The sequence below is a fragment of the Enterocloster citroniae genome, assembly GCF_040545455.1.
GTDB classification, from domain to species: Bacteria; Bacillota; Clostridia; order Lachnospirales; family Lachnospiraceae; genus Enterocloster; species Enterocloster citroniae.
In genome coordinates this window covers 173,014-230,684 of sequence record NZ_JBEPLZ010000009.1, presented here as the reverse complement: position 1 = coordinate 230,684, position 57,671 = coordinate 173,014, and the positions used below count along the sequence as shown (strand labels likewise).

Genomic DNA, 57,671 nt, shown 5'->3' with positions numbered 1-57,671 from the left:
GGTACCCTCAGTGTCTGTATCTATCTGGCAGTGGGTCTGGTGGGGGTTCCCATTTTTGCCGCAGGAGGAGGCCCGGCCTATCTGGTCCGGCCCACATTCGGATTCCTCCTGGGATTTGCCTTTGCCTGTTATGTGACGGGCAGTATTGCCAGGCTTTCCCAGCGGACAACCGTAAGATGGTATCTGTTTTCCGCTTTCTGGGGCATGATCGTCATGTATTTGTCCGGAATGTTTTATTTTTATTTTATCAGCAATTTTGTCATCCATATGCCTGTAACCTGGAAGCTGGTGTTTATCAACTGTTTCCTGCTGACCGTGGGCGGTGATTTCATATTATGCGTCATGGCAGCAGTGCTGGCAAGGCGGCTTAAGCCCATTGTCCGGATGTTTGACTGACCGGCGAAAGATGGGACAAAAAGGGGGAAACATTAAAATGCTGCCACAGGCGGGATATAAACCGCTTATGGCAGCATTTTTGCGTGGTATTTTTGCATGGTATACCAGACGGTGTACGTTCCGGTTGTTATAAGGCTCCAATCCTGGCGGGATTAAGGCCCGCCGGACTGCCTCACGGGTCAGGAGGCAGGTTTGGCACTGGGTCAGGAGGCAGGCTTGGCGCCGGATTGTTTGAATTCCAGGTTGTCAAAGGAGAAGGCAGCGCACACGCCGGAGCTGTCCTCCATATAATCCATGGACACCCTGTCCCCTGGCTGGGTCAATGCCAGTTCATTGCTGAGTTCATAGGATACGGTGAAAATGTGGTCCTTTTGCTCTTCCAGGATCACCTTGTAGGTGATGGTGTCGTCAATGGTCTCGCTGGCGATCCGCAGCACGGTTCCCTTGATGGCGGATGTGGCCTGACCTGTGGAAATGTTGCTGTTGGCAGTGCCCTGGACCTGACGGAAATTGCGCAGAGCGCTGTCAATGGTCTCTCCGGTACCCACATTGGTGTAGTTGGAAACAGACACAAATGCATACTGCTTGATCAGGCCCGCATTGTCCTTAAGGGTCATAAAATAGGTGGGCTGTCCGTCCATATTGATGATCATGGGGAAGGAGGCTCTGTATCCGTACTGCTGAACCTTGCCCTCGGCTGAACTCTGGGCAGCCATCTCCGTGGCGCCGCTCATCTGGTAAATATTAGATTCCTTTGTGACCATATCCACCAGGATAAAACCGATGGCGGACTCATCGGAGCCCACACTGGTAAGACCCGTAAACAGGTAACAGCGGGAGCCGTTGTAAATGATGATATCACCCTGGCTGGGGCGGAATTTATCCTGGTTGGAGAAGTTGAAGATGCCATGGACATACATACCCTGGTTCTGTATCTGCTCCATCACAAAGCGTTCAGGCTGCACGCGGTCTACCCATTCCGGCAGACTGTCAATGGTGTAATGGGTTGTCTCACCTGTGGTGGCATTGACTGTCAGCACTCCGGTGGCCTCGGGCAGATTAAAGAGCCAGCGGTTTTTATAAGTGGAAATGACCCAGTAGGGCACGCCGTTATCGTCCAGCTCAAAGGAGTAGTCCGTCAGCCCTTTAAAAAGTCCGCCTCCAAATAAGCGCACATGACGATTCAAGTCATCCAGGATATAGGCGTTTGCCTGGTACTTGATCTTGTGGTCCGTTACCAGGGTGACATCGCTGACATCACTGGCCGATACCACAATGTATCCCGCAGAGCCGTCCATGTTCTTAAGCCATTTAAAGAAGCCGGAGTGCTCCAGGGGAACCACCCATACCAGCTTGTCATTCACCTTCTGGATCACAGGGGTGCCCAGTACCACCTGGCTGCCCAGTCCCGGGTTCTCACCCACCTTTTTGTCAGCCAGTTCCTTGGCCAGACTCTTGTCCACAATGGGGAGCTGGTTTAAGGCCAGGGGCTGGACCGTGTCCGTAAATTCCGACACCACCGGTGTTCCCAGCTGGTCGCGGTATGCCTTGTAGTTGAACAGGGGCATGGATAGCACGGTCGCTGCAAAATACAGGACCCACAAAATGGCCAGCAGGACAAAACCTGTCTTGTAGCCTTTTACGCTTTTGTCAAGGGTTATCTGGGGACGGTAAAATTCATTGCTGGTAATGCGCAGGCTTCCAAGGGCCACGAAGAAATTCAGCACCACATAACAGCTGATGATAAAGCACCAGGAAAATGCACCGTCAGGGTACAGGGGGTTTAAGTTTGGACCCTGGAAGATGATCAGCGCCGCAAAGACGAGGGTCAGAACCAGGTTCAGTAAAAACTGAGTCTTTTTTTTCATGTGTTTCCTCCATAATTTTAACGACTTTTTAACAAAGGTCATACTATTGATTATATAACATGCTGGAATAATTACAAGGGGGAATGGATGGTATGTAGTGCAAAGCCATACCGGATGACCATAAAAAATGCTTTGCAAACCTGCCGGTCAGTGATAAGATGTTATAAAAAGTAAGCAGCAGGAGGCCCGTAAGGCTTGAGAAGGACAATAGAGACACCACATAAATATAAGATGATATTCAGTGATATTGACGGCACATTATTAGACAGCAGCCATCAGGTGCCGGAGGAGACCCGGCAGGAGATCCTTAAACTGGAGCGGGAGGGAGTCCCGTTTATCCTTGTTTCAGCCAGGATGCCGGATGCCATGACCACCATACAGGACCAGATTGGAAACAGTGCTCCCATGGTGTGCTACAGCGGAGCGCTGATCCGGGATGAAAGGGGTGAAAACCTGTACAGCTGTCAGATGGACCTGGGTGTGGCTATGGAAATCAAGGAACTATTGGACAGAGAGTATCCACGGATCTGCTGCAATACCTACGGGGGCAGCAGATGGGTGGTGGATGATGATAAAAATCCCTGGGTGATGAAGGAGGAAGCCATCACCGGCCGCAAAGCGGAGCGCGGCGATATGAAGGTTGTATTTACAGCAGACCAGGGGATCCATAAGTTCCTGCTCATGGGAGACCATGAGGAGATAGAACGGCTGGAGGGATGCCTTAAGAGAAAATATCCCCGGCTTTCCATTGCCACCTCCTCACCTGTGTATATGGAAGTGATGGACGGAAAGGTAAAAAAATCAGAGGGGGTGCGATTTCTGTGCAGCTATTTCGGGGTAGGGATGGATGAGGTGATTGCCCTGGGGGACGGATGCAATGACATGGACATGCTTCAGGCTGTGCACAACAGCTATGCCATGGCCAATGCGTGTGAAGAGGTGAAGCGAAGCGCCGCCCATGTAACCCTGGACAATGACCGCCAGGGGCTGCTGGCGGTTCTAAAGGAGAATTTCAGATGAAATTAAGTTCCAATGCCCTCAAATGGATCGCCATGGCTGCAATGCTGACCGACCACATAGGCCTAGTGCTGTTTGAGTATCTGTACGTATATAAAGGCCCCCTTCTGGGGTACTGCCCCCTGCTGCAGACGCCCTGGGAGAATGTGGTGGGTATTGTTGGATATACCATGCGGGTGGTGGGAAGAATCTCATTTCCGCTGTACTGCTTTTTGCTCACAGAGGGATTCCTCCACACCCGCAGCTGGAGAAAATACTGGCTGAGGCTGATGGCCTTTGCCCTGATTTCAGAGATTCCCTTTTCACTGGCTGTATTTGACATGTGGGTCGGTTCCGTAAGGAATGTGTTCTTTGAACTGGCCACCGGTATCCTGATGCTCCAGGGCTTTAGAATGGCACAGCGGTATTATGACCTGAGAAGGAATGTCTGGATGCTGCTTGTATTTTGCGCAGCCAGCGCAGCAGCCTGGCTGGGACAAATGGATTACGGGGTGGAAGGGATGGTCCTGATCGCAGTTTTCTATTTCCTGAGAGAACACAGGACAGCCCGGGCGGGTGCGGGCGGACTGGTCGCATTCACAGGCAGCTGGGAAAGCTGCTTTGGGTCAGGAGCCCTGTCAGCGGTTTTTCTGCTGCTTTATAGCGGGGAAAAGGGCGGACAGGGAAATAAATATCTGTTTTATTGTTTTTATCCCCTGCACCTGCTGGTGCTGTTCCTGATCCGCAGGTACGCACTGGGGATCATGTGAAACACCCCGCGCAGGAGTGTTTCAAAGTAAGAAACCCTAATATGGGACAGAGAGGTTATCATGGCTAAAACAAAATATGACCATATTTATACACAGCTGAGAAACAGGATCGAAAGCGGAACCTATCCTTATCAGGACCTGCTTGCATCGGAGCACACCCTTATAAAGGAGTTTGACTGTTCCAGGAACACGGTGCGCCGGGCCATAGGCCGGCTGGCGGATGAGGGATATGTGCAGAGCATCCACGGAAAAGGGGTGCAGGTGATCTATCAGCCCCAGGAGCAGTCTGAATTCTTCCTGAGCAATATTGAGAGCATGAAGGAGGCTGTGGCCAGGAACAAAAAGTCCTATACCACCCAGGTGGTATGCTTTGCAGAACTGACTGTGGATGAGAAGATACAGGTGCGGACCACATTTCCATTGGGTGAACAGATCTACTATATCCAGAGAGTGCGTTACATTGACGGGGAAGCCCTGATCATTGACCATAACTATTTCCTGAAATGCGTGGTGAAGTCCCTGACCCCGGAGATTGCACAAAAGTCCATCTATGAATACATGGAACAGGAGCTGGGGGAGAGTATTGTCACCACAAAAAGAAAGATGACAGTGGAGCGGATGAACCAGATTGATGAAAAGTATCTGGACATGAAAGGGTATAACTGTATGGCCGTGGTCAGCAGCATGACTTACAATGCCCAGGGCATAATGTTTGAGTTTACCCAGTCGCGCCACAGGCCGGACCGGTTTGTGTTCTATGATCTGGCTCATAGGGCGAAGTGAAAAAAGACCGATTATGATACCATTTGATTTCTCGTGGTATTCTCTCACCGTGATCCCCTATGCTATGATATCTCTGTAGGTAACTATTGGAGGGCTGCTGTAAGGCAGAATCATACATAGGGAGGGCGCTATGGTAAAAATTCATTTTGAGATCATGTCTAAATATGAGCAGAAGGGGGAACCTGTATCGGTTGCGGTCCCATTTCCCAAAGGAAAAGCGGATTATGGGGATCTGCCTCTGTTTACTGTGCAAAGGGGAGAGGAAACTTACCCGGCTCAGTACAAGGTGACCGCTGACTGGGAAGATGGGTCCATTAAGTGGCTTCTTGTTAATTTCCTGGCAGATCTGCCGGCTAACCGTGCCGTGGATTACTGGCTTTCCAGGGAGGAGGGGGAGTCCCGGCCGTTAACCCCAATTGTTTTTAAAGAAGATGGCCATGTGGTGATAGATACGGGAAGCATGAAGGCTGTCCTATCCCCAGCAGGGGCGGACCATATATTTTCAACCATAGAAACAGGGGGATACCTGTATAATGAGAGGACGGTAATGGGCCCGTATATGACTGACAGGGCCGGCCGGCAATATATGATCCGCATTGGGGATGATGGATGGGAGATACTGGAGGACGGTCCGGTCCGGGCTGTCCTCTGTACAGAGGGTAAACATTATGACGAATCAGGGGAGAGTTGGTTTGATTATAAGCTGTTTGTCTATGCGTACCGCAACAAGGATTGGCTGAAGTTTGATTACCAGTTTATAAACTGTGAGGAAGACAGGGAACACAGGGAACACTATGACCTTGAACTGAATGCAGAGGCAGCAGGATTTAAGTACAGCAGGGATTACGCATACGAGGATGTTAAGGGGATCGAGGTACGGATCGATCCCGGCTGCGGCGGGGGGCAGGAATTTAACCATACTCTTTTTACGTCCAGTTTCCACTATACGGCGGAGAAAAAAGCAGGGAGCCAGCGCCTATACCATCTGGTTTCAGCAGATACAATCATTCAAACGGCAAATGAAATGTTTCCCGAAGTCCTGTTCAGCATCTATGCATTGGACTGGCAGGATCAAACCCGCGGGCTTACAGCCGGCGTCTATCAGGCGTACCAGAATTTCCCAAAGGCAATAGAAAGCTCCAGGGAGGGGATTGTTCTGAAGCTAATGCCTCCGGAGTATGGGGAAATGCTGAAGGTGCCCCAGGGGGCGGCCAGGACATCCCGGTTCCATCTCTCATTCCATGGAAAGGATATGACAGAAGACCAGATCGTGGACAGGGAACTGTTGTTTCAGCGTCCGGTAATACCGGTGCTGGATCCCCAGGTATACATGGACTCAGGTGTATTTGGCAGTCTGGTATCCAACCAGTACCATCACAGCACGGAGCGTTTCCTGTTCCGCTATGTGGATTCCAGGGCAAAGGGACTGGGGATGATGAACTTTGGTGATGGCCCGGAATGGGAGTACATGAAGCAGGGACGCTCAGAAGGGCTGGATGTTTGGATCAATAATGAGTATGATATGCCTCACAACTTTATGCTCATGCTTGCCAGAACAGGGGATTCCAGGTATTATGATTACCTGAAGGCATCCACGGAACACTGGTATGATGTGGATTTCTGCCATTATAGCCAGAATCCCCACAAATACGGATTACTGTATACCCATAGCGTGGATCATGTGACAGGCCAGCCGGTGCCCAGCCATCAATGGGTGGAGGGGTTCCTGGACTACTATCATCTCACGGGAAATAATCAGGCATATGAGGCTGCCATGACCATCGGGAACCGTTTGATCCAGCTGTTGAAGCTGCCCCTTTATCAAACCACGGGAACGGTGGAACCCAGGGAGATCGGATGGGCCATGAGGACATTCCTTGCTTTGTACCAAGAGACACATGAGGAACGCTGGCTGGACGCATGCCAGCCGATCGTGGAGGTTTATATTGAGTGGGCCAATGCATATGGGTCATGGACCTCACCCTACCCTGACAACCACCTTGCCAGGGTGCCGTTTATGATCAATGTGGGAGTGGTGGGGCTTACAGGCTATTACAGGCTGCGTCCGGACCAGCGGATCAAGGAAACGGTCCTGTCTGTGATCAATGAGATGATGGATGAGTGTTATGTGGAGCGGGCCGGAACTTTTTATGGCAAACAGTCACCTGCGGTCCGCTACCTCAATCTAAACGGTATGGTGCTGCAGTCCCTGGCAATTGCCTATGAGCTTACAGGGAACAGGAAATATATCGATGCAGGCATGGGGATGTTCCAATGGATTTCCGTTGAGAACCTTCCGCCCGTGTATGATTTTTCAAAGATAAAGCGGGATGAGTTTACCGTTATATACAATTGTCCGGTGGGGCCAAAGCGCTGCGCCCAATCTTTGATTCCTTTCCTGCACTTTTATAAGTATGTAATGGAGTTGGGGATACTGGAACCGGGATTTTAACCAAAAGCCAGTGTTGGGGGGATAGGGAGTGGATCAGCTTTCAATCCCTCCCAATTCCACAATGGTTCCCATCCCTTTTTTGCTTTGGATCCTGACATAACCGCTCCTATATGCTAGGCGGATACGCTGGCTGATATTTTTAAGCCCAATGTGTTTTCCCGAACTGTCTACCTGTTCTTCCATCAGCGCCTGCTGCAGATCAGCCAGGCGCTTTTTGTCCATTCCATAGCCGTTGTCAATAATAAAAACTGAAAGAAATCCATCCGTAGAACGGATCTTGATTTTGATCCACAGCTTTTCAGGCGTGGTTTTGCCTGAATGGGTGATGGAATTCTCAATAATGGGCTGCAGAAGCAGGCGGAGGATGGGGGCGTCCAGTATGTCATCGGTGTATTCCCAGGTGACATGGAAGCAGTCCCTGTATTTAAATGACTGGAGTTGGATATAATTTTTGGTAACAGCGATTTCCTCCTGCACGGTTACCGGCTTCATAGGCTCATCCAGGGAATACCGCAGCAGAGAAGACAGCTCCAGGATCATCTGATTGGCAGAGGTGGGCCTGCCGCATGCCTTCAAAATCTCTAGGTCGATGCTTTGAAGGGTATTAAATAAAAAATGAGGGTTCAGCTGATATTGCAGGGCGGATAATTGGGCGGTTGATAAAGCATATTTTTTTGCATCCAGCTGTACCTTCAGATACGTCTGGGACATAAACAGGTTGATCACATTGTTGATAATGTGGAAATAAGGACTGCCAGGAACTGCTTTTAGTCCGTTCTGAGCATGGAATTCTCCCTTTTCAGCCTGGTCAAACAGGTCAATGATCTGGAATATCTGCTGATAATCACGGCGGGTGAAACAATATGCCAGAACTGAGGATACAAGGATACTAAGGAAACCGGCGGCAATAGTAAGCTGGAGGATTTTATTGGAAAGCCCGAAGACTTCGCTTCGTGGGATCATGGATACGTAGCGAAAACCATAGTTTCCCGGAAATGTCTCTGAGTTTATATAGTAACCGTGTAAGAGCAGGTTGTCCGGATGGTTGTCCAGGGTATCGGACAAGGCCTGGGATTGTACGTCCTCTGGAAGGGAACCGGCATTCTCATTAAAAAACAGGATCTGGCCGTCCCTGCTTAAGATCATAAGGGCCTGACCATCATAATCAGCTACTGAATTCAGCCATTTGTTAAAATATTCCTGATTGATGTTAATGGCCATCAGTTCATTGTATTTCATCCTCTGATACACGGTTACGGACGGTATGGTATGGGTATCAAATTTATTCTTTTTGATGTGGCGTATCTGTATATATGAAGATTCCTCACGCCCATCCATTATACCGGCCCAATCTTTGTCAATGGAGTCAGAGAACCGTTCACGGTTAAGGCCGTTTATATAATAAGGGCTGTTTTGCATTGTTATGTACAGCGACTGTATGTAAGGCTTAGTACTCTGTGAGTAATAAATGTTCTGCATGGACTGCTCCAGCCTCTGTATCATTTCCATGTCAAGATGTTCATTGTTCAGCGCTTGGATCAGTGCCAGGTGAAGCTGGGCATCTGAGTTCATGGTGACCCTGTAAAATTCCAGGGTATTGGTCAGCTCACTGAAGAACTGTTCCATTAAATCTGTGGTGGCCATGGTTTTGGCCTCCGCCTCCTGCTTTACTTTCAGATTGATGAAAAATACGGAAACAGAGCCGAAAATGCAGATGGGGATCAGTGTCAGGCTTATGAACATGATAAATTTGGAAATAAAAAACTGCTTTTTCATATAGGCAGCTCCTGTTCCCGGAATTCCCTTGGAGTTTTTCCGCAATACTGTTTAAATGCGCGGGAAAAATTCTTAGGATTGTCATATCCCACTGCGGCTGCCACTTCGTATGTTTTCAGGGTGATATCACGCAGCAGTCCCGCTGCTTTTTCCATTTTCACATCCAACACGTATTCGGAAAAGTTTTTCCCCTTCTTACGCTTGAATATCTTTGACAGATAATTGGGGCTCAGACTGACAAGGATTGAGGCATCCTCCAGGTTTGCATTCTGAAAATGTTCATCCACATACTGGGTTACCTGGTCCACAATAAGATCGTAATAACCAGGTGATTGTTCATCTATTTTACGGATTCCCCTGGATGCGTCCAGGCTTTCGCGTATCTTGGTGAAAACCTGTATAATGGTATCATATTTAATGGGTTTCAGGATGTATTCCTTTACCCCAAAACGGAGGGCTTCACGGGCATACTCAAATTCCGCATATCCGCTTAGAAGGACAACCGTCACATCGGGATAATCCTTGGAAAGGGCGTGGGACAACTCCAACCCGTCCATTTTGGGCATACGGATATCACTTAAGACCACGTCCACCAGATAGCGCTCTATGTAGTCCAGTGCACTTTTTCCATTGGGGAATGTACCGGCTATCTCAAATCCCATCTCGGCCCATGGATAACAGGCAGCTATACCTTCACATATACTGCTTTCATCATCTACGATAATCAACTTGTACATACATTCCTCCAAACAGATAGATAATGATACCATTTCGTTGCTTGCAATTCTTGTCAGAAATCACGCTGAATTATATCATAATTATATTAGATACTATAAAAATTGTAAAGATAGAATGACCAGGGGGGATATTATATGAAAGCCATAAAATATACGGTCAATAATCAGAAAAAAAAGAGGCTGAAAGACTACAGGGGACTGTTTTTTATCATGCCCTGGCTGATCGGTTTTTTGTTTTTGCAGCTGTATCCGTTTTTAGCCTCACTGTACTACTCATTTACCCAATATAGTGTTTTGGGACAGCCGAAATTCATAGGGCTAGACAATTATATCCGTCTTTTTACCATTGATCCAGATTTTAAAAAATCCATTATGGTTACAATGAAATATGCGTTGATCTCAGTTCCAAGCAAGCTTTTCTTTGCCCTGATCGTTGCATTGATCCTGAACATGAGGTTAAAGGGCATCAATGGCTTTAGGACTGTCTACTATATCCCGTCCATTTTGGGAGGAAGCGTGGCGGTATCAGCGCTGTGGCGGCTGATGTTTATGTCAGACGGGATTTTGAACAAGCTGCTGGAACTCATAGGACTGCCCTCTGTCAACTGGCTAGGGCAGGCAGGCACGGCTATGTTTACCATATGCCTGCTGCAGGTATGGCAGTTTGGCTCCTCAATGGTATTGTTCCTTGCCGCGCTGAAGCAGATCCCCGTGGACCTGCATGAAGCTGCAAGTATTGACGGGGCAGGAAAGGTGAAGCGGTTTTTCTATATCACCCTTCCCATTATAACACCCATTGTATTTTTTAATCTGATCATGCAGACCATCAACGCACTGCAGAATTTCACATCTGCATTTGTGATCACCAATGGGGGGCCTCTAAAATCCACCTATTTAATTGGAATGAAACTGTACACAGAAGGCTTCAGCAATTTTAAGATGGGCTATGCTTCTGCAATTTCCTGGATCCTGTTTGCCATTATATTGATCTTTACTTTGTTTATTTTCAAATCCTCCGATGCATGGGTTTATTATGAGGATGGAGGTGACTTTTAAATGAAAAAACACAATGCAATTGCGTACATCCTTTTGGTATTGGTAGGTCTGGTGATTACGTTTCCTTTTATCTGGATGTTTTTCGCCTGTTTTAAGACCAATGCGGAGATACTGGGCTCCACTAAACTCCTCCCTTCTTCCTTTGATTTATCGGCTTTCTCAAGAGGGTGGAACGGTGTGGGCAACATTACCTTTGCCACTTATTTTAAAAACACCTTTGTGATGGTAATACCCACCGTGCTGCTGACCGTGTTCTCCTGTTCCTTTGTGGCTTACGGTTTTGCCAGGTTCAGGTTTCCTTTTAAAAAGTTTTTTTTCGCCTTGATGATTTCCACGCTTATGCTTCCAAACTCCGTTATCATCATTCCGCGGTACTTAATTTTTAATAAGGCGGGACTTCTAAATACATACTGGCCTTTTTATCTTCCGGCCGCATTTGCCTGTTTCCCGTTTTTTATTTTCATGATCGTACAATTTTTGCGGGGAGTGCCGAAAGAATTGGATGAAGCAGCGTATATTGACGGATGTTCGTCTTTGAAGGTCTATTTTCAGATCCTGCTGCCTCTTATAAAGCCTGCATTATTTTCAGCCGGTCTGTTCCAGTTTATGTGGACGTGGAATGACTTTTTTAATACTTTGATTTACATCAGCTCAGTTAAGAAGTTTCCTGTTTCCCTTGGGCTAAGGGCGTCTCTTGACACTGCCGCACAGGTACAGTGGGATAAGGTCATGGCCATGTCCATGATCAGCATTCTGCCCCTTATCATACTGTTTTTCTTTGCACAGAAATATTTTGTTGAGGGCATCAGCACCACGGGGTTAAAGGGATAAAATCCAACAATGGGAGAGGTAGGGCAGGATGAGGAAAAAAATACATTTTGAGATTGTATCCAGGTATGACAAAAAAATGGAACCAGCCACAGTGGCTGTTCCGTTACCAAAAGGAGAGCTGTATTCGGGAAAAATAAAGTCTCTGAAACTGAAAAAACTGCCTGAGGGCAGGTGCTATCCGGCGCAGTTCAGGGCAACCGGCTTTTGGGAGGATGGCACGGTCAGGTGGCTTCTGGTTCATTTTCTTGGAGATTTACCTGCAAACCAGGAAACGGATTATGAACTTTGCCTGGCAGCGGAGATGCAGGATAAAGAAGAAACAGGATTTCCAATGATTCATGTGCAGCGGGGAGGTGAGTATACAGCCATTGAAAACGGATCAATGCATATAGAACTGGCCAAATCAGGACAGAGATGCATATTCCACAGGATTGTGACACCCGGACATACATACGGTGCGGATGAAATTATCGGGCCGGTCATTAAGGATCAGGAAGGGGATGAGTTTAAGGCAGAGATAGGAGCAGGTGGATGGGAAGTGATCGAAGAGGGACCTGTCAGAGCCGTGGTGAGAACAAGGGGGAGGCATTACTGTGGGGAAAAGAGCTGGTTTGATTATGCTCTTATGATCACCGTTTGGGCCGGAAAACCATGGATCCTGGCAGACTACCAGATCATAAACACGGAGGATGACAGATCCTCAGCCGACAGGCGGGAAATGGTCATCAATAATGAACAGGCCGGTCTTAAATATAACAAAGACTATCCCTATGAAGCGGTAAGGGAAATGAAACTGGAGATCAGGCCTGGAATTGGAGGCGAATGCACAGGGGAAGAAGAATATGGAATTTATACATCCGGCTTTAATTATCATGTGAAGAAAGGAAATCAGGAACCCATTTCAGAACTGATCACAGCTGATACGATCATCAATACGGCAAATGAGATGTTTCCTGAAGTGTTGTTCAGTATTTTTGCAGCGGACTGGAGAAACCGGGATTATGGAGTTACAGCAGGCATCCAGCAGGCATACCAGAATTTCCCCAAAGCATTGGAGGCTTCGGGACAGGGGATCTGCATCAGCTTTCTTCCGGAACTGAACACCATTCTTAAGGTGCCTCAGGGAGTGGCAAAAACTACCAGATGCTATTTGTATTTCCATGAGGTAGAATTGGAAGACAGAATGCTCGTTGACAGGGCGCATCAGTTTGAGATGCCCGCGCTGCCTGTGCTGGCGCCTGAGGTTTATATGGAGGCATCTGTATTAGATCCCTATATTACCGACCAATACCACCATGAGACAGAGCGCTTTTTATACCGGTATGTGGATTCAAGAGCCAAGGGGCTGGGAATCCTGAACTTCGGGGACGGGCCGGAATGGGAGTATATCAAACAGGGCAGGTCTGGGGGAGAGTTGATCTGGATCAACAATGAATATGATATGCCCCACAATTTTATGGTTATGCTGGCAAGGACCGGGGACCGCAGATACTATGATTATATGAAAGCGGCTGTGGAGCACTGGTATGACGTGGATCTCTGCCATTACAGCGGCCAACCTTACAGAAAGGGACTTCTGTATACCCATAGCGTGGATCATGTCAGCGGTCAGCCGGTACCCAGCCATCAATGGGTAGAGGGGTTTCTGGATTACTATCACCTGACCGGCAGTCCGTACGGTTTGGAGGCTGCCAGATCCATTGGACAGGGGCTGCTGAAATTGATGGAACTGCCCATTTACCATGCCACAGCCACAGTGGAACCGCGTGAGATCGGGTGGGCCATGAGGACATTTATGGCTCTTTACAGGGAAACCTGGGAGCAGAAATGGCTGGATGCCTGTGAACCTATTGTGAAGGTATACCTGAAATGGGCAGAGGAACTGGGAACATGGACTACCCCATACCCTGACAATTACATGGACCGGGTGCCTTTTATGATGCATGTGGGTATTGTGGGACTCTATCAATATGATCAGGTATGCCCGTCCCGGGAGATAAAACAGACCATGATAAATGTGGTGGACGATATGATACGGTATTGTTACATCCCAAGGGCGGATGTGTTCTTTGGAAAACAGTTTCCGGCTGTCAGATTTTTAAACCTGAACGGAATGGTGTTGGAGAGCCTTGCCATAGCCTATGAGCTTACCGGCGACCGTGCATATATGGAAACCGGACTTGGGATGTTTGAGTGGATCACCAGGGAAAACCAGCCGCCCTTGTATGATTTCTCAAAATACAAACATGATGATTATACAGTGATCTATGATTGTCCGTCCGGCCCAAAGAGGTGTGCCCAGACTCTGCTCCCCCTTTTGCATTATTACCGGCGGGCTGTGGAACTTGGGTATTTAAAGAACAGGGAACAAATAATGAATTCAGGAGGGTACGTATGAAAAAAATTAAAAAACTGGTATGTATAGCGCTTTCAGGGATCATGATGGCATCTGCCATGTCAGGCTGCACAGCAGAAACCAAGGAGACAACATCTGCCCCTGAGCAGAAGGAGGTCCCGCACAAGGACGGGGCAGAAAGCCCGACAGCGGAGAATCCGGCAGAAAGTCCGGCAGCGGAGAGCCCGGAAGCAGGGGAACCGGTCTCGCTTCGTTTTGCCTGGTGGGGCAATGATGCGCGGCATGAAAAGACCATAGAAGTGATTAAAATGTACCAGGAAAAACATCCCAATGTGACCATTGAACCGGAATACAGGGGCAAATCTGAGAGAGAGAAGGTAGCAACGGAGCTGGGGAGCGGTACGTCAGCGGATATTGTGCAGCTGAACCCTCCGTGGATGGGAGATTTTGTTTCCAACGGTGATTTTTTTGTGGACCTGGGGCAATATGGTTACGATATTGAGGGATTTGATAAAAAGCTGATCGATAACTATTGTACCTATAACGGTACCTTGATCACACTTCCCAGCGGCCTTAATGCCAGATGTTATATTATGAATAAAACCAAGCTAGATGAGTTTGGCATTCCTTCTGGTTTAGATACAGCGTGGACATGGGATGACCTCATTACCATTGGCAGGACCGTACATGAGAAGAACCCGGACATGTATTTTCTGAACATTGATAAAAGTGATATGGTAGAGTTTGTAATGCGTCCGTATATCATTCAGAAGACGGGGAAATTCCTTATTGACGATAACTTTGAACTGGGCTTTACAAGGGATGATCTGGTGGATGCGTTGAATTATGCAGCCAGACTGTACACGGAGAACGTGGCAGTCCCTGCTGCGGAGGGCAATACCTTTTTGAACGCCACATGGACCAACCCGGACTGGATCAACGGAAAACTGACATCCAGGCTTTCGTGGACATCCCTTATTACAAGTGAAACGTCAGATTCTGAAGATACCTTTGTACCCACAGGACTTCCCATACGTCAGGATGCAAAGGACACATCTGTGGTGGTGAAACCGTCACAGCTGTATGCCATTGTAAAGACATGTGAAAATCCTGAGGTAGCAGCAGATTTCCTGAACTTCCTCCTTACTGATGAAGAGGCAGGAAAGGTATTGGGGGACTGCCGTGGAGTTCCTCCCTATAAGGCGGTTCAGGACGCATGTATGGAGGCGGGCGTCTTAAACGAAAGCGTGATCATTGCAACCCAGTATGCACAGGAAAATGCCGGACTTTACGAAAACACAGCATCTACAAATGCAGAGATAACAGCGGTACTGATCGATGCGGCGGAAGTGGTTTCTTATGATTCCACAAAGGTAGAGTCTGCGGCAGATCAGGCAATGACACTGATCGAGGACATTTTATCAACATTAAGGTAACATGGAGCAGGGGGGCGGGAGCAGCGGAAAGACCGGCTCCCCTGAACTGTGTGGAAAGGAACATTGTGGGAAATAAGTGGTATCTTTCAGGGAGAAAGCTGTTGGATCAGATCAAAGAGACAGAATATCCCGATCATATGGCGGCCATATGGTATATTGGACAGATGGGTCTGGTTATTAAATGGAAGGGAACAATTATATATATTGATCCGGTCCTGAATGATCTGTTCAGGCCGGATGGAATCAGCAGGAGGCTTTATCCTCCGCCGTACACCGGCCAAATGGTGGATCGGGTGGATTGGGTCATCTGTTCCCATAACCATGCGGACCACATGAATGCAGACACACTGAAACCTATGTGGGAAAATAACAGGCATATGAGGGTAGTGGTCCCTTATCCGGTGACAAAAGTGCTGGAGTGCTCCGGGATTCCTGAACATGCAATTGTGGGGGCAAAGGAGTTTGAGCCTGTATCGTTAACAGAGGAGATCCAGCTTCTTCCAGTGGGGGCAGCCCATGAATCCTATGAGACGGATACGTCAGGCAACCAGTGTTATCTTGGCTATTTCCTGGACTTGGGTGGTATTAGGATATATCATTCCGGGGATACTATGTTAACAGAAAGGCTTCTCACAGATATCAAAAACAAAGGGCCGATCACCGCCGCTTTCCTTCCTGTCAATGGCACGGATTTAGAGAGACGCGGCAGAGGGATCGTAGGAAATATGGATGGCCGGGATGCCGCCTATCTGGCAGCAGAGGCCGGGGTTGACTTAGTGGTGCCCCTTCACTATGATATGGTTGAGGGAAACACAGAGAATCCGCTTTTATTTGCCTTTTATATGGAAGAACTGTATCCGGGGCGCAAATATGAAATCATGAAATTGGGACAGCGATTGATTGTGGAAAAAGTTTAATACTGGAAACTCTCACATTTATTGTGGGAGTTTTATTTTTGCTCTTGACAAACTTGTTTAAACAAGATATAATCATATCATAAAATACTTGTCTAAACAAGTGCGGGCGATGATGTGCTAAGAGGCAGTTTAAAATGAACAGATGATTGCAAAGAAACAGGTTAAAGTGAGATGTTTCAGTCTGAGGAGGTAATTATGGCAGGGAGATTTACCGAGGATTCTAAGAAGCTGTTGGAGTATGTGGGAGGACGGGAGAATATAGCGGCTGTTTCCCACTGTGTTACACGGATGCGGTTTGTGCTCAATGATCCGTCCAAGGCAGATACAGGGGCCATTGAATCCCTGGCGTCCGCCAAGGGCACATTTACACAGGCGGGACAGTTCCAGGTTATTATCGGCAATGAAGTGAGTACATTTTACAATGATTTTGTGGCAGTGGCAGGGATTGAAGGCGTGTCCAAGGATGCGGTGAAAAAGGCGGCCAAACAGAACCAGAACATGCTTCAGAGGATCATGAGCAGCCTGGCGGAGATATTTGCCCCCCTGATCCCGGCTATCATAGTGGGAGGTCTGATCCTGGGCTTCCGCAATATCATCGGGGAGATCGCCCTGTTTGACGGGGGGACCAAGACCTTGACCCAGGTATCCGTGTTCTGGGCAGGCATGAACAGCTTTCTGTGGCTGATCGGCGAGGCTGTGTTCCATTTCCTGCCTGTATGTATTGTATGGTCTATCACAAAGAAGATGGGGACTACCCAGGCATTGGGGATCGTGCTGGGCATTACACTGGTCTCGCCCCAGCTTCTTAATGCCTACAGTGTGGCTTCAACGGCCGCGGCTGAGATACCCAAGTGGAATTTTGGGTTCATGCAGGTGGATATGATCGGATATCAGGCACAGGTGCTGCCCGCAGTGCTGGCAGGATTTACACTGGTCTATCTGGAGCGGTTTTTCCGAAAGATCTGTCCGTCCGTGATATCCATGATCGTGGTTCCCTTCTGTTCCCTGATCTTATCCGTGATCGTGGCCCATGGAATCCTGGGACCCATTGGCTGGAAGGCGGGAGCCGTGATCTCAGACCTGGTGAATGCAGGCCTTACATCCTCCTTTAAAGGAGTGTTTGCGGCAGTGTTCGGATTCTTTTATGCGCCCCTTGTCATCACCGGCCTTCACCATATGAGCAATGCGATCGATCTGCAGCTGATCGCTGATTTTGGGGGAACCACCCTGTGGCCTATGATCGCCCTTTCCAATATTGCCCAGGGCTCCGCGGTTCTGGCTATGATCTGCCTGCAAAAAAGGGATGCAAAGGCAAAGGAAGTATCTGTACCGGCCTGCATCTCCTGTTATCTGGGCGTTACGGAGCCGGCCATGTTTGGCGTGAACTTAAAGTATGGATTCCCCTTTATCTGCGGTATGGCCGGATCCGCGGTGGCGGCAGCGCTTTCCGTAATGTCCGGTGTAAAGGCTAATGCCATCGGAGTGGGCGGTATTCCCGGAGTCCTGTCCATACAGCCTCAATACATGGGGATCTTTGTAATTGCAATGGCCGTAGTGATCGTAATTCCCTTTGGTCTGACATTTATTATTGGAAAGCGCAGGGGAATTGGAACAGAGGGAAAGTCTGACGGCGAAAGGGAGGAACGGACAGGGGATGTGGCTGTAGAACAGCTGACAGCATATGTTTCCGGCCGGGTCATTCCCATGGAGGAGGTGCCGGACCAGGTGTTCGCATCCAAAGCCCTGGGGGACGGCGTTGCCATTGAACCTGAGGATGAAGTGCTGAGAGCGCCGGCAAACGGTACGGTTGCAGTGGTCATGGATGGAAGCCTTCATGCCTGCGGTCTGGTACTGGATAATGGAATGGAGGTGCTGCTCCATATTGGTCTGGATACAGTGGACATGAATGGGGAAGGGTTTGAGGCCCTGGTTAAACCGGGGGACCGGGTGAATGCGGGAGATCAGCTGATCCGCTTCAGCAGGGAACGGATTCGCAAGGCGGGCCACCCCGATATGGTTATTATGGTTGTGACCAACCCGGGAAATACGGCCAGCATAGAATGGAAATTCGGTTTCCTCGCCAGCGCGGGGGCCGATGCGGTGGCAGTGCTTAAGTGAGACAATAAAGGAGGATCATAATGCGGGATTTTAAGAGCAGTACCATCTATCAGATATATACAAGATCATTTCAGGATTCCAGCGGAAGCGGGCAGGGTGATATAAGGGGAGTGATCCGGCGTCTGGATTATCTCAGGGAGCTGGGAATTGATTATATATGGCTTACACCCTTTTTCAAATCCCCCCAGAATGACAATGGATATGATGTGGCGGACTATCTGTCCGTGGATCCTATGTTCGGCACCATGGAGGATGTGGAGGAACTGATCGCCCAGGCCGGAAAGCGGGAGATCGGCTGTATGTTTGATATGGTATTTAACCATACATCCACGGAACATGCCTGGTTTAAGAAGGCCCTGGAGGGGGACCCGGCTTATATGGACTATTATATATTCCGGGACGGGGAGCCGGAGAACCCTCCCACCAACTGGCAGTCCAAATTTGGAGGCAGTGCATGGGAATATGTGCCCCATCTGAAGAAATGGTACCTCCACCTCTTTGATGTAACACAGGCCGACCTGAACTGGGATAATCCAAAGGTGCGCAGGGAGCTTGAGAAGGTGGTCCTTTTCTGGAAGGAAAAGGGAGTCAGGGGATTCCGGTTTGATGTAGTGAACCTGATATCCAAGCCTCCACTGCTGGAGGATGACTATGAGGGAGATGGACGCCGCTTTTATACCGATGGTCCCCATGTCCATGAATACCTTCAGGAACTTACAAGAAACACGGGGATTGATGCTATGGTCACGGTGGGGGAAATGTCCTCCACTTCTCTGGACAACTGCATCCGTTACAGCTGCCCGGAAAACAGGGAGCTTTCCATGTGTTTTAATTTCCATCACCTGAAAGTGGATTACAGAGGTGGTGATAAATGGAAGTTGATGGAGCCTGATATGGCGGAACTGAAGCGTCTGTTTATGGTATGGCAGGAGGATATGGCAAAAGGAGACGGGTGGAATGCGGTATTCTGGTGCAATCATGACCAGCCCAGGGCCATCTCCCGCTTTGGGGATGACAGGCGTTACTGGAAGGAATCCGGCAAAATGCTGGCAACCGTGATCCATATGTTCCGCGGAACGCCCTATGTGTTCCAGGGGGAGGAACTGGGAATGACCAATCCCTGCTTTGAAAGTATTTCCCAGTACAGGGATGTGGAAAGCACCAACTATTATCAGATCCTCCAGGAACAGGGCTGCACTGCCAAGGAGGCGCTTTACGTCATCCAGAACCGCTCCAGGGATAACAGCCGCACCCCCATGCAGTGGGACGGCAGCCGGTATGCCGGTTTTTCCGATGCCCGGCCATGGATCGGGATACCTGAGAACCATACTTATATCAATGTGGAGGATGAAAAAAAGGATCCTGATTCCATTTTCCATTATTATAAGCGCCTCATATCCCTGAGAAAAGAATATGGTGTGATCCAGGAAGGGGACATTGAGTTCCTTCACCGCAGCCATCCCCGGATCCTGGCATACAGGCGAAGTGATGAGGAAAATGAGCTGATGGTCTGGAATAATATGGGGAGTACGGCTGCTGCGCTTCCTGAGCCCTTTGGCCTGTGGGGGTGGAAGCTGCTCATTGGAAATTATGAGGATGAGGATGGAGCCGGGTTAGGAGATGATGGTGTGGGGAAATCCTGGTTAAGGAGTCTGCGTCCCTATGAAAGCCGGGTGTATATACGGAACAAGACAATCGAAAATAGGAAGTGTGAGTAATGCAGCCCTTGTGCACAGGGAACAATCTGATATAATAGAAGTATGGTCATTCCTTTCATATATAATTGGCATGAAAATTGCGGTATAAAAAGATAGGCGGTTTTATGTAGGGCCAATCTTATATGAAAAGGAGTGGACAGTATGAGTTATCTTTTTGCAGTGGGAATTACAGTAGGACTTTTGGCAGGTGTGTGGGTCTATCTCAGCGGAGTGATGGGACTGATCGGTTTTGTGGGCTTTTTGGGATGGGCCAGCTATTTTGCCGCAGGGGGCGGGCTGAAGGGTGTAAGATCCGCCTTCTGCACAAATATGAGCGGGGTTTTGTGGGGATTTGTAACGATTGCTGTTTGTAATCTCCTGCCCGGGGTACCTGGCATTCTATTTACTATTTTGTTTGCGGCGGTCATGTGCTGGCAGGCGAAATTTGCCATCCTTGGTTTTATCCCGGGAACATTTATAGGTAATGCGGCTTTTTATGCATCGGGAAATGACTGGAAGGGGACAGCGGTTGCTCTGGTTTGCGGCATTTCCCTGGGGATTTTATCGGATGTGCTGGCGAAAAAGATGTCTGAAAAGAAGGAAGCAATATAAATCAGCAGGATGGATCATCAATACAAGGAACTTGGCTAGGCGGAAAATATGGCAGGTGGTGGCGGAATGGGCGGTAAGGATCTCAGCAGTTCAAGTACAGATGCAGGCTCTAAGGATCCCTTTACGAAAAGGGTGATTTTGGATGCCTTGCCCTGCGATGTTATTATCATTGACATGAATGGACGTATTGTGGATGTGAACAGCCAGTATTGCCATTACTGCGGCCGGTCTGCCCAGTCCCTGATGGGCGCGGATGTCAACACAGTTGAAGCGAACATCGCAAGCCTGATCGCTATGTTGGGCAATACTACGGAAACCAGGATCATGTTCCGGGAGATGGGAGATTTAATACTGCAAAGTAATATAATGGATGGCGGGCGTACCATAGGGGGGATGCGGCTTCGCTTCCACAATGTGGAGGAAAATTCTGAGGACTTGGAAATGAGTTACAGCAGGCTCAATGAGGATATCAGCAAGCTGTTTGAGACTAACTGGGATGTAATCTACGCATCTGACAGCAACGGGATCACCTTGTCGGTCAGCTCTGCGGCCAAGTCCATATGGGGAGTGGATGCTGAAAGTCTGATCGGTAAAAGTGTTTACGAACTTGAGAAACAGGGTACGTATTACCCCTCTGTGACGCGGATGGTCCTGGAATCCAAACGGCGGGTGCAGGCCATACAGACCACGGCTACAGGGAAAAAGCTGCTGGTATTGGGGACACCTATAAAGGATGAGAATGGAAAAATCGTGCGTGTCATCAATACATCCCGTCTTATTGTCAATGAAAATGAGCTTTATAAGGAATTGGAGGAGACAAAGCTGCTGGTGGAGGGATATAAGCGTGAACTTGCCTACACGCGTATTCAGGAGCAGCAGGATGTCCCCTTTATTGCAAACAGCGCCCAGATGCTCAATGCATCTTCTCTTGCTATGAAGGTTAGCGAGACTGACATTACAGTGATCATTACCGGTGAGTCAGGTGTGGGCAAGGAGGTCCTTGCAAACTATATACATTCCATGAGCAACCGCAAAGATGGTCCTTATATTAAGATCAACTGCGGAGCCATTCCGCCCACGCTGATTGAGTCGGAAATCTTCGGGTATGAGAGAGGCGCCTTTACAGGGGCGGAGCGAAACGGAAAACTGGGCATTTTTGAACTTGCAAATCACGGCACTCTTTTTCTGGATGAGGTCAGTGAGATACCCTTAACGCTGCAGGCAAAGTTCCTCCGCGTGCTTCAGGAAAACGAGTTCATGCGGGTAGGCGGTACAAAGCAAATCTCTGTGGACGTGCGGATCATCGCAGCCACAAACAAGGATCTGTTGGAGGAAGTAAATAACGGAACGTTTAGAAAGGATCTGTATTACAGATTGAATGTTGTGGCGATCAATATACCGCCTCTTAGGGAGCGGAAAGATGATATCCTTCCCCTTTCCCTGTTCTTTTTAGATAAGTATAATAAGAAATATAATATGGACCGTGTAATTTCGCCGGAGGTAATGGATGCGTTTATGACCTACAAATGGGACGGCAATATCCGTGAGCTTCAGAATACTGTGGAGAGGATGGTGGTTCTGTCTCCCCATAACATGATAGGCAAGGAGAGCCTGCCTGAGGCCATTACCAACAGCCGCCGGAAGACGGTGGTACATGTGGACGGGATCATACCCCTGCGGGAAGCCCATCAGATGGTGGAGGACATGCTGATCCAGATGGTAAAAGAAAAATATTCCACCACCACCCAGATGGCGGAGGCCCTTGGCGTGGACCAAAGCACCATTAGCAGGAAGTTGAGAAATAAAGACTAGAAAATTAAACAGTAGGAAATCAAACCATGCAGCCGTGCATAATTTTTATGCACGGCTGCATGGTTTTTTTCATGTTTTCAAAATACCGAATGATGTGCGGCCCATGGGAGAAAAAAATATGCACAAAATCCCAACACACTGTTTGGATACAATGCATAAGAATTTTCATATTCCAGTGTATGGGAATGGATAGAATAAATATTTTTAATCCTCTTTCAAAGTTGGCATACAATTTGCGTTTAACAGATAATGCGAAGGAAAATAAATAGTAGGAGGTAGGATGACTGTGTCCAATAAACTCACCGTGGCATCCATTCAAATGGATTGCATCCTGAATGACAAAGAGGCAAATCTCAATAGAGCCGGAGCGCTGATCGAAGATGCTGTAAAGAAGGGAGCACAGCTGGTTGTGCTCCCCGAACTTTTTAATACCGGTTATCGTGTTGAGGAATATGATACCGTCCTGGCGGAACCCATACCCGGGGCAGCTACCCAGTGGATGCATCAGCTTGCTGCAAAGCACCACATCTATATTGCAGGGGCTATCATTGAATCTGGAGAGAACGGGATTCTGTATGATACCGCTGTTGTGGTCGGCCCTGAGGGATTTAAGGGTAAGCACCGGAAGATGCATCTTTGGGGCGGCGAGGACAAACGCTTTGGAAAAGGGGAACAGCTGGATGTAATCCAGTTATCCTTTTGTAAAATAGGGCTTTTAATCTGTTACGAAATAGGATTTCCGGAAATGGCAAGGATTCAGGTGCACAAGGGCGCGGACATACTGATCTACACCTCCGCCTTCGGCAGGGCCCGGTACTATGCCTGGGACACGGCCTCCCGCAGCAGAGCGCTGGAAAACGGCGCCTTTGTCATAGCCAGCAACCGCTGTGGCCAGGATAAGGACAGTGCGTTTGGGGGATTGAGCCGCATCGTAGGACCCGACACCACCATTCTTGCTTCTTACGGAGCGGAGGGAGACGCTGTTGTGTGCGCGCAGATCGACTTGGACGAGGTTGCGCGTATGCGCCAGGTGCTTCCCTACCTTAGAGATATGAATGAAAAGCTTTATAACAACAACTTTTAATATGTATTATTATTCCTGAGACAGGGGGTATTAATAAAAGACGGACACCTGATAACAAAGAATGATTGGAGGTATGAAACATGGCAAAAAAAGAAATTCTGGTTGGTTATGGAGTAGACATTGATGCTGTTGCCGGTTGGCTGGGATCCTACGGTGGCGAGGATTCACCGGATGATATTTCCCGGGGGCTTTTCGCCGGTGAGGTCGGCATTCCAAGGCTGCTGAAGCTGTTTGAGAAGAACAACATCAAGGCCACATGGTTTGCTCCCGGACACTCCATCGAAACATTCCCGGAGCAGATGAAGATGATCGTGGATGCGGGCCACGAGGTTGGGGCACACGGCTATTCCCATGAGAATCCTATTGCTATGACCTCTCAGCAGGAGGAGGACATCCTTGTTAAGAGCGTTGAACTGATCACTGCCCTTACCGGTAAGGGACCCACAGGTTACGTTGCTCCCTGGTGGGAGTTCTCCAATGTCACTGACAAGCTTCTCAAGAAATATGGCATTAAGTATGACCACTCTCTCATGCATCACGACTGTATGCCTTACTATGTGCGTATTGGGGACAGCTGGGACAAGATTGATTACTCTGCACCGGCACACACATGGATGAAGCCGCTGGTTCGCGGAGAGGAGACCGATTTGGTGGAGATTCCCGCAAACTGGGATTTAGATGATCTTCCGCCGCTGATGTTTATCAAGAAGTCCCCCAACAGCTTTGGGTTCCATAATCCCAAGGATATTTTTGGAATGTGGGAGGATTCTTTTGATTATGTTTATGAGAACTACGACTTTGCCGTGTTCCCAATGACCATCCATCCCGATGTATCCGGCCGTATGAAGGCTCTCAATTGCCACCAGCATCTGATTGACCACATCAACCAGCACGAAGGCATACGCTGGTGTACTCTTGATGAGATGGCTGATGAGTTCCTTAAGAGATTCCCTAAGAAATAGGAACCAACTGATGACGGAGGCATGCCTGCCTGCATGCCTTCTTTTTGAAGGAGTGTGGGATATGTGTATACTGTGCGGTGAAATGATCATGACGGTCCACTGGACGGATCAGCCGGTCCATGATGCAAACTACAGAAGCAGAAAAAAAATTGTGGCAGGAGAGGGCCAGCGGGAGAGAATGCGCCTTCGGCTCAGACGTGTGGCCATTGCCAATCAGATCCTCAGCTACTACGGGCTTGCCCTGAAGGATTGGAGCGGCAGCAAATATATGTTATTTGACAAAAAAGGCACAAGCGTAGTGATCAACGATCTTGGGGGAATGTGGAAGGCTGCTTCTGATCTGGCCCATCAGGATTTAGATCCCCTTGACCCTGTCTTTTTAAAGGCGCTTCGGGAGAGGATGTGAAGCAGGTGATGATTGGAGATAACAGGCATCCGATTACCATTGTTACCGGATTTCTTGGAAGCGGAAAAACCACCCTTTTGTCCAATGTGCTCAAGTATGAGAAATTTGCCGACACAGCTGTGATTATCAACGAATATGGTCAGGCAGGTCTGGACCACCGCCTGATCCGGCGCATAGAGGAGAAGACCCGGCTGCTCAGCGGAGGGTGTATCTGCTGTAATATGCGTGATGACCTGGTAAAAGAGTTAAAAGAAATTCTCAACGAATCAGAACGTGGCGAGATCAAGCTGGACCGGGTGGTCATTGAAACCACAGGGCTTGCAGATCCGGCGCCCATTCTTTTTTCCATTCTCATGGATCCGCTCCTTACGAACCGCTATTATGTTGACTGTGTGGTATGCTGCCTGGATGCGGCTAACGGAGAACTGCATCTGAGGAATAATCCGGAATCAATAAAACAGATCGTGACCGCAGATACTGTCATTATCACAAAGACAGACATTGTGGAAAAAGAGCATGTGATCCGAATGCGTGAGCGTCTGCGTGAACTCAATCCCGCAGCCCTTATAGTGGAGGCGGCAAATGGGATCATTGCCCCGGAGGTGGTATTATCTAACAGCATAAGCCGGATGGATGTACATTTGACAAAGCTTGAGAGAATAAAAAAGGATTGTTGTGAAATGCCGGCAGAACATGACAGCGGGGTCCGTTCCATGTGCATAAGATTTTATGAACCTCTTGACTGGACTGCATTTGGCCTGTGGATGAGCATGCTCCTTTATGTCCATGGAGAAAAAATGATGCGTATCAAGGGCATGGTTGATGTGGGAGCCCACGGGCCCATTGTAATAAACGGTGTACAGCATATCATCCATCCTCCCCGTCACCTTGACAGCTGGAGTGATGAGGAGCGGGACTCCCAAATTGTTTTTATAATGAAAGATCTGGAGCCGGAGCAGATACTGCGCTCCCTTGTGGCGTTTCAAAATATCCTTGGCTCTGCGCCTGAGATTTCAGAGATCAATCTGGATCCGTACAGCAAAGGATAAAATAAATGATCAGACGGAGCATGATGGTCCGCCGGAAAGGAAATAAGCATGAGTTTGCTAGGTGGATACTTATCAATTAGAACAGTTGCGTTTTTAATGTTTTCCGTTTTTGCCATAGCTGCCCTGGGATATTCACTGGGCCGGATCACGGTCAGGGGGATCAACCTGGGTACTGCCGGTGTCTTTGTGGCTGCCCTTATCTATGGCTGCTTTTTATATAATACCTTGTCAGAACAACTTTTGGCAGGAGGGACCAGTTTTGCAAACAGTGCATTAAAAATCATTGAGAACATGGGTCTGAGCCTGTTCGTGACAGCTGTGGGGTTTATAGCAGGCCCCAATTTTGTTGGGAATTTCAGGGAAAATTATAAGTCTTATGTCATGTTGGGACTGATCATCATAGCAACGGGAGCGGTCAGCTGCATTTTGTGCATACTGTTGTTCCGGGGAAATGCTGTTATTGCGGATGATGAGTTTATCGCATTGATGGTGGGTATCATGGCGGGGTCCCTCACATCCACGCCAGCCTTTTCCGCGGCCAAGGCCACAGTAGCCACGGAACATCTGGAATCACTGGTATCTGTTGGATACGGCATCGCTTATCTCTTTGGCGTTGTGGGGGTGGTGCTGTTTGTGCAGATCGTGCCCAAGGCGCTAAAGGCCAACATGGTAAAGGAACGAGCTCTGATCAGCATTTCTAAGAGCCGGATCCGAACACTTCCCGGTGGTCTGACGGAAATGGACGATTTTGGATTGATGCCGTTTTCCCTGGCCGCGGTGGCAGGCATCTTATTGGGTTCCGTCAAAGTAGGGGATTTCTCACTGACCACAACCGGCGGCTGCCTGATGATGGGCCTTTTCTTCGGACACCTGGGCCATGGGGGCATGATATCCCTCACTCCCTCAGCAGCAGCCCTGAAGGTGTTCAGGGAGTTTGGCCTGATGCTGTTTCTTATTGGAGCCGGTGTGGCGGGAGGCGCGAATTTTATCAGATACTTTGAACCTGTTTATTTTGTGTATGGCGTTATCATGACCCTGCTGCCTATGACCGTGGGTTTTATAATGGCCAAGCGGGTTATGAGGCTAAATCTTCTTAATATACTTGGTTCCATAACCGGGGGCATGACCTCGACCCCAGCCCTGGGCACGCTGATCAACGTGGCCGGAACCGATGATGTGGCCAATGCCTATGCCGCCACATATCCCATTGCGCTGGTTTTGGTGGTCCTGTCCTCCCAGATGGTTATCCTGTTCATGTAACCGGTTGTTCTTTACCAGATCCTGGGCCGGTCTTCCGGCTTCCGATACATGCCGTCCCCCTCTTTTATGTCAAAGGCAGTATAGAAGCCATCGGTTGCGGACAGAACCCCATTGACACGTATGATCCCGGGGGCATGGACATCATTGGACATGATATAGGACAGGTATTCATCCCTGTATTTGCTGGCCCACACAGAGGCGTAGGCTTTGTATAGCTCTTTCAGGTCATAGCCTTCCTTTTTGGCAATCTCCGTCAGGCAGGAGACAGCCCCGAGATCAGCAATGTTTTCCGTGGCGCTGAGACTGCCGTTGACCGGTATCCCATTGACCTCCATCAAGCTGTAGTAATCTATGACTTTTTGGCCCAGCTCCTTAAAATGCTGTCGGTCCTCATCAGTCCACCAGTCCCGCAGGTTTCCCTTTTCATCATACTGGGAGCCGGTAGTGTCAAAGGCATGGGTGATCTCGTGCCCGATCACGGTTCCGATGCCGCCGAGATTGGCCACCGGATTCCCATTGGCAGAGTAGAAGGGGGCCTGCAGGATGGCTGCCGGGAATACGATTTCATTGTTCCCGGGGTTATAATAGGCATTGACGGTCTGGGGAGTCATCCCCCATTCGACTCTGTCCACGGGATCGTGTCTGGTCTCAAACCTGAAATCCTGTTCCGCTTTTTTTAGGGACAGGATATTATCTATATAGAGCCCGCCCTGATCGGGGGGAGTTAATTCCAGTTCATATCTGTCCTGGGGCCATTGATCCGGATAGCCCACCTTTATGGTCAGGTTAGCCAGCTTTTTCCGGGCTTCCTGCCGTGTGGACCCGCTCATCCAGTCCATTGATGCAAGCCGCTGGTCATATACCCTTATGATTTTTTGGATCATAGCGGTCACATCCTGTTTGGCACTCTCGTCAAAATAGTTTTGGCAGTATATCCTGCCGCACTGATATCCCAAAAACTGCTGGACGGATTCGGATACGGTCCTGTCAAATGATTTTTTCTGTTCAATGCCGTTGGCGGATGTCTCATATACCTGGGCCGCATCCAGGGACTTTGTGCCTGCGATCCGGGACAGGTCCGAATACAGGCATGTCTTTACATAACGTTTCAAGAGAGGAAGATGTTCCTCTGAAAGGTATTGGCCCAACTTACGGCACAGGTCGGGCTCCGGTATGATGGTTTTTTCAGTCTGCTGAACGCCGTAGACATCTTCCAGGAGGGAAAAGGGAAGTGCGCCGGAATAAATAGCAGCCGCATCCTTGGCTGTATACACATTGTAGGTCTTAGATGAATCATAGGCCTCCTGTATGGTCAGGGACGAGGATGCCAGATCCTTCATCATTGCAGTCACCTGCGCCACGGTTTCCACTGCCTCCTGATGACTTGCTCCGTTTATTTCCTGGAGTGTGGTGAGATATTTTATATATTCCTCCACACGTTTCTTGTTGGAGTCATCCTCTGAAAACCATATTTCCCTTGTAAGTCCCTTGTCCGGCGGGCACACGTAGGCTGCTTTGACCGAGGAGTCCTGGCTGTCCCCTTCATACTCAATCCCTATCAGGCTGTAATATCCGTAATCCTTGTGGAACTGGAGGCAGGATCTTAACAGCTGGTCCAGTGTCCCGGCTCCGTCCACCTCCTTAAGAAATGCCCCGGCCGCCTGGCCGTAACCTCCCCTGTCCCTGGCTTCCTTATCCAGTCCGGTCAGGTTCAGGGCACGGATATTATACATATCCCTGCTTTCCCGGGGACGTTCCTGACTATTACCCAAGGCGCCTTCCCGGGCGTTCTCCCGGGTATTCCCCAGAGGGGGTTCCAGGGAGGAAACCTGTTGGATGATTTTGTTTACCTTTTCATAACTGTCCTCCCGGGATACCCGGAACCAGCTCATCTCAGGCTGGTCTGCCGGAATCGACCACTCCTCCAGAGTCCGGCGGTTTACCGCGCTGTAAAAATCATCAGCGTAAGACGGGACCGTACTGGCTCTGGGCGGTGCGGCTGCTTCTGATGCGCGGATGGAGTCCGGGGCGGAGGAGTCCGGGGTGGAGGAGTCCGGGGTGGAAGCATCATGTGCAGGGAAGTCAGGGGAAGAGTCCGGGGCTTTTTCCCCACGGGAAGGACCGGATCCCCCGTGGTTTTCAGGGTAATAGCTGATGACAGCCAGGGCCATGGCGAGCGCGACCGCGGTCCAGACAGAGGAATGTTTTCTTTTTTTCATTAAAATGTCTCCTTTCTGTACGAATCCCAAACCTCATTTACATTTCCGTAAAAACATAGTACAATTGTGAAAGCAAATAAACGCTTAGATGTATCGCACGTAGGAGACCAAAATACGGTCTCCAGGTGCTCATAACGAGGAGGAGAGATCCGGAATGAAACATTATGATTATGTGTTGGTTGGCAGCGGGCTATACGCAGGAGTATTTGCCTGGTATGCAAGAAAGAACAAAAAGACATGCCTGGTTCTGGAGAAACGGGACCATATTGGGGGAAATATATATTGTGAGGATGTGGAGGGAATCCATGTTCATAAGTATGGCGCCCATATATTCCATACCAGCAATAAAAAGGTGTGGGAGTTTGTGAACAGCCTTGCGGAGTTTAACCGCTATACCAACAGCCCGGTGGCTAATTTTAAGGGGGAGATGTATAACATGCCCTTTAATATGAATACATTCAGCAAGATGTGGGGCATTTCCACGCCGGATGAGGCAAAGGCCGTCATTGAGAAGCAGAGGGCTGAGATAAAAGAAGATCCCAGGAACCTGGAGGAGCAGGCGATCAGCCTGGTTGGACGGGAACTGTACGAAAAACTGATCAAGGGGTATACGGAAAAACAGTGGGGCAGGGACTGCAGGGAGCTTCCGGCCTTTATCATCAAGCGCATTCCTGTGCGGTATACCTATGACAACAATTATTTTAATGACCTGTACCAGGGAATCCCCATAGGCGGATATAACGTGATCATGGAAAAGCTGTTCGAGGGCTGTGACATAGAGACGGGAGTGGATTACCTGGAGAACAGGGAGCATTACGACAGTCTGGGCGAAACCGTAGTCTATACGGGAACCATTGACGCGTTTTATGGTTACCGGTTCGGGAAACTGGAATACCGCAGCCTGAGATTTGAATCCCAGGTCCTGGAGGAGGAGAACCACCAGGGCGTGGCTGTTGTCAACTATACAGACAGGGAGACACCGTATACCAGGGTGATCGAGCACAAGCACTTTGAGTTCGGAAGCCAGCCAAAGACTGTTATAACCAGGGAATATCCGGTGAGCTGGCAGGAGGGGATGGAGCCCTATTATCCGGTCAATGACCAGAAAAACCAGGAACTGTTCTGCCGCTATGAGAAGCTGGCAAAGGCGGAGGAACATGTATGGTTTGGCGGCCGTCTGGGAGAATATAAGTATTATGACATGGACAAGGTAATTGAGTCAGCCATGAGGCGGGCAGAGGAAATATTTGGGTGATGATTTTTGGGTGATACAGGTATGAGCCAGGGCACAGACCATCTTATAACAGTTTTGGCAGCCGCATACAATGGCAGGGAATATATTAAAGAGCAGATGGATTCCATCCTGGCCCAGAGCCAGGGAGGAATCCTTCTTGTGGTATCTGATGACTGTTCCTCAGACGGCACAGACAAACTTCTGGACCGGTATGGGGCGGAGCATGGAGACCAGGTGATCGTCCTTCACCGGAAAATTAGATCGGGCGGTGCGGCGGCCCATTTTCTTGCCATGCTGAAGCTGATGGCGGACCTGGCCTCAGGCCGGGGCATGGAGGCGTGGAACGGGATCTATGACCTGGGGGAGGAGACTTGTCTCCGGTTAAGGGAGGCTGCCGGCGCAGGGTATTTTATGCTCAGCGACCAAGATGATGTGTGGCTGCCTGAAAAGGCGGAGATCCTTCTTGGGAAGATGAAACAGATGGAAAGAAATGGGGATGCGGCAGGGGCCGAGCCGGGTAGTGGAACAAATGCCGGGGCCGAGCCTGGAACAAATGCTGGAACAAATGCCAAAGAACCCGGTCCCACGCCTCCGGTCCTGGTCCACTCCGACCTGAAAGTGGTGGATGAGGATCTGAGGGAAATCGCCCCCAGCTTTTTCAGGTATCAGAAAATATCCCCGGAGCGCACCCGGCTTTCCCAGCTGCTGGTCCAGAACAATGTGACAGGCGGAGCGGTCATGATCAACCGTTATCTGCTTCCCTACCTGGAGCATACCCCCAGAATCTGCCTGATGCATGATGCCTGGCTGGCGCTGCTTGCCAGCTGTTTTGGATGTGTGGGATGTGTGGACCGGCCTCTTTACCTTTACCGCCAGCATGGGACAAACACCCTGGGGGCGGAAAAGGGTGATGACCTGGCGGGAATGGAAAATCGCCTGAAGGACGGGAGCGCGGCCAGGGAGAATTACAGGCGGATGTTCGGCCAGGCCGAGAGCCTGCTGGAGCTGTTTGGGGAGGAGCTGAGCCCGGGGCAGAGGAAGATCCTGGCCGCGTTTGCGGGCCTGCCGGGCAGGAGCAGGCCGGGCAAGATGTTCCTCATACTCAGGTATGGTTTTACGAAAAATACTGTCCTGCGTACCCTGGGACAGATGCTGTTGATTGGAGACTGAGAAAATGGACGAGCGGATAAAGGAAAATGTGCACAGAGGACCGGCGGATCAGGCGGATCCGCTGCAGGGCGGGGAGCAGTGGGACAGCCCCGCTGTGAGTATTTGCTGTATCACATTTAACCATGCTTCGTATATAAGGAGCGCCCTGGACGGGTTTCTCATGCAGGAGGTGGACTTTACCTACGAGATCCTGATTCATGATGATGCGTCCACTGACGGCACGGCGGATATCATCCGGGAGTACACGGAGCGATATCCCCATATCATAAAGCCTATCCTGAGAGAGGAAAACCAGTATTCAAAGGGAATATCCAATATCAGTATATTTAATTTCCCAAGAGCCCGGGGAACATACATTGCCATGTGTGAGGGCGATGATTACTGGACGGATCCCCATAAGCTTCAGAAGCAGGTGGATTACCTGAAGGAGCATCCCCATTGTTCCCTTTGTTTTCACAGCGCAAAGATCATCAGCGTGGACGGTTCTAAGACAGAAGGTTTGATGCGCCCCTATGGGGAGAGCCGGAGGGTGGAGCCGGAGGAGATCGTGGATAAGACCTCAGGTTATCCCACGGCCTCCCTGGTGTTTCCGGCCTGGATCGTCAAGAAACTGCCTGATTATTATCTGGATTGTCCGGTGGGGGACATTCCCATGCAGCTGATGATGGCATCGGTGGGGGATGCCTTTTATATGGATGAGCCCATGTGCGTGTACCGGGTGGGCGTGGCCAGCTCCTGGACCAACCTGATGAAACAGGGGGATTATGAAGGGAAACAGAAGCGATACAGTGACCAGATGAGGGAAATGTATCAGGCCTTTGACCGGGCCACGGGAGGCAGGTTCCATGAGCAGGCAGTGAGCGCTGCAACGCGGATCTATTTTCTTACCCAGGTCAATACAAAGCATTATGATCAGGTCATGAGTAAGGAATACAGAAGGTATTACAGGGAACTCAGTTTCAGGACCAGGTTTTTTATACGGTTTGAGATACTGGCTCCCGGTCTGTACCGTCTGCTCCAGAGAATGGTCAGGGGGAGCAACTGATGCTCTGGCAGGCACTTTTTTGTACGGATCTTAAGGAAAGGAAGTTGTGCTTTGGCAGATACGGAGATTAAGAACAAGGTCATGCACGGATTGTTCTGGAAAATATTGGAGAATGGCGGGGCCCAGGGCATTCAGTTTGTGATCGCCATTATCCTGGCCCGGCTGTTGAGCCCGGCGGAATATGGGCTTGTAAGTATAATCATGATATTTATCACCATTGCCAATGTGGTGGTGCAAAATGGTTTCAGCACGGCCCTGGTGCAGAAGCGCCATTCCGATGACGTGGATTTTTCATCGGTTTTTTATTTCAGCCTTGCCATTGCGGCGGCTATGTACGTTGTGCTGTACATGGCAGCCCCCTCCATTGCAGGATTTTACCGCAGTGATGTGCTGGTACCCATTGTAAGGGTGCTCTCAGTGGTGCTGTTTCCGGGGGCCGTCATCTCAGTGCAGACAGCCTATGTTTCCAGGAAAATGGAGTTTAAGGGCCTGTTTAAGGCGACCATGGCAGCGGTCCTGGTATCCGGGGCTGTGAGCATAACCATGGCGTTCAGGGGACTCGGTGTATGGGCCATGGTGGGACAGCAGATCTCTTATTACCTGGCCCTCATGACCGCCTTGTTTGTTACGGTCAGCTGGAAGCCGGGCTTTATGTTTGCCATAGGGCGGGTTCGGGCCATGTTTGCCTTTGGCTGGAAGCTCCTTTTAGCAGCTCTGCTGGATACGCTGTTTAACAATCTGTACGGCCTGATCATGGGGAAAATCTACAATGAGGAACTTCTGGGCGCTTACAACAGAGGCGACCAGTTCCCAAAACTGATTGTCAATAACCTGGGGGCGGCCATCCAGGCAGTGCTGCTTCCGGCATTTTCCTCCAGACAGGGGGACATTGCCCAGGTCAGGAGCATGGTGCGCAGGGCGATCAGGACCAGTTCCTTTTTGGTCCTGCCAATGCTGTTGGGGCTGTTTGCGGTGGCGGACACCATGGTGCTGGCCCTGTTGGGGGAAAAATGGATGATTTGCGTGCCGTATCTGCGGATCATGTGTATCGCATACTCCTTTTGGCCCATCCACATCACCAACCTTCAGGCCATCAATGCGGTGGGGCGCAGCGATATTTTCCTGAAACTGGAGGTCATCAAGAAATCCATCGGTATCATGGGACTTGTGATCGGGGCCATGTACAGCCCGGTGATCCTGGTGTCCATCAAGGCGGGGATCGATTTTCTGTGTACCTTTATCAACGCATGGCCCAACAAGAAGCTGCTTGGGTACAGCATATCCAGCCAGTGGATGGATATCATGCCTTCCATGGCTCTCTCCGCTGTAATGTGCATTTTTGTATATTTCCTGCAGTTTGCACTGCCCGGCGGCCCATGGGGGAAACTGGTTATGCAGATCGTGGCAGGGGCCCTGTTCTACGGGGGCGCGGCCTGGATATTAAAAATGGAAAGTTTTATGTATCTGCTGGGAATGATCAAAAGAAGGGGATCATCACAGGCATAAAAACAGGGCTGGACCCGGATCGTGAAAATCCGGGCACAGCCCTGTAATCTGTTATAATCATATCCCGTATCTGTTATGAACCTACTGACCTGCGTTTAAAGCAGCTACGGCAACCGGGTCCGTAGGATCCCAGTGCTGGTCGGCAGAGATCGGCTGCTCAATGGCAGGCCTGTCGTATGGGCCGGGGATGGAGGAATTGTATACCTCAACCGTGGTGCCCAGAGAGCAGTGGTCGAAGATCCACTTGGAATCACCGGATGTATAGCGGATGCAGCCGGCGGAACGTACCACGCCCAGGAAGTTATAAGTCTCGGGCTTCAGTGTGTTCACATTGGGTGAATCGTAAATAATGGAGTGGAGCAGGAAGCTTAAGCCGGAGCCAAGGCGGGTTGCGTACTGGGTGTACACGCCGCTGTTCATCAGCCTCCAGCGGTACTTCTCAGGCGTCTTGAACGTGCCCAGAGGAGTATCCTCACCGGTGGAGCACAGGAATGTCTTAAGGGGAATGATGAAGCCGTTTCCGCCGTCCTGCACATACACGGTGGTGGTGTTCATCTGCTTGTTGATCCGGATCAGGAAGGGACCGGTTGCGCCGAGGATCGGCTCCAGATCCGTTACCACCTTTCCTGTCTCGTCAAAGTAATACTTGTATCCGTCAATATACTGCCATCCTGTTACAGGAACATTGTTGACAAAATAATACCTGTCCCTGTCATTCCATCCCCATCCTGTAAAGGGAACGCCTGTGCCGCTGCTGTAAACAACAGCACCGTCAATGGTCTGGATGCCGTCCGGAGCAGCTGCTTCCACCGGCTTGGTGGTGTTGTAGGTGGCGCCGTCCACATTCTTTCCCCACAGGGACACGCGGAAGCTCTGCATCACCTTGCCCGTGCCCATGGTTCCGGCAGTCTGGCCGTTGCGGGCCCAGTTGAGTTCGGTCCCGTCATTGAGGGTAGAGCTGTAATACACATCAAAGGTGTTGCCCACAAATCCGGTAAAACGGATCTGGATCGCCTCCACCAGGGATCCGTCCTCCCACACCGTGGTGTGGTCGCCGTTCATGGCCCATTCACTCCAGCCATGGGCGCTGGTGTAGGTCCTGTACAGGACATTGCCCACAATGTTGTTTAAGTAAATGCACAGGGAGCGGAAGCCGCCCTCTGATGCCACCGGGGTGTCGCCGATCACCGGCTCACTCCAGGTAGTGTCAGGACGAAGGACCTGAATTTGGAGATAAGGCGTGTTGGCAATGATGGCCGCCTGCATGGCTGCTTCCTCAGCCGCCGCTGCCTGCTCGGCCGCCGCCTGGGCATCCGCTGCATTGGCATCGGCCTGTGCATTGGCCGCCGCGTCATTTCCCGGAAGGGTCTCTGTGGGAGTGCCCTGGGTCTGCTGGGGCTGTGTCTCCTGAGACTGCGTCTCCTGGGGCGCTGCCTGTGTTTGATTATCTCCAGGGGCCTGTTCGCTGCCAGGTGAAACCTGTGCAGGTTTCGTGGTGCCAAAGGCAGGCCCGTAATTGGAATCGTCCTGTGCTGCAAATGCCGTACATGCCTGTCCGAGAATAAAGATTCCGGCCAGGAGAGCGGCAGCAGTACGTTTCATGTACTTATGCATTGGAAAATCCTCCTAAGTTTTATATATACCATACATGTCCTAATTTATCATATTTAAGGTAAAAATTCCAGATGTGATTTACTTTTTAACGGCGGTATTGTAAAATTGTAAACAAAATGACCTTAGAAAGACCAAAGAATGTAAGAAACAGGTGGCATAATATGGATTGGAACCAAGATACAGCAAATATCATATATGCATCCAATGACGGATACGCCGGACATCTGGCAGCATCCCTGTATTCCCTGATGGATCATAACCGCAATATAAGGAATATGGACATCTATGTGCTGTCCGTTGGAATGTGCAGGGAATACCGGGAACGGCTTTCCGGGATCGCGGACAGATTTCACAGGGGTCTGTACGTGGTGGAACTGGGTGATCTTAAAAGCAGGTTTGATTTTGACATTGACACCAGGGGATTTGACATCAGCGCCATGGCCAGGCTGTTCGCTCCCCAGGTCCTGCCGGAAACCGTAACAAGGGCCCTGTACCTGGACTGTGATACCATTGTGTGCCAGAGTATACGCCCCCTGTATGAGACGGATCTGGGAGACTGCCTGGTGGGCATGGTGATGGAACCCACGGTCTATGAGGAGATGAAGGCGTCCATCGGCCTTCAAAAGGACGACCCCTATTACAACTCAGGTGTTCTGCTTATGGACCTTGGAGGCTGGCGCAGGGAGGGTGTGCTGGGGCGGCTGCTGGATTTCTACAAAAGCTGTCAGGGCAGGCTTTTTGCCTGCGACCAGGATACCATCAACGGCGCGCTGAAAGGAAGAATAAAAACCCTTCCTGTGAAATACAATTATTTTACCAATTACAGGTACTTCAGGTACGCCACCCTGTGTTCCCTGTGCGGCGCATACAGGGAAGTGGGGGAGGAAGCATACAGGGAAGCCGGGAAAGCCCCGGCAGTCATCCATTATCTGGGGGATGAAAGGCCATGGATCGCGGGCAACCACAACCATTTTAGGAAGCTGTATGAATATTACCTGGCCAAGACACCTTGGAAAGATACCCCAAAGCAGAGGGGAAAGGAGCGGTACATGCACATGTGGTGGGTATTTAACCGCCTGACCTGGATCTGCCCGCCCTTCCGGCTGTGGATCAGCCGCTGCCTGGGCATGAAATTGGTGGACAGCCGCAGAAAATATGTAAAATCTTACTATGTAAAATCTTAAGAACAGGGATGGATATGGACAAAGTTTGCTGTATTATATTAAACTATAATGATGCTTCCACAACCATGAGTCTGGTGGATGAGATAAGGGAATACAACTGTCTGGACAGTATTGTGGTGGTGGACAACTGCTCCACCGATGGGTCCTGGAAGCAGCTTAAGGCGCTCCGTGACCTGGACAAGGTCCATGTGCTGCGCACAGAGGAGAATGGCGGTTACGGAAGCGGGAACCAGGCGGGGATAGATTATGCGGTCACCTACCTGGAGGCCGGGTATGTTATAATTGCCAATCCTGACATCCACGTCAGGGCCTGCTGTATTGAGCGGGTAAAGCTCGCCCTGGATGGGATGCCTGAGGCTGTGATGGCCTCGGCCCGGGTGACAAGCCCGGAGGGCGGGGATCTGTTTTCTTACTGGACACTGCTGCCCATGTGGAAGGATCTGCTGGATACGGGCCTTATTACAAGACGCCTGTTTAAGCCCATGCTTAACACCCCGGCTTACCGGTTAAAGGAGGGTGGAGATGAGGGCTGCCGTCTGGTGGATGCCGTACCCGGGTCTTTTTTTATGCTGAAGCTGGGACTGCTTACACCTCAGGAGATCAAGGAATTATTTGACAGGCATATGTTCCTGTACTATGAAGAAAAGGTACTGGGGCAGAAGTTTAAGGAGATGGGCCTAAAGACCCTTTTGGTGACGGATGCATCCTACGTACATGCCCATTCCGCCACCATAGATAAAAGCGTGAAGCGGATCGTGGATAAGCAGAAGCTGCTCCATGAGAGCAAACGTTACTATTACAGGGAATATCTTCACGGAACACCGGCCCAGATGGCGGCGGCCCGCGTGCTTCTGGGCCTGGTGCTGGCGGAGGTGTGGTTCCTCACAGTTGTGTGCAGGATGCGGTGGTAAAGGGGCAGAAAGGAAATGTTACATGAGCCAACAGAGAGAGAACGGCGAGAAGATCCTGGTAACAAGATCTTCCATGCCTTCCTATGAAGAATATATTGAAATGATAAAACCCATATGGGACAGCGCCTGGCTGACCAATATGGGCGATTTCCACAAGCGCCTGGAACAGGAACTGAAGGATTACATGGGAATCAGCAACCTGGTGCTGTTTGTCAATGGGCATATGGCGCTGGAGATGGCTATCCAGGCCCTGAATCTCACCGGTGAGGTGATCACCACGCCGTTTACATTTGCTTCCACCACCCATGCCATTGTGCGCAATGGGCTTACACCGGTATTCTGCGATATCAATCCCCTGGACTATACCATGGATGTGGAGCAGATAGAGTCCCTGATCACGGACAAGACCTCGGCCATTATCCCGGTCCATGTGTACGGGAATATCTGTGATGTGGAGCGCATAGACGCCATTGCCAAAAAGCATGGGCTGAAGGTGATCTACGATGCCGCCCATACCTTTGGGGAGCGGTATAAGGGAAAGAGCGTGGCTGAGTTTGGGGATGCCAGTATATTCAGCTTCCATGCCACCAAGGTGTTCAACACCATTGAGGGAGGCGCGGTGTCCTTTGCGGAGGAATGGATGGACCACAGGCTGAACTGCCTGAAGAATTACGGGATTGTGGACCAGGACCATGTGGTCTGGGTGGGCGGCAATGCCAAGATGAACGAATTCCAGGCAGCCATGGGTCTGTGCAATCTGCGTCATTTGGATGACGAGATCGAAAAGCGCAAAATGGTGACGGAGCGCTACCATGAGAACCTTGGAGGCGTTCCAGGGCTTAAGCTCCCTGCATATAAGGAAGGACTGACGCCCAACTATGCCTATTTTCCGGTTGTGTTTGACGGGTTTAAGGCGGACAGGAATGAAGTGTATGACCGTCTGGCTGAGCACAATATTTTCCCCAGAAAGTATTTCTATCCCCTGACCAACGGGTTCCAGTGTTATTCGGACCGGTTTTCGCCGGAGGATACGCCGGTTGCAGCTTATATGGCGGACCGGGTGCTGACCCTGCCGCTGTATGCCGGCCTTTCCTTGGAGCAGGTGGACAGGATATGCAGGGTCATGAAGGATATTTAGGTGGATGGGATCGGAGGGAAAGATGAACATTTTGCTTACAAGCGCGGGCAGGAGAAGTTACCTGGTCCAATATTTTAAGGAAGCCCTGAGACTGGGGGGCTGCGGCGGTCTGGTCCATGCGGCCAACAGCTGCCAATGTCCGGCATTTGCATGTGCGGACAGATCCGTGGTAACGCCCATCATCTATGACCAGGGATATATTCCCTTTTTGCTGGAATACTGTAAAAGAGAGGAAATAGGCATGCTGATCCCTCTGTTTGACATTGATGTGCCGGTGCTGGCGGCCCACAGGGAAGCGTTCGCGTCAGCGGGTACCGTGGTGGTTACGGCGGACCCTGAGGCGGTAGGTATCTGTAATGACAAGTGGAGGACCCACAGGGCGCTGGCAGAGGCGGGGATCCGGGTGCCTGCGGCCTGGCTGGACGGGGAACTGGCCCTGGGCGCTATTGAGGATGGACGCATGTCCTGGCCTCTTATGGTGAAACCGCGCTGGGGCATGGGATCCATTTCCGTGTATCAGGCAGACTGCCGGGAGGAGATGGAGGTATTTGCAGGCAAATGCCGCCGGGGCATACAGGAATCCTATCTGAAGTACGAAGCCATGGCGGATCAGGAACGCTGTGTCCTGTTCCAGCAGAAGATAAAGGGACTGGAATACGGCCTGGATGTGATCAACGACCTGGAAGGCAGATATTGCACCACCATTGTTAAGAAGAAGACGGCCATGCGGTCCGGTGAGACGGATGCGGCGGAGACTGTGGAAGATAGGGAACTTTCCGCGCTGGGAGAACGTCTGGGCACCCTTATAAGGCACAGAGGAAACCTGGATGTGGATGTGCTGGAGGAAGATGGAAGGTATTACGTGCTGGAGATGAATGCACGCTTTGGAGGCGGTTATCCCTTCAGCCATGCGGCCGGGGTGAACCTGCCCCTGGCGCTGGTGCTTTGGGCCATGGGCAGGGAACTGCCGCCAGGGCTTCTCACGGCCAGGACCGGAGTGAAGGCACAGAAAGACATATGCATGCTGGTCTGGTAAGAATAAATCTGACAGAGGAATCTATATGGAAAAGGTACTGCTGGTGATACCGGCCTACAATGAGGAAAAAAATATTGAAAAAGTGGTAAATCATCTGGAGCAGGATTTTCCGGAACTGGATTACGTGGTGGTGAACGATGGGTCCAGGGACCACACGGCTGAAATCTGCAGGAAAAACGGGTACAACCTTCTGGATCTGCCCGTGAACCTGGGACTTGCAGGCTGCTTTCAGGCCGGAATGAAATACGCCTACCAGAGGGGATACCGGTACGCGATCCAGTTTGACGGGGATGGGCAGCACAGACCTGAGTATGTTGCCTCCATGAAGGAGAAGCTGGACCAGGGATATGATATTGTCATAGGGTCTAGGTTCCTGACTGCAAAAAAAGACTGGTCCATGCGCATGGTGGGCAGCCGCCTGATCGCAGCGGCGATCCGGCTTACCACAGGGGCAAGGATCACGGACCCCACTTCCGGTATGCGTCTCTTTGACAGGAAGATGATCGAGGAGTTTGCCCTGAACCTGAATTACGGGCCGGAGCCGGATACGGTTTCATTTCTGATCAAACAGGGCGCGCAGGTGGCGGAGGTTCCGGTTACCATTGACGAGCGTTTGGAGGGGGAGAGTTATCTCAGGCCCCTCACCGCAGTTCATTATATGACCCGCATGCTTTTATCCATATTATTTATACAGAATTTTAGAAAGCGTTGAACCGGAATGAAGAATTTAACGAGACATTTATTATATAAAGGCACTGACATTGGGCGGCAGAACGTGCTCTGGAACATTGCAGGAAGCTTTGTTTATGCATTTGCCAGCATGGTTCTGTCTTTTCTGGTCATACGCGTGGTGGGGGATGACCAGGGAGGGATCTTTTCCTTTGGATTTTCCACCCTGGGACAGCAGATGTTCATTGTGGCTTATTTTGGCATCCGGCCCTTTCAGATCACGGACAACAAGGGAGAGTATTCCTTTGGGGAGTACCTGGAATGCCGAAATGCGACATGTATCCTGGCATTGGTGATGGGGGCGGTGTACCTGACCTACCGCCATGGAACCGGGGAGTACAGCGCGGGGAAATGCATGATTCTCATCCTTCTTGTCATATACAAGGTAATAGATGGGTATGCTGATGTATATGAGTCGGAGTTCCAGCGCCAGGGCAGTCTGTACCTGACAGGGAAATCCAACTTTTTCAGGACCATCCTTTCCGTGTCCTCCTTCCTGATCGTGCTGGTCTCTTTGGAGCACCTTCTGCTGGCCTGTCTGGCCGCAGTGGCGGCCCAGATGCTGGGGGTGGCCCTGTTTAACCTGGACGTGATCCGCGCCATCGGGACAGTGGACTGGAATAAGAGGGAAAAGCAGAACCTGAGGGTGCTTGGCAGTACCGTATTCCTGTTTGTGGCCACATTTCTGGACTTTTATGTGTTTTCCGCAGCCAGGTACGCCATTGACGCAAGAATGAACAATGCCGCTTCCGGATACTTTAACTTGATTTTTATGCCTACCTCTGTTATTTATATGGTAGCTAACTTTGTGATACGGCCATTCCTCACCAAGCTGACAGATATGTGGAACGGGCATGAGTTTGACTGTTTTAAAAGTGAGCTTAAACGGATCGCCGCTGTTATTGGCGGCCTGACCGTGCTGGCAGTGGGCGCCACGGCTGTGTTGGGAAAATGGGTACTGTCCGTGATGGAAATGCTTCTGGGCGGACAGTACACAGGCATGCTGGTGCCTTATTATGGGGCATTTGTGGTTATTGTGCTGGGGGGAGGATTTTATGCCTTGGCTAATCTTATGTATTATTCGCTGGTTATCATGCGCAGGCAGAGAGCGATCTTTGTGGTCTATCTGCTGGCTGCGGTTCTGGCAGCAGCCCTATCGGGAACCCTGGTGTCTGGCTTCGGGATCAATGGGGCGGCAGGATGTTATCTGCTGTTAATGGTGGGATTAGTGCTGGGATTCGGCCTGTATACGGCAGGCGTTTATCAGAAGGAAAAAAAGGAGTATGCTTGTAATGGAGGAAGAGAGGACTAGAATATCAGAACACACATACAGCCCTAAAGTGGATGTGATCATACCCACCTATAAGCCGGGAAAGAAGTTTTCCAGGCTGCTTAAAATGCTGGGGCTTCAGACATATCCGGTGGGAAGGATCATAGTGATGAATACGGAAAAGGCCTACTGGAATGACAAGGGATATCAGGGGATCCCCAATATGGAGGTCCACCATTTGTCAAAGACCGAGTTTGACCATGGAGCCACCAGGAACCGGGGCGCCCGCTACAGCAGGGCGGACATCATAGTATTCATGACAGATGACGCCGTGCCTGCGGATGAGCACCTGATCGGGCATCTTGTGGATGCGTTTAAACAGCGGGGGCCCCAGGGGGAGTCTGTGATCATGGCCTATGCACGCCAGCTGCCGGATAAGGACTGCCCCATGGCAGAGCGTTATACCAGGTCCTTTAACTATCCGGAGGAGAGCTGTATCAAGACAAAGGAGGACCTGGAGCGCATGGGGATCAAGACCTTTTTTGCCTCCAATGCGTGCTGCGCCTACGACCGTGAAAAGTTTTGGTTCCAGGGCGGGTTTATCACCAAGACAATATTTAATGAAGATATGATATTTGCGGGCAGGGCCGTGCTTCAGGACGACTACGCCATTGCCTATGTGGCGGAGGCAAGGGTGATCCATTCCCATAACTACGGGTGCGCAGCCCAGTTCCGGCGGAATTTTGATCTGGCCGTATCCCAGACAGACCATCCTGAGGTATTTGCCGGCATCCGGTCGGAGAGCGAAGGAATCCGTCTTGTGAAGCAGACCGCAGGACACCTTGTGAAGATCCGCCGTCCATGGCTGATACCGGGTATGATCGTGAAAAGCGGATTCAAGTATATGGGATACCGGGTGGGAAGATGCTACCGCATGCTGCCCAAAAGCCTGGCAGTCAAATGCAGCATGAATAAAGAATATTGGAAATAACAAAAGAAAGCAGGTAGGACCATGATGCAACCTATATTCAGGATCATATTGATTATAGTCTCTTTATTGACTATGTCCTTTATGCTGAGGAAAATACGTCAGGCAAAGGTCCAGATCGAGGCAGCCATGTTCTGGGTGATCGTAGCCTTGATCCTGGTGGTGTTTTCCCTGTGTCCGGCCGTGGCTGATGCCTGCGCCAGGCTTCTGGGAATCTATTCCACCCCCAATTTCCTGTTCCTTTTTATGATATTTTTGCTTATGGTAAAGGTATTCAGCATGACCCTCCAGGTATCCCAGCTGGAGAGCAAACAGAAGGAGCTGGTCCAAAAGATCGCTCTTGCCCAGAAGGAGCAGGAGGAGTTGGAGCTGCGGATGCAGGAGCTTTTGGAAGCCGGCACGGCCGGGGAGGAAGAAGATGGGAGGTAAGCGGACCACAGGCAAGCAGGCGGTGTCCTGTAAGCGGTATGGACTTTGGGTGGGCTGCGGCCTGACTCTGCTGATCCTGGCAGCCTGGCATTTCCTGGATGTGAGGGCCGGGGTACTGGAAACAGGAGAGACCTGGCTTTACGGCTGGTATGGAGGGCTCTGCTTTTTGGCGGCACTGACAGCTGGGGGGCTGGGATATGTGGTTTTTATAAGAAAGCAGTGGAAACTGGAACAGATATTTGCAGCGTCCGCCATCAGCCTGGGACTTTTGTTCCTCTTTGTACTGCCTCCCCTTTCAGCACCGGATGAGGTGAGCCATTTTATCAGTGCTTACCAGCTGTCCAGCCATATGATGGGAAAGACAGCAAATGCCCATGACGGGCGGGTGCTCCTGCGGGCGCAGGATGCGTTCATCGAGGACCTGTATGATGTGATGGAGACGGACGGGACCGGATTCAGGGAACATGGAGGAGAACAGCAAAAGGCAGTGGTCCTGGGCCAGGAGTTGGGCCAGGATACCTACCGCACCATCCATGACCGGGGGATAAGAGGCGCGCACCAGGAAGAAGAGGGGGAGGAGATGGAGGAGACGGCGGTTTCCTACCAGCCTCCGGTGAGGACAACCCCTCTGGCATACGTGCCCCAGGCCCTGGGAATCACCCTGGCCCGGCTGATGGGACTGGGAGGCATTGGCCTTCTTTATATGGGCCGTTTGTTCAACCTGCTTTTCTTTACGGCCATGGGCTGCCTTACCATAAGGCGGATGCCCTTTGGAAAAGAGGCGGCGTTTGGCGTGTACCTGCTTCCCATGACCCTGCATCTGGCGGCATCTTTTTCCTATGATGTGATGATCATCTCCCTCAGCGGCTATTTTGCCGCGGTCTGCCTGCATCTGGCTTATGAGGCGCAGCGTGTAAAGGTAAGAGATGTGGTTTTGCTGGCCCTTATCATGGCAGTCATGGGACCGTGTAAGATGGTGTACGGTGTAATCGCAGGTTTCTGCCTGCTGATCCCTGTAAGGAAATTTGGGGGATGGGGGAAATGGACGGTGAGCGCTGCCGCTGTGCTGGGTGCCTTCGGGGCCGCTATGCTGGCCGTAAACAGCCGGACGGTGGCCATGTATACGGAGGCTTCGGAGGGCTACATTGCCTGGGCTGAGGAGACGGGATATACATTTGCCCAGCTGGTGCACAGTCCCCTGCTGGTACTTAGAATGTGCTACAATACCCTGATGTGGCAGGGGGAAAAGCTGTATTCCGGTATGCTGGGGGAATCCCTGGGCAACATGGATGCGGTGCTGAACACCCCCTATGTGTTGATCCTTGGGCTGACAGCCATTCTTTTGATGCTTGCGTTCAGAAAACCGGGAGAGCGCCTGGTCATGACCATGGCGAACAGGGCATGGATCTGGTTACTCTGTTTTTTGTGCCTTGGGGCCCTGATGTTCTCCATGCTTTTGGCATGGACTCCGGTGACTTCCAATGTGATCAACGGCGTACAGGGCAGATACCTGCTGCCCCTGCTTCCCATTTTCCTGCTGACCCTTAAAAACAACAGGGTGGTGCGGACGGACTGCAGCGACAGGCCGCTGCTTTATGTGATGGCAGTCATGGATCTGTATGTGGTGCTGAGGATTTTTTCTATTGTATGCCTTCGGGTTTCGTGACCGCAGTGGGTGGATCGGTTTGCCCGGCCGTGGATAAAGTAGATAAAGTATTGCCAGACCGTGGATAAAGTGATAAAATTGCCAGATGGATGTGGATAAGAGATAAAAGGAGCAGATAATAATGGGAAAGATAAAAGTGACGCCCTGTGAGATCAAGGGGTTATATGTGATTGAGCCAACTGTTTTTAAGGACGAGCGGGGATATTTTGTGGAAACTTATAATCAGAACGATTTCAGGGAAGCGGGACTGAATATGGTATTTGTCCAGGACAACCAGTCCATGTCCGTGAAAGGCGTGCTGAGAGGCCTGCATTTCCAGAAACAGTATCCCCAGGGCAAGCTGGTGCGCGCGGTCAGGGGAACTGTGTTTGATGTGGCAGTGGACCTGCGCTCTGATTCTGAGACATATGGAAAATGGTTCGGCGTGGTGCTCTCTGCGGAGAACAAAAAGCAGTTCTATATTCCGGAGGGGTTTGCCCATGGTTTCCTGGTGCTCTCTGATGAAGCGGAGTTTGCTTACAAATGTACGGACTTCTATCATCCCGGCGATGAGGGCGGCCTTAAATGGGACGATCCGCAGATCGGGGTTCAGTGGCCCATTGAAGAGGGCATGGAGCTGATCATCTCCGACAAGGACAAGAAGTGGAGCGGCCTTGAGGATACTTTTAAATTTTAGCTGTCTAAGTGGCATTGGAAAAGGAAATAACATATGAATTACGTACTGTCTCTTGGTAAGGAGATTATAGAGAAGAGAAAGCTGATCTGGGATTTAGGCAAGGCGGATTTCCGCAAGCGGTTTGTGGGATCCTATTTCGGCATTGTGTGGATGTTCATACAGCCCATTGTGACCATTGCCATCTATGCCTTTATATTTGGTGAGGGAGGCTTTAAGACGCCGCCGCCCGTGACTGGGGCATCCTATGTGGCCTGGCTGGTCCCCGGTATCGTGCCCTGGTTCTTTTACAGTGAATGCATGAACGCAATCACGGGCTGCCTTCAGGAATACAGCTACCTGGTAAAAAAAGTGGTGTTTAAGGTGGAGATCCTTCCCCTGATCAAGCTGGTGAGCTGCCTTCTGGTCCATGGATTTTTTGTGCTGATCATGATCGGCATGTACCTGGTTACGGGAGTACAGGTCCGAATTACCTGGATCCAGGCCATTTATTATACCTTTGCAGCCAGTATGCTGGCTCTTGGGATCGGGTTTTTCACCAGCGCGGTCAATGTGTTCTTTAAGGATATGACGCAGATCGTGGGTATCTGTCTTCAGTTTGGGATCTGGATGACGCCTATCATGTATGCGGAGTCCATGTTTTCAGACAGGCCCTGGATCGTGTCCCTGTTAAAGTTTAATCCATTTTATTATATTGCCGCCGGTTATAGGGACAGCATGCTCACCGGAAATTGGTTCTGGGAACGGCCGCTTATGACCATATATTACTGGGCGGTGACGATCACCGTGTTCCTGGTTGGACTTAAGATGTTCAAGCGTCTCAGGCCGCATTTTTCCGATGTGCTTTAGAGCGTGTGTTTCCGGATGTTTAGACCCGGTTTCAGGTATTTTGTAAAAAGCAGGTGTTTTCAATGATACGAAAAGTGGAAATCAACTGGCGCCGTGGACAGGAAGAGGGGGTGATCCCCGTGGAGGTGATCTACTCCAGGCGCAGGACCATGGGACTGGAGGTCAATGCCGATGGGCGGGTCTGTGCCCGTGTCCCCCAGAGAATACCGGGCCAGTCCGTGATGGACTTTATCCGGGAACGCCAGGACTGGATCGTCCAGAAGTGGTTTCTTACAGAGGAAAGGCGCCGCATCCGGGAGGAAAGGCCCCAGCCTGACTATGTGCAGGATCCCGGGCTGGAAGCAGTGTACAGGAAAAAGGCCAGGAAACAGCTGGAAGACAGGGCCGCGTATTATGCCGGTCTGATGGGCGTGACCTATAACCGGATCACGGTACGGGCTGCAAAGACCCGGTGGGGCAGCTGCAGCGCCCGGGGAAACCTGAATTTTCACTGGAAGCTGATCCTTATGCCTCCGGAGGTGTTGGACTATGTGGTGGTCCACGAGCTGGCCCACCGCAGGGAGATGAATCATTCTTCCAGGTTTTGGGCCGAGGTGGAGCGGATCATGCCTGATTATAAAAGGCGCAGGAAATGGCTGAAGGAGAACGGAGGCCAGGTGTAAGCCTGCCCGGCGAGGGTACATAGAAATTAAAAGGAGGTCTGTTCAGGCCTCTTTTTTTGCCCTGTCCCAGAGAAAATACATTGCATTATAACCAACGGGGATGTATGATTACTTTTATGAAAGCATTGATGAAAGTAGGCGGATCATATGAAGATAAATGAAAAAGCAGCAGAGAAAAAGCGCCTGAACAAGGCCAGGATCGCCAGCCACATCCGTCTCAGAAAGCATATTTCCAAACCTGAGCTTGCCGTGGAGCTGGGACTTAGTATGCCCACGGTCCTCCAGAATGTGAAGGAGTTAATGAAAGCCGGTATTGTGGAGGAGGTGGGGGAGTACGAATCCACAGGAGGACGCAAGGCCAAGGCCCTGTCGGTTGTAAAGAGTGTAAAATACGCGGCGGGCATAGACATTACGGCCAACCATGTCAGCTATGTGATCATTGACCTGAACGGGGATGCTGTGTGCGGACACCGGATCCGCAGACGGTATGAGAATACATCTGAGTATTATGAGAAAGTGGCGGGGGAGTTGGAGAAGTTTCTGGACCAGGCCGGGGAGAGCCGCCGGATCAACAGGGATAAACTATTGGGGGTAGGTATTTCCATGCCTGGGATCATTGATAAAGAGAACGCCCGTCTGATCCGCTCCCATATCCTTCAGGTGAGTGATATTAATCTGGAGGTGATCAGCCGCCTGATCCACTATCCGGTCCACTTTGAAAATGATGCCAACAGCGCCGCCATTGCAGAACTGCAGGGGACGGACCGGAATGCGGTTTATCTCTCCCTCAGCAACACGGTGGGGGGATCGGTGTATCTGGACAATACCATATATGCCGGGGATCATTTCCGCAGTGCCGAGTTTGGGCATATGATCATACATCCTGGGGGAAAGCCCTGCTACTGCAAAAAGCGCGGATGCGTGGATCCCTATTGTTCCGCAGGAGTGCTGTCTTCCTTTGCGGGAGAGGACGCAGGGCTGGCTGATTTCTTCCAGCTTTTGGAACAGGGGGACCGGGAAGCCATGGAAATCTGGGATACCTACCTGGAGGACCTGTCCATCGTCATAACGAATCTCAGGATGGCTTTTGACTGTGACATTGTGCTGGGGGGATATGTGGGCGGTTATCTGAAGCAGTACATGTCAAAGCTGGAACACAAGGTAATGGCGTATAATATGTTTGACAACGACACCCTGTATCTGAGGACCTGCGGCTATGAAAAGGAGGCTTCCGCCGTGGGGATTGCCATGACCTTCCTGGATGAGTATTTCAGGACCCTGATATAAAAGGGGGAAAAGCCGGAAAATGCAAATACCATATTGACAAAATTTATTCGCAGTGCAATAATATAATTACTTTAGTAAAATATTTTATAAAAGATTATATATAAACAAAGAGAAGGGGAAAACATATGTTGCAGCAGGTAATGACAGCTCCGGGAAAAATTGAATTTCGTGAGATTCCGGTACCGGAGATCGGTGAGAATGAAGTGTTGATCAAGATTATGAAGATCGGTGTCTGCGGTTCGGATATCCATGTGTACCACGGGGAGCATCCGTTTACAAGCTATCCCGTGACCCAGGGACATGAGGTTTCCGGCGAGGTGGTAAAGACAGGGACAGCGGTGTCAGGAATAAAGCCGGGGCAGAAGGTGACTATCCAGCCCCAGGTGGTCTGCGGCCGCTGCTATCCATGCCGCCACGGCAAATACAATTTGTGTGAGGAACTTAAGGTTATGGGGTTTCAGACCACCGGTGTTGCCTCCCATTACTTTGCTGTTGACCAGGCAAAGGTTACCCCTCTGCCGGATGAGATGAGTTATGACGAAGGCGCCATGATCGAGCCCCTGGCTGTCGCCGTCCATGCAGTGAGACGGGCGGGGGATGTGAAAGGGGCAAAGATCGCGGTTCTGGGAGCAGGACCCATCGGCATACTGGTGGCCCAGGCAGCCAAAGGAATGGGAGCAGACCAGGTGATGATCACCGATGTCAGCAGCCTCCGCCTGGAAAAGGCTAAGGAGTGCGGAGTTGATTTTTGTGTCAATACCAGGAATCAGGACTTCGGTGAGGCTATGGTCCATAACTTCGGACCGGATAAGGCGGACGTGATCTATGATTGCGCAGGCAACAACATTACCATGGGCCAGGCGATCAAATATGCCCGCAAGGGAAGCGTCATCATCCTGGTGGCCGTATTTGCAGGTCCGGGACAGCTTGACCTGGCGGTTCTCAACGACCATGAGCTGGACCTGAACACCAGCATGATGTACCGGAATGAGGACTATCTGGATGCCATCCGTCTTGTGAATGAGAAAAAGGTGGTGCTGGCGCCTCTGGTTTCCAAGCATTTTGCGTTTGGGGATTACCTGAAGGCCTACCAGTACATAGATGAGAACAGGGAGAGCACCATGAAGGTTATCATCAACGTACAGGAATAAGAGACGTGAACGGAGAGGGGAAGACAATGACAAACTATGATGTGACAGCGCTGGGAGAGCTTTTGATCGACTTCACTCCCTCCGGATTGAGCGCCCAGGGAAATCCTGTCCTGGAGCAGAATCCGGGCGGCGCACCGTGTAATGTCCTGGCCATGCTGGCAAAATGCGGCAGGCAGGTGGGATTTATCGGTAAGATCGGAAATGATATTCATGGAAGGTTCCTGAAAGATGCTATTATGGAAGCAGGCATTGGCCTGGACGGCCTGGTCATGTCGGATGAGGTCCATACAACCCTTGCCTTTGTAAGCATAGACGGATCGGGGGACAGGAGTTTCTCATTTTACCGTAACCCCGGCGCTGATATGGCCCTGAGGCCGGATGAGGTGAATCTGGATATGATCCGCCATTCCAGGATATTTCACTTTGGCACCCTGTCCATGACCCACGATGGAGTGCGCAGGGCCACCAAGAAGGCGGTGGAATGTGCAAAGGCCAGCGGATGTATGATTTCCTTTGACCCCAATCTCCGTCCGCCTCTCTGGGAGGATATGGAGGAGGCCAGGAGACAGATGATTTACGGGGTATCTGTGTGCGATATCCTGAAGATCGAGGATAAAGAGCTGAGTTTCATGACCCGGACCGAGGATGAGGGGGAAGGGGTGCGCCGTTTACAGGATACATATGGTATTCCCCTTATTCTGGTCACGGCAGGAGCAGAAGGGAGCAGGGCTTACTGGGCCGGAAATTCCCTGAAAGCAGAGGCGTTTTTAACGGACCGGACCATTGACACCACGGGAGCGGGAGATACGTTCTGCGGATATTGCCTGAATTATCTCCTGGACCATCCGCTGGGATCCCTGACCATGGATAAGGTCGGAGAAATGCTCACAGGCGCCAGCGGGGCGGCGTCCATTGTCACCACCAGGAAGGGGGCTTTGCGCTCAATGCCTGAGTTGGCGGAGGTGGAGGCGGCGGTAAAACAAAGGACCGTCACCCGGGGATGATTATTTGAAATTCCTTTGGAACCCAATCATTGTAAAGAAAGAATCAAGTATGATCCCCTGGCTCAGCCAAACTGACAAAGGGGATCCTTTTTATTTTCAGTTTCCCCTTAATTCCGTTGTCCGGAGACTTCATCTTGAGGCAGATCCCAATCGCCGGTAAGAGATGAATATTAATATCACGGTAATGTAATATTCAGTAAATAATAAGGTATGGGCTCCGCAGTTCTGATATAATCAAAGCATACTGACACTACAGCGAGAGAAGGAGGAACATGGGACATGAAACGGATGATCACAGGAAGAAGCGGGGCCTGGATCCTAATGCTGTGCATGGCGGTGCTGATCGGATGCAGCCAGAGAGCGGATGGGGCTGGGACAGCAGGAACGCCGGTGGAGACAGGAACAGCAGGAGCAGCGGGAGAGACGGACACACCAGGAGCAGCAGAGGAGGCAGGAATGCCGGGGACAACGGGAATACAGGGAAATGAAGATACTCCGCCCCCGATGGAAGAAACCGTTAATCGTTTTGAGATCCTGGATGTAAAGGAAAGCAGCATGCTGGTCTGCGGCCTGGATGATATGAAAGGCCTGTACCATGTGGGGCACGGTGAGGTTCTGAAAGATGTGGATCAGAAGGCGATCCAGGTATCGGACCTGGAAACAGGGATGATCGTGGACCTGACCTGGAATGGGGCTGTGCAGGAAACATATCCTGGGCAGTTTAGTTACCGGAAACTTCAGGTCACGGAGGAAAGGGGAAGCAGGGAACTGGAATTCTACAAACAGCTGATCCGGGATCTGGCGGAGGTGGATCCCGGGCTGAATGACGGGGTCACAGAGAGCTATTTTGACTTAACCCAGATGGAATCCCTGACTGATGCGGAAAAGGAAGGCCTGGCGTACATGGGAGGCGGTAGTTTTAATGTATGGGGATTCCTCTCCACGCCGGAGCAATTGACACAGGATGGGATCATGGACCCCCAAAAGGGCCTGGAACATGGGATACTTATAACCATTGAGGAGATATCCGTCACGGAGACGGCCAATGAGGGCGGGGATGGCGATGTGATCACTGTGAACTGCAATGCGAGAAAGTACAGAAGCGGCACAGGTGCATATTATTTTACAGATGTAAGGGCAACATTCCAAGATGGCGGATGGAGTTATACCATAGGAGCAGAGATGATAAGCTGAAGGAATTTTTCCATGACCCGGACGGCCTTCCTTTGGAGCTTCATGAGTGAGAGGCAGGCACCGGCGCTTTGGGCCGTTCATGGTAAAAGGCAGTGAGCAAATTCCACACGGGAAGCAGGTACAGGTAAAATGCGTACAGCATACACACCATGGGCGCTCCGATGGTGGCCACAGGTACGGCGCCTGCAATTCCCCAGGGAACCAGGGCCGCAAGCACGATCACGGTATCTTCAAGGGCCAGAGCCAGTTTTTCCTTGCTGGGATACAGGGTACCGCACATCTGGCAGGTCAGTATGGTTGCCAGGCTCTGGTTGCAGCTTACGGCACAGGACAGTACGGAAGTGACCACCACGGTCCCAAACGGCGTAAAGATCCTGGCTGAGCGCTGGAGTGCGGATTTCACACCGGCCAGCAGGCGGGTACGGGAAAAAATGCCGGAGTAGGAGGAAGAGATCAGTACAATGATGCCCACCTTGACCATGGAGGATATACCGCCTCCATTTAACAGGGATGACAGGCGTGTTTCGGATTCTGCCCGGTAACCGGTCCAGAGACTTTTCATAAGATCCGCAGGCATAGCCCCCTGATACAGGACCGCCACCACGGCAGCGGCAGCAATACTGGCACCCATGGCGTATTTTACATCCACATGGAAAAGGGCCAGTCCGAGAATGATAAGGGCGGGAAGGGCTGTTGCCGGGTGAAGGGAGAAGTTGTCCCGGAACAGTGCCAACAGGCCGCTGTCCACCTGCGCCCCTGTTTCCCTTCCTGCCAGAGCCACGTACAGGATACAGCTTATGAGCAGGGGAATGGGACAGGTGCGGCACATATTTTTCAGGTTTGTGTAAATATCGGTCCTGGTCAGGGTGCACACCAGCTGGGCGCTGGAGGACATGGGGGAACAGCGGTCCCCAAAAAAGCTGCCGGAGAGGACCGCTCCTCCTGTGAGGGCGGGATCCAGACCGGCCGCGTTGGATATCAGCATGCAGATAACACCCATGGTGCTGGCAGTCCCAAACGAGGTGCCTGTGAGAAAGGACATCATGGAGCACAGGAGAAATGTGCACAGCACAAAGAACCTGGGATCGATCAACCCCATGGCATGGTACAGGATAAAGGGAATGGTGCCGCAGGTGCGCCAGATGGATGTAAGGGAGCCGATCAGCACAAAGATGATAAGGATATTCTTAACTTTTCCCATGCCTTCTCCCAGCATGGAGCAGGTTTCCCTGACAGAATACCCTCTGGAAAGGGTGTAGAGGGAAAAGCAGGCAAGCCCAAACAAAAGCGCGTACAGGATTTGTATTCCTGTAAAGATACACAGGCCAAGCCCTGCCAGAAACAGTCCAAGTGTGATGATTTCAGCAATCATTTTAATCCCCCTGATATGGAAAAATAGGCGGCCGACAAGCGGCCGCTTATTATATTCTATATGGTATTCTATAGCGTAAGGGATATAAAGTCAATGGGTTTCATTTGTACGGCAGGAACCGCATGATAAGCTGGCACACTGTCTCAAACACGCCGGACAGCACCATTACCAGGATAGGGCTCATTTTAAAACGTATCAGCAGTACCAGAGCGCCCAGGAAAATGCAGACAGAGCGCAGGTTGAGCGCCTGGAGGTCCGGCGTAAATCCGCCCAGCCCCCAGAAGGCCGTCACCAGGATGCTGACACCGGCAGCGCCGATCATGGCCACCACCGCGGGCCTTAAGGACTGTAGCACACCCTGTATAATGCTCAGGTTTCGGTACTTCAGATAGATACGTGCCAGCAGGGTTACCAGGATACAGGAGGGCAGCACGCACCCGGCCGTGGCTGCCAGGGCGCCTGGGGTTCCGGCGATCCGGGTCCCCACAAAGGTGGCTGAATTGATGGCAATGGGTCCGGGGGTCATCTGGGAAATGGTTACCAGGTCGGTAAACTCAGCCAGGTTCAGCCAATGGTGCAGGTCCACCACCTGATTCTGGATCAGGGGCATGGCGGCATATCCGCCTCCAAAGCTAAAGGCGCCAATCTGAAGAAAACTCAGGAACAGCTGAAAATAAATCATAATGTCCGGCCTCCTTCCTTGCGCGTCTTTTCCGCTCGGAGGGTGCGGGCCACACCGATCAGGGCGCAGATCAGGATGATCAGGATCACGTTCACATTAAGAATATAGTTGGCAACAAACGCAGCGATCATGATGCATACAGAGATCCATTGCCGGTTCTTTGCAATACCGCTGCCCATTTCCCACACGACCTGGGCAATGACGGCTCCCACTCCGGCCTGCATGCCGCCCAGCATCCAGCCCACCACCAGGTTGGAGCGGAACGCCGCATAGAACAGGGAAATGGCAGAGAGGATGACAAAGGGAGGGATGACCGTGGCTAACACGGAGGTGAGAACGCCGGCCATGCCCGCCAGCTTGTAGCCCACCACAATGGCGCCATTGACGGCAATGGCCCCCGGAGAGGACTGGGCAATGGCCACCAGGTCCAGCATTTCCTGCTCATCGATCCAGTGGTATTCGTCCACGAACTTCTTTTTCATCAGGGTGATGATCACGTACCCGCCTCCAAAGGTAAAGGTGCTCAGGTACAGGGTAGAGATAAAAAGCTTACATAATAAAGAGCGGCGCCCCTTTGGATGGGACGCGGGCTGGGATTTTACATTGACGACCATAGGGAGTACTTCCTTTCCGCGTTTATTCTGTCTCTATACACTATACAGCTTGCAAATATATATGTAAAATACTATAATTAAATAATATTTATAATAAAACCATTATATATTTTCGGCTGATCCATGGGCCGGGAAAATTGGAAAGGAGAAATAGTATGACGCTGCGCCACTTACGGATCTTTGTGGCTGTATGTGAGACGGGGAGTATGACGGCGGCATCGGCCCAGATGTTTATTGCCCAGCCGTCCATCAGCCTGGCCATATCGGAGATGGAGGAATATTATGGGGTAAAGCTGTTTGACCGGATCTCACGCAAGCTGTACCTGACGGATAATGGGCGCAGGGCCCTTCAGTATGCCAGACATCTTATAGACCTGTTTGACGAGATGGAGCAGGGGATCAGGGACCAGGACGCGGTGGGACAGCTGAGGGTGGGCACCAGCATTACCATTGGCACCTATCTGCTTCCCCAGTATATCAACAGGTTAAAGCAGGTATATCCTTCCGTCCGGGTGGAGGCATTCATTGGAAATTCCGGGAGTGTTGAGCAGCAGATCCTGGATAATCAGATCGATATCGGAGTCATAGAGGGGGTATCCCACAGCAGCTATATACTCAGCGAGAGCTTCCAGGGGGACAGGCTGGCTTTTATCTGTTCCGTGGAACATGCCTTTGCGGGCAGGACGCTGAAGGAACTGGCCGAAGTGAAGGATCAGGATTTTATCCTCAGGGAAAAGGGGAGCGCGGGCAGGGAGATATTTGATGGTCTGCTGGCCGCCCAGGAGCTGGCGGTTGCTCCGCTGTGGCAGAGCGCCAGCAATCAGGCCATTCTTCACGGGGTCAGGTCAGGGCTGGGGATATCCATCCTGCCATATTCTCTTGTGCAGGAAAGCCTTAAAAAGGGGGAGATTGCGGAATTTAAGATCAAGGGAATGGCCCTGAGCCGCAAATACTCCGTGATCTACCATAAGAACAAGTTTTTGTCCCAAAGCGCAAGGACCTTGGTGGAAATCTGCAAGGGGGAGGAGTTTCCGGGAAACTCCAAAACAGGATAAGGGCCTTATGCCAGCAGCTTACGCAGCTTCCGGGTGTCCACCACCGTGATGGTCCCCCTTCCAAGGGAAACAATCCCTTCCTTTTCAAAATATTTCAGCATCCTGGAAACCACTTCCCGGGCCGTACCCAGATTTTTTGCAACCTGTTCATGGGTGGTGGAAATGGTGTTGGTCCGGGACTTAACCTGCTCATCGGCCAGATATGCGGCCAGGCGTTTGTCAAAGCTGGAAAAGAGGAGCTGGCCCATGGACCACATCACATCGGAGAAACGTTCCGCTGTCCGGCGGTAAATGTAATTTTCCGTATAGATATTATCCTCCATCAGGCGGTGGATGCAGGCAGCCGTTGTGATGAGAAGGGTGGATTCCTCCACAGCCTCTATGAAAATGTCAAATGTGATTTCCTGCATCATACACGCAGCGGAAAGAGTGCACACATCCTCGGCACCCAGCCGGAACAGGGTTACCTCACGTCCTTCCTCAGACTGGATATAGGTGCGGACCTGGCCTGAAAGCACAAGGATCACACCCAGGCACTCCTCGGAGCGGCTGTGGATAAAGCTGCCGGGGGAGTAGGCGCGGATGTGGGAACAGGAAACCAGCTGGTCCTTTTGTCCGGGACTGAGATGGTCCCAGAAGGGATAGCTGGTTTTTAAGGTCTCTGTTATATTATAGGAAACAGTACTCATGGCAGATGTTCCTCCTTTAACAAAAAATCATCTCACAAATCTGTGTGCCGGGAGATTCCGGGAGCACACTCATCTGCCATAAGTGTATCCTGTTTTTTGTCCTTTGTCAAAGAATCTGTCTGAGTGCCTGCTTTGGCTTTGCAGATCATCTGGGTCATGGTGCCCATGGGACAATAGACGCACCAGGAGCGGGGGCGGAACAGTACCATGGTAACCAGGCCCAGTATGGTGGAGGTGAGCATCACGCTGTAAAAGCCGAATGCAAACTGTGACATCCACAGGGGAAGCCCTGTAACGTAATAGGCGTGGTTCCAGGGAAGGCGGAAGGTCCAGAGCACAGTCACCACCTGTTTTAAACCGGTTCTTCCCCTGAACACCAGGTAGGTGCCCAAAAGCATCTGGCAGAACATGACCAGGAAAAAGACAAGGAAGCCGTAGCGGAATGCCCTGGACTTCATCCAGTTGGGAATGGGCCGGTTGGAGGAAAGGCGGAATGTTTTCCCTATAACGGAAAACAGCTGTCCCCTGCCGCAGTACCGGTTACAGTAAAGCTTGGAGCCTGTGGACAGGGAGATGAACAGAGGGACCAGAAAACAAATCAGTCCAAGCCAGGCGAACATGATGTTGAAAAATCCCAGGATCAGGTAAGCGAGGGAGGCGATCCATAAATAATCGTACCAGTGTTTGCCGGAACCGGCTTTTGTTTTCCGGGAAATGGAATCTGATTTTGATGTGCTGCCCATACTATGCTTCTCCTTTCCGGTTGTCTGAAGATGAGTTGGTTTTTATTTGGCGGGGAATGATATCAATGACAGATGCAGGACATTCCCTGGAGCATTTGCCGCATCCCACGCACAGGTCCGGGTGTACCACTGCGTAGGAGCCCTTCCAGATGTCCAGGGCCTGGCGTGGACATACCTTAAGGC

51 protein-coding genes (2 of these 51 only partly in view) are annotated in these 57,671 nt (G+C 50.8%); 40 read left to right on the top strand and 11 right to left on the bottom strand.

From position 1 onward, the window contains the following. On the top strand, positions 1-396 hold the 3' portion of the coding sequence (locus ABID13_RS14650; protein ID WP_007866849.1) for a biotin transporter BioY. The gene continues 192 nt to the left of window position 1, outside the view; 396 of the gene's 588 nt are visible here — the last part of the coding sequence; its start codon lies beyond the left edge, outside the window; it ends in the stop codon at positions 394-396. 203 nt (positions 397-599) lie between these two features. On the opposite strand, the gene ABID13_RS14645 is transcribed toward ABID13_RS14650, so the two are convergent. Beyond that, positions 600-2,264 (bottom strand): hypothetical protein, encoded by a 1,665-nt coding sequence (locus tag ABID13_RS14645; RefSeq protein ID WP_045093554.1) that lies wholly within the window; start codon positions 2,262-2,264, stop codon positions 600-602. Positions 2,265-2,459: 195 nt separating this feature from the next. Here ABID13_RS14645 and ABID13_RS14640 point away from each other — a divergent pair, with 195 nt between their 5' ends. The 4 genes from ABID13_RS14640 (at position 2,460) to ABID13_RS14625 (ending at position 7,265) form a co-directional block, all read left to right on the top strand. Beyond that, positions 2,460-3,284, top strand: coding sequence for an HAD family hydrolase (locus tag ABID13_RS14640; RefSeq protein WP_082082664.1), 825 nt, complete (start codon positions 2,460-2,462; stop codon positions 3,282-3,284). Beyond that, positions 3,281-4,030 (top strand): TraX family protein, encoded by a 750-nt coding sequence (locus tag ABID13_RS14635; protein WP_045093553.1) that lies wholly within the window; start codon positions 3,281-3,283, stop codon positions 4,028-4,030. Before ABID13_RS14640 ends, ABID13_RS14635 begins: the two co-directional genes overlap by 4 nt. A gap of 60 nt (positions 4,031-4,090) precedes the next feature. Then, complete coding sequence (gene treR / locus ABID13_RS14630) at positions 4,091-4,813, top strand: trehalose operon repressor (RefSeq protein ID WP_007866838.1); 723 nt, start codon at positions 4,091-4,093, stop codon at positions 4,811-4,813. 130 nt (positions 4,814-4,943) lie between these two features. Then, on the top strand, positions 4,944-7,265 hold the full coding sequence (locus tag ABID13_RS14625) for an RIFT barrel domain-containing protein (protein ID WP_045093552.1): 2,322 nt from the start codon (positions 4,944-4,946) through the stop codon (positions 7,263-7,265). Between the two features lie 33 nt (positions 7,266-7,298). Here ABID13_RS14625 and ABID13_RS14620 read toward each other — a convergent pair whose 3' ends face one another. Both ABID13_RS14620 and ABID13_RS14615 read right to left on the bottom strand, forming a co-directional pair. After that, positions 7,299-9,041, bottom strand: a complete 1,743-nt coding sequence (locus ABID13_RS14620; RefSeq protein WP_045093551.1) for a sensor histidine kinase — start codon at positions 9,039-9,041, stop codon at positions 7,299-7,301. Next, entirely contained in the window at positions 9,038-9,778 is a 741-nt protein-coding gene (locus ABID13_RS14615; protein ID WP_007866829.1) for a response regulator transcription factor, read from the bottom strand. The genes ABID13_RS14620 and ABID13_RS14615 overlap by 4 nt, the downstream gene beginning before the upstream one ends. A gap of 210 nt (positions 9,779-9,988) precedes the next feature. Between ABID13_RS14615 and ABID13_RS14610 the strand changes: the two genes are divergently transcribed. From ABID13_RS14610 to ABID13_RS14545, 14 genes are all read left to right on the top strand, one after another. Continuing rightward, the gene (locus tag ABID13_RS14610) at positions 9,989-10,834 is read left to right on the top strand and encodes a carbohydrate ABC transporter permease (protein WP_334291331.1); all 846 of its coding nucleotides are present in this window, start codon (positions 9,989-9,991) and stop codon (positions 10,832-10,834) included. Beyond that, on the top strand, positions 10,835-11,665 hold the full coding sequence (locus ABID13_RS14605; protein ID WP_007866821.1) for a carbohydrate ABC transporter permease: 831 nt from the start codon (positions 10,835-10,837) through the stop codon (positions 11,663-11,665). A 28-nt stretch (positions 11,666-11,693) separates the two neighbouring features. Continuing rightward, positions 11,694-14,063 carry a hypothetical protein gene (locus tag ABID13_RS14600; RefSeq protein WP_045093550.1) on the top strand — a complete coding sequence of 790 codons (2,370 nt, stop codon included), beginning with the start codon at positions 11,694-11,696 and terminating at the stop codon, positions 14,061-14,063. Further along, entirely contained in the window at positions 14,060-15,457 is a 1,398-nt protein-coding gene (locus tag ABID13_RS14595) for an ABC transporter substrate-binding protein (protein WP_048929981.1), read from the top strand. The genes ABID13_RS14600 and ABID13_RS14595 overlap by 4 nt, the downstream gene beginning before the upstream one ends. A 101-nt stretch (positions 15,458-15,558) precedes the next feature. Then, a complete protein-coding gene (locus tag ABID13_RS14590; protein ID WP_152649064.1) occupies positions 15,559-16,374 on the top strand; it encodes an MBL fold metallo-hydrolase in 816 nt (271 codons plus the stop codon). 195 nt (positions 16,375-16,569) lie between these two features. After that, on the top strand, positions 16,570-18,492 hold the full coding sequence (gene treP, locus ABID13_RS14585; protein ID WP_048929980.1) for a PTS system trehalose-specific EIIBC component: 1,923 nt from the start codon (positions 16,570-16,572) through the stop codon (positions 18,490-18,492). A gap of 20 nt (positions 18,493-18,512) precedes the next feature. Further along, entirely contained in the window at positions 18,513-20,210 is a 1,698-nt protein-coding gene (gene treC, locus ABID13_RS14580) for an alpha,alpha-phosphotrehalase (protein WP_048929979.1), read from the top strand. Positions 20,211-20,351: 141 nt separating this feature from the next. Next, positions 20,352-20,801 (top strand): DUF1097 domain-containing protein, encoded by a 450-nt coding sequence (locus ABID13_RS14575; protein ID WP_048929978.1) that lies wholly within the window; start codon positions 20,352-20,354, stop codon positions 20,799-20,801. A 48-nt stretch (positions 20,802-20,849) separates the two neighbouring features. After that, on the top strand, positions 20,850-22,613 hold the full coding sequence (locus ABID13_RS14570) for a sigma 54-interacting transcriptional regulator (RefSeq protein WP_197092181.1): 1,764 nt from the start codon (positions 20,850-20,852) through the stop codon (positions 22,611-22,613). Between the two features lie 280 nt (positions 22,614-22,893). Continuing rightward, positions 22,894-23,697: a carbon-nitrogen hydrolase family protein gene (locus ABID13_RS14565; protein ID WP_048929975.1), complete on the top strand. Its 804-nt coding sequence runs from the start codon at positions 22,894-22,896 to the stop codon at positions 23,695-23,697. Between the two features lie 80 nt (positions 23,698-23,777). Next, complete coding sequence (locus tag ABID13_RS14560) at positions 23,778-24,659, top strand: polysaccharide deacetylase family protein (protein ID WP_048929974.1); 882 nt, start codon at positions 23,778-23,780, stop codon at positions 24,657-24,659. A 61-nt stretch (positions 24,660-24,720) separates the two neighbouring features. Then, the gene (locus tag ABID13_RS14555; protein ID WP_048930118.1) at positions 24,721-25,065 is read left to right on the top strand and encodes a hypothetical protein; all 345 of its coding nucleotides are present in this window, start codon (positions 24,721-24,723) and stop codon (positions 25,063-25,065) included. After that, positions 25,062-26,114 (top strand): CobW family GTP-binding protein, encoded by a 1,053-nt coding sequence (locus tag ABID13_RS14550; RefSeq protein ID WP_197092180.1) that lies wholly within the window; start codon positions 25,062-25,064, stop codon positions 26,112-26,114. Before ABID13_RS14555 ends, ABID13_RS14550 begins: the two co-directional genes overlap by 4 nt. Before the next feature lie 48 nt (positions 26,115-26,162). Beyond that, a complete protein-coding gene (locus tag ABID13_RS14545) occupies positions 26,163-27,374 on the top strand; it encodes an aspartate-alanine antiporter-like transporter (protein ID WP_048929973.1) in 1,212 nt (403 codons plus the stop codon). 11 nt (positions 27,375-27,385) lie between these two features. On the opposite strand, the gene ABID13_RS14540 is transcribed toward ABID13_RS14545, so the two are convergent. Then, on the bottom strand, positions 27,386-29,593 hold the full coding sequence (locus ABID13_RS14540) for a M13-type metalloendopeptidase (RefSeq protein ID WP_048929972.1): 2,208 nt from the start codon (positions 29,591-29,593) through the stop codon (positions 27,386-27,388). Between the two features lie 154 nt (positions 29,594-29,747). Between ABID13_RS14540 and glf the strand changes: the two genes are divergently transcribed. From glf to ABID13_RS14520, 4 genes are read left to right on the top strand one after another with little or no spacing between them, the layout of a single operon-like run. Next, positions 29,748-30,848, top strand: coding sequence for a UDP-galactopyranose mutase (gene glf / locus ABID13_RS14535; RefSeq protein ID WP_048929971.1), 1,101 nt, complete (start codon positions 29,748-29,750; stop codon positions 30,846-30,848). A gap of 21 nt (positions 30,849-30,869) precedes the next feature. Next, positions 30,870-31,997 (top strand): glycosyltransferase family 2 protein, encoded by a 1,128-nt coding sequence (locus tag ABID13_RS14530; protein ID WP_048929970.1) that lies wholly within the window; start codon positions 30,870-30,872, stop codon positions 31,995-31,997. A 4-nt stretch (positions 31,998-32,001) separates the two neighbouring features. Then, complete coding sequence (locus tag ABID13_RS14525; RefSeq protein WP_045093544.1) at positions 32,002-33,042, top strand: glycosyltransferase family 2 protein; 1,041 nt, start codon at positions 32,002-32,004, stop codon at positions 33,040-33,042. Positions 33,043-33,093: 51 nt separating this feature from the next. Further along, a complete protein-coding gene (locus tag ABID13_RS14520; RefSeq protein ID WP_007866783.1) occupies positions 33,094-34,548 on the top strand; it encodes a lipopolysaccharide biosynthesis protein in 1,455 nt (484 codons plus the stop codon). An 81-nt stretch (positions 34,549-34,629) separates the two neighbouring features. On the opposite strand, the gene ABID13_RS14515 is transcribed toward ABID13_RS14520, so the two are convergent. Continuing rightward, positions 34,630-36,162: a L,D-transpeptidase gene (locus ABID13_RS14515; protein WP_045093543.1), complete on the bottom strand. Its 1,533-nt coding sequence runs from the start codon at positions 36,160-36,162 to the stop codon at positions 34,630-34,632. Between the two features lie 161 nt (positions 36,163-36,323). Between ABID13_RS14515 and ABID13_RS14510 the strand changes: the two genes are divergently transcribed. The 16 genes from ABID13_RS14510 (at position 36,324) to ABID13_RS14435 (ending at position 52,333) form a co-directional block, all read left to right on the top strand. Further along, positions 36,324-37,346: a glycosyltransferase family 8 protein gene (locus ABID13_RS14510; RefSeq protein WP_048929969.1), complete on the top strand. Its 1,023-nt coding sequence runs from the start codon at positions 36,324-36,326 to the stop codon at positions 37,344-37,346. 14 nt (positions 37,347-37,360) lie between these two features. Then, positions 37,361-38,257: a glycosyltransferase family 2 protein gene (locus ABID13_RS14505; RefSeq protein ID WP_048929968.1), complete on the top strand. Its 897-nt coding sequence runs from the start codon at positions 37,361-37,363 to the stop codon at positions 38,255-38,257. A gap of 22 nt (positions 38,258-38,279) precedes the next feature. Further along, positions 38,280-39,395, top strand: a complete 1,116-nt coding sequence (locus tag ABID13_RS14500) for a DegT/DnrJ/EryC1/StrS family aminotransferase (RefSeq protein ID WP_048929967.1) — start codon at positions 38,280-38,282, stop codon at positions 39,393-39,395. Between the two features lie 22 nt (positions 39,396-39,417). Beyond that, a complete protein-coding gene (locus tag ABID13_RS14495) occupies positions 39,418-40,431 on the top strand; it encodes an ATP-grasp domain-containing protein (RefSeq protein ID WP_007866770.1) in 1,014 nt (337 codons plus the stop codon). 25 nt (positions 40,432-40,456) lie between these two features. Further along, the gene (locus tag ABID13_RS14490; protein WP_007866767.1) at positions 40,457-41,143 is read left to right on the top strand and encodes a glycosyltransferase family 2 protein; all 687 of its coding nucleotides are present in this window, start codon (positions 40,457-40,459) and stop codon (positions 41,141-41,143) included. Positions 41,144-41,149: 6 nt separating this feature from the next. Then, on the top strand, positions 41,150-42,472 hold the full coding sequence (locus ABID13_RS14485; RefSeq protein ID WP_007866764.1) for a lipopolysaccharide biosynthesis protein: 1,323 nt from the start codon (positions 41,150-41,152) through the stop codon (positions 42,470-42,472). Beyond that, positions 42,453-43,421: a glycosyltransferase family 2 protein gene (locus tag ABID13_RS14480; RefSeq protein ID WP_007866761.1), complete on the top strand. Its 969-nt coding sequence runs from the start codon at positions 42,453-42,455 to the stop codon at positions 43,419-43,421. The genes ABID13_RS14485 and ABID13_RS14480 overlap by 20 nt, the downstream gene beginning before the upstream one ends. Before the next feature lie 21 nt (positions 43,422-43,442). Then, positions 43,443-43,847, top strand: coding sequence for a DUF2304 domain-containing protein (locus tag ABID13_RS14475; RefSeq protein WP_048929966.1), 405 nt, complete (start codon positions 43,443-43,445; stop codon positions 43,845-43,847). Then, a complete protein-coding gene (locus ABID13_RS14470; RefSeq protein ID WP_048929965.1) occupies positions 43,837-45,513 on the top strand; it encodes a DUF2142 domain-containing protein in 1,677 nt (558 codons plus the stop codon). Before ABID13_RS14475 ends, ABID13_RS14470 begins: the two co-directional genes overlap by 11 nt. 121 nt (positions 45,514-45,634) lie before the next feature. Beyond that, positions 45,635-46,189 (top strand): dTDP-4-dehydrorhamnose 3,5-epimerase, encoded by a 555-nt coding sequence (gene rfbC, locus ABID13_RS14465; protein ID WP_007866752.1) that lies wholly within the window; start codon positions 45,635-45,637, stop codon positions 46,187-46,189. 33 nt (positions 46,190-46,222) lie between these two features. Beyond that, complete coding sequence (locus tag ABID13_RS14460; RefSeq protein ID WP_007866743.1) at positions 46,223-47,035, top strand: ABC transporter permease; 813 nt, start codon at positions 46,223-46,225, stop codon at positions 47,033-47,035. A gap of 62 nt (positions 47,036-47,097) precedes the next feature. Further along, entirely contained in the window at positions 47,098-47,697 is a 600-nt protein-coding gene (locus ABID13_RS14455; RefSeq protein ID WP_007866739.1) for a M48 family metallopeptidase, read from the top strand. A gap of 147 nt (positions 47,698-47,844) precedes the next feature. Continuing rightward, the gene (locus ABID13_RS14450; RefSeq protein ID WP_048929964.1) at positions 47,845-48,984 is read left to right on the top strand and encodes an ROK family transcriptional regulator; all 1,140 of its coding nucleotides are present in this window, start codon (positions 47,845-47,847) and stop codon (positions 48,982-48,984) included. A 125-nt stretch (positions 48,985-49,109) separates the two neighbouring features. Further along, positions 49,110-50,135: a zinc-dependent alcohol dehydrogenase gene (locus ABID13_RS14445; RefSeq protein WP_007866732.1), complete on the top strand. Its 1,026-nt coding sequence runs from the start codon at positions 49,110-49,112 to the stop codon at positions 50,133-50,135. Between the two features lie 26 nt (positions 50,136-50,161). Continuing rightward, the gene (locus ABID13_RS14440; protein ID WP_048929963.1) at positions 50,162-51,139 is read left to right on the top strand and encodes a carbohydrate kinase family protein; all 978 of its coding nucleotides are present in this window, start codon (positions 50,162-50,164) and stop codon (positions 51,137-51,139) included. A gap of 279 nt (positions 51,140-51,418) precedes the next feature. Beyond that, a complete protein-coding gene (locus ABID13_RS14435) occupies positions 51,419-52,333 on the top strand; it encodes a hypothetical protein (RefSeq protein ID WP_048929962.1) in 915 nt (304 codons plus the stop codon). Positions 52,334-52,373: 40 nt separating this feature from the next. Here the strand turns inward: ABID13_RS14435 and ABID13_RS14430 are convergent, their stop codons facing one another. From ABID13_RS14430 to ABID13_RS14420, 3 genes are all read right to left on the bottom strand, one after another. Further along, complete coding sequence (locus ABID13_RS14430) at positions 52,374-53,705, bottom strand: Na+/H+ antiporter NhaC family protein (protein ID WP_048929961.1); 1,332 nt, start codon at positions 53,703-53,705, stop codon at positions 52,374-52,376. A gap of 100 nt (positions 53,706-53,805) precedes the next feature. Beyond that, on the bottom strand, positions 53,806-54,387 hold the full coding sequence (locus tag ABID13_RS14425) for a chromate transporter (RefSeq protein WP_007866721.1): 582 nt from the start codon (positions 54,385-54,387) through the stop codon (positions 53,806-53,808). After that, positions 54,384-55,001, bottom strand: a complete 618-nt coding sequence (locus ABID13_RS14420; protein WP_007866718.1) for a chromate transporter — start codon at positions 54,999-55,001, stop codon at positions 54,384-54,386. The genes ABID13_RS14425 and ABID13_RS14420 overlap by 4 nt, the downstream gene beginning before the upstream one ends. A 155-nt stretch (positions 55,002-55,156) precedes the next feature. On the opposite strand from ABID13_RS14420, the gene ABID13_RS14415 reads away from it, so the two are divergent. Continuing rightward, positions 55,157-56,056, top strand: a complete 900-nt coding sequence (locus ABID13_RS14415; RefSeq protein WP_007866716.1) for a LysR family transcriptional regulator — start codon at positions 55,157-55,159, stop codon at positions 56,054-56,056. 5 nt (positions 56,057-56,061) lie between these two features. Here the strand turns inward: ABID13_RS14415 and ABID13_RS14410 are convergent, their stop codons facing one another. The 3 genes in view from ABID13_RS14410 to ABID13_RS14400 are tightly spaced (at most 32 nt apart) and all read right to left on the bottom strand, a layout consistent with a single transcriptional unit that may run on beyond the window. Next, positions 56,062-56,745, bottom strand: coding sequence for a Crp/Fnr family transcriptional regulator (locus ABID13_RS14410; RefSeq protein WP_048929960.1), 684 nt, complete (start codon positions 56,743-56,745; stop codon positions 56,062-56,064). Between the two features lie 32 nt (positions 56,746-56,777). After that, positions 56,778-57,488: a hypothetical protein gene (locus ABID13_RS14405; protein WP_048929959.1), complete on the bottom strand. Its 711-nt coding sequence runs from the start codon at positions 57,486-57,488 to the stop codon at positions 56,778-56,780. A 1-nt stretch (position 57,489) separates the two neighbouring features. Then, positions 57,490-57,671: the 3' portion of an ATP-binding protein gene (locus tag ABID13_RS14400; RefSeq protein WP_007866711.1), read on the bottom strand. The gene runs 64 nt beyond the window's last position; only the last 182 of its 246 coding nucleotides appear in the window; its start codon lies off the right edge, out of view — the gene reads right to left on this strand; its stop codon occupies positions 57,490-57,492.

What these genes read in the sequence shown, in the direction of transcription:
- ABID13_RS14645 (WP_045093554.1), bottom strand. Translation starts at nt 2,264, where the DNA reads ATGAAAAAAAAGACTCAGTTTTTACTGAACCTGGTTCTGACCCTCGTC.
- ABID13_RS14635 (WP_045093553.1), top strand. Translation starts at nt 3,281, where the DNA reads ATGAAATTAAGTTCCAATGCCCTCAAATGGATCGCCATGGCTGCAATG.
- treR (WP_007866838.1), top strand. Translation starts at nt 4,091, where the DNA reads ATGGCTAAAACAAAATATGACCATATTTATACACAGCTGAGAAACAGG.
- ABID13_RS14625 (WP_045093552.1), top strand. Translation starts at nt 4,944, where the DNA reads ATGGTAAAAATTCATTTTGAGATCATGTCTAAATATGAGCAGAAGGGG.
- ABID13_RS14620 (WP_045093551.1), bottom strand. Translation starts at nt 9,041, where the DNA reads ATGAAAAAGCAGTTTTTTATTTCCAAATTTATCATGTTCATAAGCCTG.
- ABID13_RS14615 (WP_007866829.1), bottom strand. Translation starts at nt 9,778, where the DNA reads ATGTACAAGTTGATTATCGTAGATGATGAAAGCAGTATATGTGAAGGT.
- ABID13_RS14610 (WP_334291331.1), top strand. Translation starts at nt 9,989, where the DNA reads ATGCCCTGGCTGATCGGTTTTTTGTTTTTGCAGCTGTATCCGTTTTTA.
- ABID13_RS14605 (WP_007866821.1), top strand. Translation starts at nt 10,835, where the DNA reads ATGAAAAAACACAATGCAATTGCGTACATCCTTTTGGTATTGGTAGGT.
- ABID13_RS14600 (WP_045093550.1), top strand. Translation starts at nt 11,694, where the DNA reads ATGAGGAAAAAAATACATTTTGAGATTGTATCCAGGTATGACAAAAAA.
- ABID13_RS14595 (WP_048929981.1), top strand. Translation starts at nt 14,060, where the DNA reads ATGAAAAAAATTAAAAAACTGGTATGTATAGCGCTTTCAGGGATCATG.
- treP (WP_048929980.1), top strand. Translation starts at nt 16,570, where the DNA reads ATGGCAGGGAGATTTACCGAGGATTCTAAGAAGCTGTTGGAGTATGTG.
- treC (WP_048929979.1), top strand. Translation starts at nt 18,513, where the DNA reads ATGCGGGATTTTAAGAGCAGTACCATCTATCAGATATATACAAGATCA.
- ABID13_RS14575 (WP_048929978.1), top strand. Translation starts at nt 20,352, where the DNA reads ATGAGTTATCTTTTTGCAGTGGGAATTACAGTAGGACTTTTGGCAGGT.
- ABID13_RS14570 (WP_197092181.1), top strand. Translation starts at nt 20,850, where the DNA reads ATGGCAGGTGGTGGCGGAATGGGCGGTAAGGATCTCAGCAGTTCAAGT.
- ABID13_RS14565 (WP_048929975.1), top strand. Translation starts at nt 22,894, where the DNA reads ATGACTGTGTCCAATAAACTCACCGTGGCATCCATTCAAATGGATTGC.
- ABID13_RS14560 (WP_048929974.1), top strand. Translation starts at nt 23,778, where the DNA reads ATGGCAAAAAAAGAAATTCTGGTTGGTTATGGAGTAGACATTGATGCT.
- ABID13_RS14555 (WP_048930118.1), top strand. Translation starts at nt 24,721, where the DNA reads ATGTGTATACTGTGCGGTGAAATGATCATGACGGTCCACTGGACGGAT.
- ABID13_RS14545 (WP_048929973.1), top strand. Translation starts at nt 26,163, where the DNA reads ATGAGTTTGCTAGGTGGATACTTATCAATTAGAACAGTTGCGTTTTTA.
- ABID13_RS14540 (WP_048929972.1), bottom strand. Translation starts at nt 29,593, where the DNA reads ATGAAAAAAAGAAAACATTCCTCTGTCTGGACCGCGGTCGCGCTCGCC.
- glf (WP_048929971.1), top strand. Translation starts at nt 29,748, where the DNA reads ATGAAACATTATGATTATGTGTTGGTTGGCAGCGGGCTATACGCAGGA.
- ABID13_RS14530 (WP_048929970.1), top strand. Translation starts at nt 30,870, where the DNA reads ATGAGCCAGGGCACAGACCATCTTATAACAGTTTTGGCAGCCGCATAC.
- ABID13_RS14525 (WP_045093544.1), top strand. Translation starts at nt 32,002, where the DNA reads ATGGACGAGCGGATAAAGGAAAATGTGCACAGAGGACCGGCGGATCAG.
- ABID13_RS14515 (WP_045093543.1), bottom strand. Translation starts at nt 36,162, where the DNA reads ATGCATAAGTACATGAAACGTACTGCTGCCGCTCTCCTGGCCGGAATC.
- ABID13_RS14510 (WP_048929969.1), top strand. Translation starts at nt 36,324, where the DNA reads ATGGATTGGAACCAAGATACAGCAAATATCATATATGCATCCAATGAC.
- ABID13_RS14505 (WP_048929968.1), top strand. Translation starts at nt 37,361, where the DNA reads ATGGACAAAGTTTGCTGTATTATATTAAACTATAATGATGCTTCCACA.
- ABID13_RS14500 (WP_048929967.1), top strand. Translation starts at nt 38,280, where the DNA reads ATGAGCCAACAGAGAGAGAACGGCGAGAAGATCCTGGTAACAAGATCT.
- ABID13_RS14495 (WP_007866770.1), top strand. Translation starts at nt 39,418, where the DNA reads ATGAACATTTTGCTTACAAGCGCGGGCAGGAGAAGTTACCTGGTCCAA.
- ABID13_RS14490 (WP_007866767.1), top strand. Translation starts at nt 40,457, where the DNA reads ATGGAAAAGGTACTGCTGGTGATACCGGCCTACAATGAGGAAAAAAAT.
- ABID13_RS14485 (WP_007866764.1), top strand. Translation starts at nt 41,150, where the DNA reads ATGAAGAATTTAACGAGACATTTATTATATAAAGGCACTGACATTGGG.
- ABID13_RS14480 (WP_007866761.1), top strand. Translation starts at nt 42,453, where the DNA reads ATGGAGGAAGAGAGGACTAGAATATCAGAACACACATACAGCCCTAAA.
- ABID13_RS14475 (WP_048929966.1), top strand. Translation starts at nt 43,443, where the DNA reads ATGATGCAACCTATATTCAGGATCATATTGATTATAGTCTCTTTATTG.
- ABID13_RS14470 (WP_048929965.1), top strand. Translation starts at nt 43,837, where the DNA reads ATGGGAGGTAAGCGGACCACAGGCAAGCAGGCGGTGTCCTGTAAGCGG.
- rfbC (WP_007866752.1), top strand. Translation starts at nt 45,635, where the DNA reads ATGGGAAAGATAAAAGTGACGCCCTGTGAGATCAAGGGGTTATATGTG.
- ABID13_RS14460 (WP_007866743.1), top strand. Translation starts at nt 46,223, where the DNA reads ATGAATTACGTACTGTCTCTTGGTAAGGAGATTATAGAGAAGAGAAAG.
- ABID13_RS14455 (WP_007866739.1), top strand. Translation starts at nt 47,098, where the DNA reads ATGATACGAAAAGTGGAAATCAACTGGCGCCGTGGACAGGAAGAGGGG.
- ABID13_RS14450 (WP_048929964.1), top strand. Translation starts at nt 47,845, where the DNA reads ATGAAGATAAATGAAAAAGCAGCAGAGAAAAAGCGCCTGAACAAGGCC.
- ABID13_RS14445 (WP_007866732.1), top strand. Translation starts at nt 49,110, where the DNA reads ATGTTGCAGCAGGTAATGACAGCTCCGGGAAAAATTGAATTTCGTGAG.
- ABID13_RS14440 (WP_048929963.1), top strand. Translation starts at nt 50,162, where the DNA reads ATGACAAACTATGATGTGACAGCGCTGGGAGAGCTTTTGATCGACTTC.
- ABID13_RS14435 (WP_048929962.1), top strand. Translation starts at nt 51,419, where the DNA reads ATGAAACGGATGATCACAGGAAGAAGCGGGGCCTGGATCCTAATGCTG.
- ABID13_RS14430 (WP_048929961.1), bottom strand. Translation starts at nt 53,705, where the DNA reads ATGATTGCTGAAATCATCACACTTGGACTGTTTCTGGCAGGGCTTGGC.
- ABID13_RS14425 (WP_007866721.1), bottom strand. Translation starts at nt 54,387, where the DNA reads ATGATTTATTTTCAGCTGTTCCTGAGTTTTCTTCAGATTGGCGCCTTT.
- ABID13_RS14420 (WP_007866718.1), bottom strand. Translation starts at nt 55,001, where the DNA reads ATGGTCGTCAATGTAAAATCCCAGCCCGCGTCCCATCCAAAGGGGCGC.
- ABID13_RS14415 (WP_007866716.1), top strand. Translation starts at nt 55,157, where the DNA reads ATGACGCTGCGCCACTTACGGATCTTTGTGGCTGTATGTGAGACGGGG.
- ABID13_RS14410 (WP_048929960.1), bottom strand. Translation starts at nt 56,745, where the DNA reads ATGAGTACTGTTTCCTATAATATAACAGAGACCTTAAAAACCAGCTAT.
- ABID13_RS14405 (WP_048929959.1), bottom strand. Translation starts at nt 57,488, where the DNA reads ATGGGCAGCACATCAAAATCAGATTCCATTTCCCGGAAAACAAAAGCC.